Source organism: Rhodanobacteraceae bacterium, assembly GCA_024234055.1.
Classification (GTDB): domain Bacteria; phylum Pseudomonadota; class Gammaproteobacteria; order Xanthomonadales; family SZUA-5; genus JADKFD01.
The window spans coordinates 749731-796475 of sequence record JACKOW010000002.1 but is presented as its reverse complement, the minus strand read 5'-3'; the positions used below and the strand labels follow the sequence as shown (position 1 = coordinate 796475).

The 46745-nt window shown below is 62.5% G+C and carries 39 protein-coding genes (1 of these 39 running past the window's edge); 24 read left to right on the top strand and 15 right to left on the bottom strand.

What is annotated here, in order from left to right:
* The 8 genes from H7A19_07455 to glmS form a co-directional block, all read left to right on the top strand.
* Nucleotides 1–141 (top strand): SPOR domain-containing protein (locus tag H7A19_07455; GenBank protein MCP5474667.1); only part of this gene is annotated, 141 nt, incomplete at its 5' end.
* Between the two features lie 33 nt (nucleotides 142–174).
* Nucleotides 175–714 (top strand): CvpA family protein, encoded by a 540-nt coding sequence (locus tag H7A19_07450; GenBank protein ID MCP5474666.1) that lies wholly within the window; start codon nucleotides 175–177, stop codon nucleotides 712–714.
* Between the two features lie 31 nt (nucleotides 715–745).
* Nucleotides 746–2233, top strand: a complete 1488-nt coding sequence (gene purF / locus H7A19_07445) for an amidophosphoribosyltransferase (GenBank protein MCP5474665.1) — start codon at nucleotides 746–748, stop codon at nucleotides 2231–2233.
* Between the two features lie 383 nt (nucleotides 2234–2616).
* A complete protein-coding gene (locus H7A19_07440; GenBank protein MCP5474664.1) occupies nucleotides 2617–3435 on the top strand; it encodes a ferritin-like domain-containing protein in 819 nt (272 codons plus the stop codon).
* 71 nt (nucleotides 3436–3506) lie between these two features.
* Entirely contained in the window at nucleotides 3507–4442 is a 936-nt protein-coding gene (locus H7A19_07435) for a hypothetical protein (protein ID MCP5474663.1), read from the top strand.
* A gap of 21 nt (nucleotides 4443–4463) precedes the next feature.
* A complete protein-coding gene (locus H7A19_07430) occupies nucleotides 4464–4898 on the top strand; it encodes a hypothetical protein (GenBank protein ID MCP5474662.1) in 435 nt (144 codons plus the stop codon).
* A gap of 31 nt (nucleotides 4899–4929) precedes the next feature.
* Nucleotides 4930–6669, top strand: a complete 1740-nt coding sequence (locus H7A19_07425; GenBank protein ID MCP5474661.1) for a hypothetical protein — start codon at nucleotides 4930–4932, stop codon at nucleotides 6667–6669.
* Nucleotides 6670–7403: 734 nt separating this feature from the next.
* Entirely contained in the window at nucleotides 7404–9236 is a 1833-nt protein-coding gene (gene glmS / locus H7A19_07420; protein ID MCP5474660.1) for a glutamine--fructose-6-phosphate transaminase (isomerizing), read from the top strand.
* Between the two features lie 284 nt (nucleotides 9237–9520).
* On the opposite strand, the gene H7A19_07415 is transcribed toward glmS, so the two are convergent.
* From H7A19_07415 to H7A19_07405, 3 genes are all read right to left on the bottom strand, one after another.
* The gene (locus tag H7A19_07415) at nucleotides 9521–10453 is read right to left on the bottom strand and encodes a histone deacetylase family protein (GenBank protein MCP5474659.1); all 933 of its coding nucleotides are present in this window, start codon (nucleotides 10451–10453) and stop codon (nucleotides 9521–9523) included.
* A 7-nt stretch (nucleotides 10454–10460) separates the two neighbouring features.
* Complete coding sequence (locus H7A19_07410) at nucleotides 10461–11015, bottom strand: cob(I)yrinic acid a,c-diamide adenosyltransferase (protein MCP5474658.1); 555 nt, start codon at nucleotides 11013–11015, stop codon at nucleotides 10461–10463.
* Between the two features lie 87 nt (nucleotides 11016–11102).
* Nucleotides 11103–11642, bottom strand: a complete 540-nt coding sequence (locus tag H7A19_07405) for a hypothetical protein (protein ID MCP5474657.1) — start codon at nucleotides 11640–11642, stop codon at nucleotides 11103–11105.
* A 477-nt stretch (nucleotides 11643–12119) separates the two neighbouring features.
* Between H7A19_07405 and H7A19_07400 the strand changes: the two genes are divergently transcribed.
* Both H7A19_07400 and H7A19_07395 read left to right on the top strand, forming a co-directional pair.
* Complete coding sequence (locus H7A19_07400) at nucleotides 12120–13346, top strand: FAD-dependent monooxygenase (protein ID MCP5474656.1); 1227 nt, start codon at nucleotides 12120–12122, stop codon at nucleotides 13344–13346.
* Entirely contained in the window at nucleotides 13343–14548 is a 1206-nt protein-coding gene (locus H7A19_07395; protein ID MCP5474655.1) for a UbiH/UbiF/VisC/COQ6 family ubiquinone biosynthesis hydroxylase, read from the top strand. The genes H7A19_07400 and H7A19_07395 overlap by 4 nt, the downstream gene beginning before the upstream one ends.
* Before the next feature lie 329 nt (nucleotides 14549–14877).
* On the opposite strand, the gene H7A19_07390 is transcribed toward H7A19_07395, so the two are convergent.
* Nucleotides 14878–17778 carry a hypothetical protein gene (locus tag H7A19_07390; GenBank protein MCP5474654.1) on the bottom strand — a complete coding sequence of 967 codons (2901 nt, stop codon included), beginning with the start codon at nucleotides 17776–17778 and terminating at the stop codon, nucleotides 14878–14880.
* Nucleotides 17779–17909: 131 nt separating this feature from the next.
* Here H7A19_07390 and H7A19_07385 point away from each other — a divergent pair, with 131 nt between their 5' ends.
* Both H7A19_07385 and H7A19_07380 read left to right on the top strand, forming a co-directional pair.
* On the top strand, nucleotides 17910–18392 hold the full coding sequence (locus H7A19_07385) for a glutathione peroxidase (GenBank protein MCP5474653.1): 483 nt from the start codon (nucleotides 17910–17912) through the stop codon (nucleotides 18390–18392).
* Between the two features lie 16 nt (nucleotides 18393–18408).
* The gene (locus H7A19_07380) at nucleotides 18409–18825 is read left to right on the top strand and encodes a hypothetical protein (GenBank protein MCP5474652.1); all 417 of its coding nucleotides are present in this window, start codon (nucleotides 18409–18411) and stop codon (nucleotides 18823–18825) included.
* Between the two features lie 427 nt (nucleotides 18826–19252).
* Here the strand turns inward: H7A19_07380 and nth are convergent, their stop codons facing one another.
* Both nth and H7A19_07370 read right to left on the bottom strand, forming a co-directional pair.
* A complete protein-coding gene (nth, locus tag H7A19_07375) occupies nucleotides 19253–19906 on the bottom strand; it encodes an endonuclease III (GenBank protein MCP5474651.1) in 654 nt (217 codons plus the stop codon).
* 117 nt (nucleotides 19907–20023) lie between these two features.
* The gene (locus H7A19_07370) at nucleotides 20024–20665 is read right to left on the bottom strand and encodes a hypothetical protein (GenBank protein ID MCP5474650.1); all 642 of its coding nucleotides are present in this window, start codon (nucleotides 20663–20665) and stop codon (nucleotides 20024–20026) included.
* A gap of 239 nt (nucleotides 20666–20904) precedes the next feature.
* On the opposite strand from H7A19_07370, the gene H7A19_07365 reads away from it, so the two are divergent.
* From H7A19_07365 to ltrA, 5 genes are all read left to right on the top strand, one after another.
* Nucleotides 20905–21312, top strand: coding sequence for a DUF350 domain-containing protein (locus H7A19_07365; protein MCP5474649.1), 408 nt, complete (start codon nucleotides 20905–20907; stop codon nucleotides 21310–21312).
* 27 nt (nucleotides 21313–21339) lie between these two features.
* Nucleotides 21340–21852 carry a peptidylprolyl isomerase gene (locus tag H7A19_07360; GenBank protein MCP5474648.1) on the top strand — a complete coding sequence of 171 codons (513 nt, stop codon included), beginning with the start codon at nucleotides 21340–21342 and terminating at the stop codon, nucleotides 21850–21852.
* Nucleotides 21853–21860: 8 nt separating this feature from the next.
* Complete coding sequence (locus H7A19_07355) at nucleotides 21861–22430, top strand: dCTP deaminase (GenBank protein ID MCP5474647.1); 570 nt, start codon at nucleotides 21861–21863, stop codon at nucleotides 22428–22430.
* Nucleotides 22431–22654: 224 nt separating this feature from the next.
* Nucleotides 22655–23539: a hypothetical protein gene (locus tag H7A19_07350; protein ID MCP5474646.1), complete on the top strand. Its 885-nt coding sequence runs from the start codon at nucleotides 22655–22657 to the stop codon at nucleotides 23537–23539.
* Nucleotides 23540–24305: 766 nt separating this feature from the next.
* A complete protein-coding gene (gene ltrA / locus H7A19_07345) occupies nucleotides 24306–25631 on the top strand; it encodes a group II intron reverse transcriptase/maturase (GenBank protein MCP5474645.1) in 1326 nt (441 codons plus the stop codon).
* 234 nt (nucleotides 25632–25865) lie between these two features.
* Here ltrA and H7A19_07340 read toward each other — a convergent pair whose 3' ends face one another.
* The 4 genes from H7A19_07340 to H7A19_07325 form a co-directional block, all read right to left on the bottom strand.
* Nucleotides 25866–28178, bottom strand: coding sequence for an MFS transporter (locus H7A19_07340; protein ID MCP5474644.1), 2313 nt, complete (start codon nucleotides 28176–28178; stop codon nucleotides 25866–25868).
* A 90-nt stretch (nucleotides 28179–28268) separates the two neighbouring features.
* Entirely contained in the window at nucleotides 28269–29285 is a 1017-nt protein-coding gene (locus H7A19_07335; protein ID MCP5474643.1) for a GGDEF domain-containing protein, read from the bottom strand.
* Nucleotides 29286–29349: 64 nt separating this feature from the next.
* Entirely contained in the window at nucleotides 29350–30387 is a 1038-nt protein-coding gene (locus tag H7A19_07330) for an energy transducer TonB (GenBank protein ID MCP5474642.1), read from the bottom strand.
* A gap of 94 nt (nucleotides 30388–30481) precedes the next feature.
* Nucleotides 30482–31501, bottom strand: coding sequence for a polyprenyl synthetase family protein (locus H7A19_07325; protein ID MCP5474641.1), 1020 nt, complete (start codon nucleotides 31499–31501; stop codon nucleotides 30482–30484).
* Between the two features lie 148 nt (nucleotides 31502–31649).
* On the opposite strand from H7A19_07325, the gene ssb reads away from it, so the two are divergent.
* Both ssb and H7A19_07315 read left to right on the top strand, forming a co-directional pair.
* Nucleotides 31650–32156, top strand: coding sequence for a single-stranded DNA-binding protein (gene ssb / locus H7A19_07320; GenBank protein ID MCP5474640.1), 507 nt, complete (start codon nucleotides 31650–31652; stop codon nucleotides 32154–32156).
* A 710-nt stretch (nucleotides 32157–32866) separates the two neighbouring features.
* Nucleotides 32867–35101: a polysaccharide biosynthesis tyrosine autokinase gene (locus H7A19_07315; protein MCP5474639.1), complete on the top strand. Its 2235-nt coding sequence runs from the start codon at nucleotides 32867–32869 to the stop codon at nucleotides 35099–35101.
* Nucleotides 35102–35242: 141 nt separating this feature from the next.
* Here H7A19_07315 and H7A19_07310 read toward each other — a convergent pair whose 3' ends face one another.
* Nucleotides 35243–35890 carry a peroxiredoxin gene (locus H7A19_07310; GenBank protein MCP5474638.1) on the bottom strand — a complete coding sequence of 216 codons (648 nt, stop codon included), beginning with the start codon at nucleotides 35888–35890 and terminating at the stop codon, nucleotides 35243–35245.
* Nucleotides 35891–36312: 422 nt separating this feature from the next.
* On the opposite strand from H7A19_07310, the gene H7A19_07305 reads away from it, so the two are divergent.
* Nucleotides 36313–37272, top strand: a complete 960-nt coding sequence (locus H7A19_07305) for a hypothetical protein (GenBank protein MCP5474637.1) — start codon at nucleotides 36313–36315, stop codon at nucleotides 37270–37272.
* A 116-nt stretch (nucleotides 37273–37388) separates the two neighbouring features.
* Here the strand turns inward: H7A19_07305 and H7A19_07300 are convergent, their stop codons facing one another.
* Nucleotides 37389–38738 (bottom strand): hypothetical protein, encoded by a 1350-nt coding sequence (locus H7A19_07300; protein MCP5474636.1) that lies wholly within the window; start codon nucleotides 38736–38738, stop codon nucleotides 37389–37391.
* A gap of 541 nt (nucleotides 38739–39279) precedes the next feature.
* Here H7A19_07300 and H7A19_07295 point away from each other — a divergent pair.
* The 3 genes from H7A19_07295 to H7A19_07285 all read left to right on the top strand — a co-directional run bounded on the left by H7A19_07295 (nucleotide 39280) and on the right by H7A19_07285 (nucleotide 42417).
* On the top strand, nucleotides 39280–39687 hold the full coding sequence (locus H7A19_07295) for a hypothetical protein (GenBank protein MCP5474635.1): 408 nt from the start codon (nucleotides 39280–39282) through the stop codon (nucleotides 39685–39687).
* 160 nt (nucleotides 39688–39847) lie between these two features.
* Nucleotides 39848–41617, top strand: a complete 1770-nt coding sequence (locus H7A19_07290) for a hypothetical protein (protein ID MCP5474634.1) — start codon at nucleotides 39848–39850, stop codon at nucleotides 41615–41617.
* Nucleotides 41614–42417, top strand: coding sequence for a hypothetical protein (locus H7A19_07285; GenBank protein MCP5474633.1), 804 nt, complete (start codon nucleotides 41614–41616; stop codon nucleotides 42415–42417). Before H7A19_07290 ends, H7A19_07285 begins: the two co-directional genes overlap by 4 nt.
* Nucleotides 42418–42609: 192 nt before the next feature.
* Here H7A19_07285 and H7A19_07280 read toward each other — a convergent pair whose 3' ends face one another.
* From H7A19_07280 to H7A19_07270, 3 genes are all read right to left on the bottom strand, one after another.
* Nucleotides 42610–43158, bottom strand: coding sequence for a transposase (locus H7A19_07280; protein MCP5474632.1), 549 nt, complete (start codon nucleotides 43156–43158; stop codon nucleotides 42610–42612).
* A gap of 488 nt (nucleotides 43159–43646) precedes the next feature.
* Entirely contained in the window at nucleotides 43647–45167 is a 1521-nt protein-coding gene (locus H7A19_07275) for a TonB family protein (GenBank protein ID MCP5474631.1), read from the bottom strand.
* Entirely contained in the window at nucleotides 45154–45525 is a 372-nt protein-coding gene (locus tag H7A19_07270; GenBank protein MCP5474630.1) for a BlaI/MecI/CopY family transcriptional regulator, read from the bottom strand. The genes H7A19_07275 and H7A19_07270 overlap by 14 nt, the downstream gene beginning before the upstream one ends.
* Nucleotides 45526–46559: 1034 nt before the next feature.
* Between H7A19_07270 and rfbB the strand changes: the two genes are divergently transcribed.
* A protein-coding gene (rfbB, locus tag H7A19_07265) for a dTDP-glucose 4,6-dehydratase (GenBank protein ID MCP5474629.1) crosses the window boundary here: on the top strand, nucleotides 46560–46745 show its start. The gene runs 882 nt beyond the window's last position; only the first 186 of its 1068 coding nucleotides appear in the window; the start codon lies at nucleotides 46560–46562; its stop codon lies off the right edge, out of view.

Here is a 46745-nt window from a genome sequence, read left to right as displayed (position 1 = left end):
GAACCCATCAAGCTCGCCGGTGGACAGACCAGCCATCGGGTGCGGGTGGGACCGGAGGTCAAGCGCGAGAACGCCCAGCGCATCCAGGCGGAGATCAAGGCCAAGTTCAAGATCGACGCGCTGGTGGTTTCTCATCCCTGATGGTCAGCCGCGCGGTCGAGTGAGGCCTCAAGCATGATCTGGGTGGATTGGCTGATCGTCGGCATCATTGCCCTGTCGGCTGCGATCAGCCTGATCCGCGGCTTCGTGGTCGAGGCGCTGTCGATCATCATCTGGGTGGTGGCGCTTTGGGCGGCCTTCCAGTTCACCGGGCCTTTCGCCCACACCTTCCTCGGCGGTATCGAGCTGCCATCGGTGCGCCTGGCGGTGGCCGCACTCATCCTGATCGTCGCCATCCTCATGCTCGGCTCGATGTTGAGCTGGCTGCTGGGGCGTCTGGTGCGCTCCACCGGCCTCAGCGGCACCGATCGCCTGCTCGGTGGCGTGTTCGGCATCCTCCGCGGCGCCCTGACTGTCGTGTCGCTGGTGGCAGTCGCCAGCTGGACCCCGGTCTGCCAGGATCCCTGGTGGCAGCAGTCGCAGCTGATTCCCACGGTGGAGGCGTTGGCGATGCAGGCGCGCGATTTCCTGCCAGAGCGCCTGCGTGAGATCATAGGCAGCTGCCGCCAGCACGCTGAGCCAGTCCCGGTGACGCTGCCGGACACTGAAACCTGACCCCCTCCCGTTCCAGTCCAGGACCAAATCCATGTGCGGAATCATCGGCATTGTTGGCCGAAGCGAAGTCGCCACTGCGCTCTACGACGGTCTGACCGTGCTTCAGCACCGTGGTCAGGATGCGGCCGGCATCGCCACCTATGACGGCAAGCGCCTGCACCTGTCCAAGGGCAAGGGTCTGGCCCGCGATGTCTTCGACAGCGCGTCGATGTCCGGCCTGCACGGGTACATGGGTATCGGCCATTGCCGCTATCCGACGGCGGGCTCCGAGGGCGCCACCGAGGCCCAACCCTTTTACGTCAATTCCCCCTTCGGCATTGCCCTGGCCCACAACGGCAACCTGACCAACACCCGCGCGCTGATGCAGGAGGTCTTTGCCGAGGACCGTCGCCACATCAATTCCGAATCCGATTCGGAAGTGCTGCTCAACGTCTTTGCGCACGAGCTGCAGGCGCAGGAGCGACTGCGGCTGGAGCCCGAGCATCTGTTCAAGGCGGTCGCCGGTGTCCACAATCGCTGTGTCGGCGGCTACGCCATCGTTGCGCTGGTGCTGGGCTACGGCATGGTCGGTTTCCGTGATCCCAATGGCATCCGTCCGCTGGTGATCGGCCGGCGCGAGACCACCGAGGGCACCGAATGGGCGCTGGCCTCGGAAAGCGTGGCGCTGGACATCCTTGGTTTCCAGCGCGTGCGTGACGTTGCGCCGGGCGAGGCGGTGCTGATCACCACCGAGGGCGAATTCGTGGCGCGCCAGTGCGCAGCCAGCAAGGTGCACGCCCCCTGCATCTTCGAGTATGTCTATCTGGCCCGGCCTGATTCGATGATCGAGGACGTCTCGGTCTACAAGGCGCGGCTGCGCATGGGCGAGCGCCTCGCCCACAAGATCCGCCGGCTGCGGCCCGAGCACGACATCGACGTCATCATTCCCGTGCCGGATACCTCACGCAGTGCTGCCATCGCCATGGGCAAGGTGCTGGGCGTGGAATACCGCGAGGGTTTCGTCAAGAACCGCTACATCGGCCGCACCTTCATCATGCCGGGTCAGAAGGAACGCGTGAAATCGGTGCGCCGCAAGCTCAATCCGATGGAACTCGAATTCCGCAACAAGGTGGTCATGCTGGTCGACGATTCCATCGTCCGTGGCACCACCAGCAGGCAGATCGTGCAGATGGCCCGCGAAGCCGGTGCCCGCAAGGTCTACCTGGCCTCGGCAGCGCCGCCGGTGCGCTATCCCAATGTCTACGGTATCGACATGCCCTCGGTGAGCGAGCTGGTGGCGCACGGCCGCAACGAGGCGGAAATCGAAGCCTTCATCGGCTGTGACTGGCTGATCTACCAGGATCTGGAAGACCTGATCGCCGCGGTTCAGGAGGGCAATCCCGAGCTCACCCAGTTCGACACTTCCTGCTTCAGCGGCGAATACGTCACCGGCCTCAGCGACAGTTATCTGCAGCAGCTGGAGCTGCTGCGCTCCGACGAAGCCAAGGAACGTCAGCGCAGGCCGGTGACTAGCGCCTGAGGGCGGGGCTGCGCCCACAGGAGCGACCTTGCGTCGCGACCGCGAAAACCGGGACCTGCCGCAAGCGCATGCCAGAAGCAGGACGCAAAGAACGCAAAGGAAAAGCAGAAAGGACGCGAAGAATGGATAGGGCAATCCTTGAATTGCTCTACTCTGCGTACTCCGCGACTCTCTGCGTACTCCGCGTTGATGATTCTGCCATCAGGTAGTCTGGAGCGTGTTCCAGCGCCAGGTTCCGGCGTCGGCGGTCGCGCCGCAAGGGCGCTCCTGCAACAGGTCCGTCGCCTGTAGGAGCGACCTTGCGTCGCGACCAAGACGCCCACCGGCCGTGACGGGCACCCATCAGGCCGGACCGACCCCAACCCCATGACCGCATCACACCAATGACCGCCGCTCACACCATAGACCCGCGTGCCCTGGCATTGAGCTGCCTCACCGAGGCCAGCATCGGCGCCAAGCTCGAGCTGACTGCGCAGGCCAGCCAGGCCATCGCCGCCGAAGGCCCCTGGCGAGACTCGATTGGACCGGGTCGCTGCCCGTCGATGCCCGAGCCCGGCCGACCGGAGCGCCCCTTGCTGGTTGCGCCCCGGGAGCTCTCGCAGCGCAAGCTCAACAGCGTCGAGGGTCGCGCCGCTCTGATCCATGCGGTTGCCCATATCGAGTTCAACGCCATCAATCTGGCCTGGGACGCGGTCTATCGCTTCCCTGGCATGCCCGATGACTACTATCGGGACTGGGCCAGTGTGGCCGCCGATGAAGCCCGCCATTTTTCCTTGTTGCAGACCCGCCTCGAGCAGTTGGGCTATCAATACGGTGATCTCCCGGCCCACAACGGACTGTGGCAGGCCGCCGTGGCGACCGAGCATGACGTGATGGTGCGCATGGCCCTGGTGCCGCGGGTGCTGGAGGCGCGCGGGCTTGATGTGACACCCGGCATGATCGAGCGCCTTGCCCGCGTCGGCGACCGGGAAACGATCGCCGCGCTGGAACTCATCCTCCGCGAAGAAGTACGCCACGTGGCCATCGGCTCCCACTGGTTCGCTTATCTGTGCGGACAGCGTAAACTCGAACCACGCTCGACCTTTCTGGACCTGCTCCAGCACAGCGCTGGCGCACTTCCCCGCGGACCCTTCAACGTCAGTGCCCGGCTCGCGGCCGGCTTCAGTCCCGAAGAACTCGAAGCGCTCGAAAATATTTGTTGATGCTGAGAGGATTTCGATAGTTCCCGCGTCTTTATCTCCCGTACAGGGCTGTGTTAGCCTTGTGCGGTGGGGTGCTGCGGCCGAAGGCGGCCAGCATCGCTATCGGGCGCGCAATCCAATCATCTCGAAGGGACACCTCCATGAATCACAAAGCACTTCTGGGTACGGCCGTAGCTGCCGCCCTCATGTTCGGCGCACAGGCTGCTTCGGCTTGCGCCATCTCGGCTTGGTCGTCGGCCACCGGTTTGACCGTTGCCGATACCGGAACCTATGCCGACGGCTTCAGCCCTATTGACGGCGATTGCGGCCTGCGGGTCGCGGATTCCAACGGTGTCAACGGCCGTTTTGTGACCGACACGACCCCGAACGCCGAGACCTCGTTCAAGGCTCGTTTCTATTATTTCACTGGTGACATCCAGGGGACCGCGCCGATCTTTCAGGCACGCAACACGGGCGGCACCAACATCATTCAGATCACGCACAGTGCAGCCGGCGTGCTGAGCTTCACCGCCAACACTGGCGGCGCGGCGCAGACCGTCAACGTTGTTGATAATCGCTACTACGCCATCGAATTGTCGTGGACGTCGGGTTCTCCTGGCTCGTTGACCGCCACCGTCTCGGGCAATGCCGGCGCGGCAGTGACCATTCCAGTGGCCGGCACGGTCAATTTTGCCAGTCTCAGCAACTCGGCTGATCGAATCGACGATGTTCGTCTCGGACTGATCGGTGGCTCGGTCACCAGCACCACGCCGGTGTATTTCGACGAATACGATTCTCGGCGTACGACGGCCCCGGGCTTGCTGTGTCGCGGTGATGCTGGTGGCAACCCCGGTGGCACGAAGGATGGACTCATTGGTTCAGCTGACCGTGTCCTGATCACCAATCAGATCCTTGGTACCAATCAACAGCCGCATGGTTATCGCGACAACAATGGTGACGGTATCGTCGCTTCCGCTGACCGCGTGGCTGTGACCAATCTGATTCTCGCCGGCGCCACCTGCAACTGATTGAATTAGGAGATTAGAGAAATGCGCAAGTTCATCACAGTTGTAGCGCTGAGCATCGCCTCGGTGTCAGTCGCCCATGCCGACCAGCTGGTCTTTTCTGCTGAAAAGAGTGGCGGTGCACGTGTTGCCGCGATCGACTATGTCAGCAACGGCGACGCCGTCGCTTTCGATTTCAAGATCGATGTTCCTGGTGGTACGGATGCGGTGGTCAACCTGAAGTCATGTGTTGCCGCTCTGCCCAAGTCGCACGCCGGGCAGTGCTCCTTCGCCAAAGGACAAATCATCGGAATCGTTTATAGTGATAGCAATGAACGCCTTCCGAAGGGCATCATCAGCATCGGATCTGTGTCGGTTCAGTCGAAAGCGGCTGGCGATCTCTCTGTTGCAAGCTTCACTGCAGTCAACAAGGACGGTATCTCGGTCGAATCCACCGTGACCGATTCCGCCACGAAGTAAGAAAACGCGTCCCTGAGTCGGAGTGTCTAAAATGAAAATAATGTCTAAAGCCCTGCTGTCACTGGGTGCTGGCCTTTGCCTCAGCGCATCGGTCAGCGCTCAAACCATCAGTGCCGGAACTGCATCCGGTCCAGCTGGTGGCGCCACCACACCGGCAACTATCCCGGTGGATTTCACCCGTAACCCGGGAACGCCAGTTGCAGACTTCATCGTTCGGGTGAACTTCAACCTGGCCAACCTGACGGTGACGAACACTGCTGCCGCAAACGGCGGTGGTTGCTCCTATATCGGGGGAAATTCATTTGTCACGGTGATTCCGCCTGCTGGCCTGAGCGACATCCAGACGAACACCTACTGCAACATCACGTTCACGATCAACCCGGCTGCTCCGGCCCCCAGCGCGCAGGCACTGACGCTGTCTTTCGCGCCGGGCGGTAACTGCATCGACAACAACGCCAATACCGTTGTCTGTGCGCTCACCGACGGCGTGGTCAACGTCACCGGTGGTGGTGGTCCGCCGACCGGTCCGAGCATCGCCTACAACCCGGCTGCCGGTGCTTCGGCGGGTACGGGTGGTCCGGTGAACTTCACGGGCGTGACCACGCCGGGTACGACGGGTAACGGCACCATCGTTGCCACGCCGTCCAATGGTACTCTCGCCGGCACGACCACTGTCGGCTCGTTCTCGCTGACCGGTCCGGATGCGGCCAACTTCACGGTGACCAGTGCTGCTACGCTGACCTTCACGGCCGGCACCAACACCCCGCAGAACATCACCATGACCTGTACTTCGGGTGCCGCTCAGCGTACGGCGAACCTGCAGGCCACGGAAACCATCACCAATGGTGCAACCACGCAGCGTTTCTGGCAGCTGGTCTGCCCAGCTGGCGCCGTGGCGGCGGTTCCGCCGACTCTGACCTACTCTCCGGCAGCAGGTGGCGCAGCCACCAACGTGGCGTCGGCTGGCAATTTCGACATCGCAGTGGGTTGCCCGACTGATGGCTCGCCCTGTAACGGTTCCGGTACCGGTCTGGCAGCAACGTCGCGCCTGGTCTCGGTGTCGGCCGCTTACACCGGTCCTCCGTTCAGCCCGACTCCTTCGATGACCTGCAACTTCCTCAGCGAAGGTGGTGCAGTGGTTGCTGCTCCGCTCGACTTCGTGGCCACTCAGGCTGATGCCGGCGACGTACGTTGCACCTGCCCGGTCGCTCTGACTGCCGAGCCGTTCACGGTCACGGTTGTCGAGCAGAGCCCGGCTGGAGGCGCGAGCGTCAATCGCACGTTCAACGTCGTCTGCGGCGCGGGTCAGACCTGCGGCACGATCGGCGCTACCCCGGGTACCGGCACGGTTAACCTGAACAATGGCGGCGCCCCGGTCACGGTGAGCACGGTCAACTTCACGGGTGCCAGCAATGGCGTGACCCAGCAGGTCAACTGCACGCAGTCCGGTGTCTCGGCTGGTTCGACCTTCACGGTCACGGGTGTGCCGGCAACGCTGTCGAACGCCAACACCTCGACGACCATCGCGGCCACGTGCTCCAACACGGCGACGACGACGGGTACGGCGACGCTCACGTGTACTTCCACGGCCAATTCGCCGGGTTGCACCACGCTGAACGCCACCTACACGTTGACCTGCCCGGGCGTCAACGTGCCGCCCCCGGTCGAGTCGGTGCCGGTTCCGGCGATCAACGAGCAGGGTCGCATCCTGCTGGCAGCTCTGGTTCTGCTGCTGGGTCTGGGTGTGATCGGCTTCCGCATGCGCGGTTGATCCGAGCAACACTGCTGAATCGGAAGGGGCCCTCTGGGCCCCTTCTGCTTTTCTGGGAAGCGCAAATCCAGGTTGCCCACCCAGGTACCGCTCTCTTCCAGACGGCCCGAACAAAACATCCTTGCGAGCCAGCTGTTTCGGCCTGAACCTGCCCATGTGCCATGAACCGCAAGTTCGCCCGTAGGAGCGTCCTCGCGTCGCGACCGGCACCGCGAGGACCCTGTCCTGAGGCAGGTCGCGGCAAGAAGCCGGACGCAGAGCACACGAAGGAAAAACAGAGAGAACACGAAGAAAAGCGTGAACATCTTCGATCTGCCCGGAGAACGATCGTGCGTAGCCCGTTGTGCCGCGCGGCGGCTCAGCGGGGCGCTTTCGCGTCACCGCCCGCAGAGCGCTGCGCGCACTTCGTGCTACGACAGGCGGTTTTGCGCCAAATTCGTCGATTCAACGACTTGCGACATGGGGTCATGGAGAGTCACCTGATGGCTCAATGCAGAGATGTGCGGGCTTGACCTCGCCCGATGCGGCATGAGCCGTCTGGCCGCTCCCGGTCATCCTGATGCACTTGGACCGCCCTTGAACTGCCGACTTCCCAGGAGCAAGCGCCTCCATCTTGACCCTTGCTTGCCTGCCGCTGCCGGAACTCGCCCGCTAATATCGAGTCCCAGAACCAGGGCGTAGAGCGCATTCTGCGCAGACAAACAACTGCCATATCTTCCAGCGGAGCTCAGCACATGTGTGGAATTGTCGGTATTGCGGCACGCAAGAACGTGGTGCCTCTGCTGATCGATGGGCTGCAGGCGCTCGAATACCGAGGCTACGATTCAGCGGGACTGGCGCTGATTACGGCAAATGGCCTGATCCGACTGCGTACACCGGGGAAAGTCAGAGAACTCGCCGCGCTTCATGCCCAATCGCAGATCAGTGCCGAGACCGGCATTGCACACACCCGATGGGCTACCCACGGCGTGCCGAGCGAGCGCAATGCCCACCCCCACACCTCGCGCGAGCGAATCTCGGTGGTGCACAACGGCATCATCGAAAACCACGAAACACTCCGGCAGGAACTGATGGCCGATGGATATGAATTCGAATCGGAAACCGACACCGAGGTCATCGCCCATCTGATCGACTCCTACCTCACTACGGGTTCATCGCTGCTTGATGCCATCAGTCAGGCGATCACCCGTCTCGAAGGCGCCTATGCGATTGCTGCGGTAGCAATCGCGTCCCCGCACGAGGTTGTTGGAGCCCGTCGGGGCTCACCGATGGTTGTGGGTGTTGGCGAGGGGGCGCAATACCTGGCTTCCGATGTCTACGCCCTGCTGTCAGAAACCCGGCGCTTCATCTATCTGGACGACGGCGATCTGGTACATCTGACGCCCGATACCATCCATATCTTCGATGAATCCGGCGCAGCCGTAGAGCGGATCATCAAGGAAGCCCAGTTCCGCCCCGATGCCGTCGAGCGTGGGCAATATCGCCACTACATGCTCAAGGAAATCCATGAGCAACCCCAGGCGATCGCCGATACCCTGGAGGGCCGACTCTCTCGCGGACGTATACTGACCGAGATCTTTGGGCCCGACGCCCGCAAGCTACTGACCGAACTGCAGGCCGTCCAGATCGTTTCCTGCGGATCCAGCAACCACGCAGCCCAGGTGGCTCGTTACTGGATCGAGAGCTTCAGTGGCGTACCGTGTTTCGCCGAGATAGCCAGCGAGTACCGCTACCGCCACGCAGCGGTTCCCAAGAACACGCTTCTGGTCACGGTATCTCAGTCTGGCGAGACTTCCGACACCTTGGCGGCTCTGCAGCACGCGTCCAAGCGCGGCTACCTTGCACGCCTTGCCATCTGCAATGTCCCGGAGAGTTCATTGGTACGTGCCAGCGAGCTCGTGCTGATGACCCGTGCCGGTCCCGAGATCGGTGTCGCCTCCACCAAGGCTTTCATCACCCAGCTGGTGGCCTTGGCCATGCTGGCGCTGGAAATTGGCCGAGCCAAGGGCATGGATCAGACGCGTTACCAGGAGGCGGTTCGCGAGCTCGAACTGCTGCCCAATGCCATCACCAGGGTATTGGCCCTGGACGATCAGATCCAGGCCATGGCTCAGCGCTTTGGCGACAAGCACCACGCCCTGTTCCTTGGCCGTGGTGTGCAGTTCCCGATTGCCATGGAAGGTGCGCTCAAGCTCAAGGAAATCAGCTACATCCATGCCGAGGCCTACCCAGCCGGCGAGCTGAAGCACGGGCCGCTTGCCCTGGTCGATGAAAACATGCCGGTGATTGCCGTAGCGCCCAACGACGAACTGCTGGAAAAGCTCAAGAGCAATGTCCAGGAAGTACGCGCGCGCGGTGGCGAGATGTTTGTCTTCGCCGATGAAAAGGTCGCCGCCAGCATGAGTCATGATCGTGGCCACGTCATCGCCGTACCCAGCGTGGGAGCCTTTGTTGCGCCCATGCTCTACACCATTCCGATGCAGTTGCTGGCCTATCACGTCGCCGTTCTCAAGGGTACTGACGTGGACCAGCCACGCAATCTAGCCAAAAGTGTCACGGTCGAGTAGCGCAGTGGCGTAGATCGCAGTGCAGTCGCCGGGACCCTCATTCCCACCGTGCATGACGTAAGGGATTGGCTGCGGGGGACAAAGATCAGCCATGATCAGGGAGCGTGGAACCACGCCCGACCCGGCGTCATTGCGAGCCACCTGTATCGGCCTGAAACTGCCCACGGGTCATGAACCACCAACCCGCCTGTAGGAGCGACCTCGCGTCGCGACCGGCAAGCCGCACGTCCGAAGCAGCGGTCGCGCCGCAAGGGCGCTCCTACCGGTGAACAAAGCCTGCGTGACTAGTTTCCCGTCAGATCCGCCAGCATTGCGCCTACGTGCGCCACGGAACAGTCCCTCAGGGCTGTCAGCGAATAGCCGCCTTCGAGAACCGAAACCAATCGACCCTGACAGTGCTTGTCGGATAGAGCGAGCAGGGCCAGCGTGAGCCAACGATAGTCATCGGCACCCAAGTTCAGATCGGCCAGCGGGTCCAGGCGGTGTCCGTCGAAGCCTGCCGACACCAGCAGAAGCTGCGGCCCGAATCGTTCGATGGCCGGTAGCAGGCGCCCGGTCCACAAGCGCCGAAACTCAGGGCTGCCGCTGCCGGAGTGCAACTGCCCATTGACCAGATTGCCGACACCGATGTCGGACTCGTGTCCGCTGCCGGGGTACAGCGGCGACTGGTGGCTGGAAATGTATTGCACTCGCGGCTCGTCGGCGAAGATGGCCTGGGTGCCGTTGCCGTGGTGGACATCGAAGTCGACGATGGCCACGCGCTCCAGCGCATGCGCCTGCAAGGCATGGGCGGCACCGACGGCGATCGCATTGTGCAGGCAGAAGCCCATCGCCTGATCCGCGCTGCTGTGATGTCCAGGGGGCCGCACCGCACAGAAGATCCGTCGTTCTGGCCCAGATAGCACGGCATCAACTGCGGCGCACACCGCGCCGCAGGACCTGAGACTGGCGGCGAGTGAGGCCGGCGACATGGCGGTATCGGTATCGATCCTGTGCCGGCCCACCGATGGGCTAGCCTCACGCAGTTCAGCCAGCAGGCGGGCACTGTGGACCCGTAGCAGCTGCGCATCCGTCGCCGCGGGGGCTTCAACAAAGCAGAGCCGATCCGCGAAGGCGGACGTCAACGCTTCGAGCACCGCGCGCAAGCGGCCTGGATGTTCTGGATGCCCTGCGCCCGGATCATGGTCCAGGCAGCTCGGGTGCGTGTAGATCAGCATGGACTCATCAACCGCGTTTGTTGCGGTCCCACAGCACTTCGCCGGCACCGCCCTCGCGCGCCAGTACCCGGGCAATCACGAACAGCAGATCGGACAGCCGATTCAGATAGCGTATCGCCTCTGCGCGCACCGCCTCGGCTCGCGACAGCGAAATCACCTCGCGTTCGGCACGGCGCACGACGGTGCGGGCCACATGACAGTGTGCCGTCGCGGCACTGCCCCCGGGCAGGATGAAGTCCTTGAGCGCAGGCAGCGGTTCGTTGAAGCCGTCCAGATCACGTTCGAGCGCATCGATATCCCGATCCTGTATCAGCGCCATGCCCGGAATGCAGAGTTCGCCACCCAGATCGAACAGCTGATGCTGCACCCGGGTCAGACAGGCGCTGACGGCATCCGGCACACCCGCTTGCGCCAACACCACACCGATGCAACTGTTCGCTTCGTCGACCGTGCCATAGGCCGCAACCCGCAGGCTGTCCTTGTCAACGCGGCTGCCATCGCCCAAGCCGGTGCTGCCGTCATCGCCGGTACGCGTGTAGATCTTCGAAAGCCGGTTACCCATGAGCGAATCCCAAGTCCGTAAATGAGATCGCCCGCACCTCGACGGCGCGGGCGATCAACAACCCTGCGTTGCGACTGTCAGCAACGCTCAGGCGGAAAGCTGCCCGGGCTGATAGCGACGGGCCAGCGCCATGCCGCCAAAAAGCACCGTGGCATAGACCGCCATGCCGAGCAGCGTGTAGGCGAAGAATGGCAGCGCCATTGTGTAGCAGGTGACAAGACCCGCCAGATCCTGACTGTAGTAATGACCGTCGGCAGCCACCCAGACCGCGAAGTTGCTGACAATGAAGAACACCGTCGCCGCAGCCAGACCGTAGCCGGCAACGCGGCCTGCACCGGCATCCGGTCCCAGGCGGAAGCCCAACCAGACGTTGAAGGCAATCAGGCCGTAGATCACCGGCATGCCGCTATGGAAGCCGAGCACGCTGTCGGCCAGCGCCATCGCCAACAGCGGCACCAGGAATGCGAGGTGACGATTCGCCAGATAGGCGCCGGCAAACAGGCCTATCGCCTCCACCGGCGTGAAATTCGGCGGATGCGGCAGCAATCGTGACAAAGCAGCCAGCACGATCAGTGCAGCCACCAGCGTCGCGCGCGGGTACCAGCGCGCAGCGGCGTCATTCGACATCAGAACTCTCCATACCAGGCTATCGGTCAGTCCCGAAGCATACTGCAAGCGCCGCTGGCGTGGTTCGGTTCCTGGATGGATCGCGCCCGAGGCCGCGACGCGTGGCGGGCGTGCCGCGGGTGGCGTCATTGCGAGCCACCTGTTTCGGCCCGACACGGCCCATGGACAATGAACCCCCGGCGTCATTGCGACCCCGGACTTGATCCGGGGGAAGCAATCCAGACACATATCCTCAGATGCACTGGATTGCTTCGTCGCTGCGCTCCTCGCAATGACGCACCAATCAGATGCGGCCAGGACTCACCCACAGGCCGCGCCGACAAGCATCTGAAGGCGGCTGGCGACCGCTCCCCAGGCCCGCTTTCTCGCTTCCATCGCGGCTGCTCCGTATGCTTGGGTAGACAGACCGCAGGGCGCGCCGAATCCGGATCGTCCGCATGGCAGAACTATTTCGGGCGTGCGCCCGCGTGAGTGCGAATGATGCGGGCCAATGACTGTGACATTCTGATCGCCGGTGGCGGACTGGTGGGTCTGAGCCTGGGGCTGGCCCTCAGCGGCTCCGGTTTGCGGGTACGCCTGGTCGATCAGGCGCCGCCGGCCAGTGCCGAGCGCCCTGCCGACGAACGCCATCTGGCCCTGAATGAGGTCAGCTGCCGAATCCTGACCCAGCTGGGGATACTGCCGGCGCTGGGTGCTGCCGCGGCACCGATCCGGGCCATCCACGTCTCCAGTGCCGGCGAGTTCGGTGTGACTCACTGGTCTGCCGCCGAGAGCGGACGCGAACGCTTTGGTGTGGTGGTGCCGGCGCGACGTTTGCTGCAGGAACTGCAGCAGGCGGTGCTGGCCCGCAGCGATGTCGAACTGATCGCTCCGGCCTCGGTGCGGGATGTGCGGCCAGCAGCGGACAGTCTGAGTGCGCAGGTGGACGCCGGCAGCGGACAGCGCGATTCCGTCAGCGCGCGCCTGCTGGTCATCGCCGACGGTGCCGATTCGGCGCTGCGCACGGCGGCCGGCATCGGCGCGCAGCGCCACGACTACCAGCGCAGCGCCATCTGCTGCGCATTGACGCCCGAACGCGATCATCAAGGCACCGCTTATGAACGCTTTACCCGCAGTGGCCCGGTGGCCCTGCTACCGCAGGCGCAAGGTCGCTGCGGTGCCATCTTCGTGGTCGAAACGGCCGAGGCCGGGCGACTGATGGGCCTGCCTGACAGCGAGTTTCTGGCAGCGCTTCAGCAGGCCTTCGGCTACCGCCTGGGTCGATTGCGGGAGGCCGGATTACGTGTCAGCTATCCGCTGCGGCGGATGCTGGCCGAGCGCCTGATCGCCCCGCGGCGGGTACTGATCGGCAATGCCGCGCAGGCGGTGCATCCGGTCGGCGCCCAGGGCTTCAATCTGGGGTTGCGCGATGCCGCGGCGCTGGCGCAGGCCTTGCTGCAGAATCATCGCCTGGGCGCTGATCCCGGAGCGCCCGCCTTGCTGGACGGTTATGCCGCCGCGCGCCAGGCCGATCGCTCGGCCACCACCGGACTCAGCCATGCGCTCGCTTTGGGCACCGGCATGCACAGTCCCGCGGCCGGCTGGCTGCGCAGTCTGGCCCTGATCGCAGCCGATCGGATTGAGCCGCTGGCCGAGCATCTGCTGTTGGGTGGCATGGGCTATCGAGGGAATACTCCGGCGCTGGCGAGGGGTGCGCACCCATGAGGTCCGGCAGTCGTGATGCTCTGGATGCGCTGATCATCGGTGCCGGTATGGTCGGCGGCGCCGTTGCTCTCGGATTGGCCAGGTCGGGTCTCAAGGTGGCGCTGGTGGAGCAACACCCGGTCAGCGCGCCGACCCCAGCAGAAGCGGTTGATGCGCGCGTGGTGGCCGTCGCCCCGCATTCGCAGCGTCTGCTGAGCTCGCTTGGCGTCTGGGGCGAAATCGCCGCGGTGCGCGCTTCGCCCTATTCCCATATGCAGGTGCAGGACGCACTGGGCGCCAGCACGCTGGATTTCGATGCCGCCGACTATGGCTGGCCTTGCCTCGGTCATATCGTCGAGAACCGACTGATTGCCGGCACGCTCTGGCATGCGCTGGAGCGCGAGCCGGGCATCCGTCTGCTGCTGGGCGATACGCTCGCTGATTTCGAGATGGATGAAAGCAGCGTGCGCGTGCGCCTCAGCAGTGGTGGTGAGTTGCGTGCACGGCTGCTGATCGGTGCCGATGGCGTCAACTCGCGGGTGCGCGATCAACTGCTGATCGGAACCTCCGGGGCGCCGTATGGACAGAGCGGTCTGGTGGCGCAGATCCAGGCCGAGCAGCCCTCGCCGCAGCTGGCTTGGCAGCGTTTCCTGCCATCCGGGCCGCTGGCCTTCCTGCCGCTGTGCGATGGCAGCTATTCGATGGTCTGGACCCTGCCTGCGGCGCGTGCGCAGGAACTGATCGAGGTCTCCGCCGAGCAGTTCGAAGCCCAGCTGTTGCGGGCCAGCAACAGCCGCTTTGGACGTCTGCGCCTGCTCACCGATCGCCAGGCCTTCCCGCTGCGGCTGCAGATCGCGCAGCGTTTTGTCGAGCAACGCGCGATCCTGATGGGTGATGCGGCGCACGTGGTGCATCCGCTGGCCGGGCAGGGCGTGAATCTGGGCTTTGCCGATGTCAGCGCGTTGATCGCTGCGGTGGCGCAGGCGCAGGCCCGCGGACGGGCGCCGCTGGGCGCCACCGATCTGGCAAGGTGGGCACGCCAGCGCCGCAGCGAAGCCGCCCTGGCGGCGCGCGCCTTTGACGGATTGAACCGGCTCTACGGCATTTCCGAAGGCCCGATGGTGGCCGCCCGCGGTATCGGCCTGCGCCTGGTGGACCGGCTGACGCCGATCAAGCGCAAGCTCGCGGAGCAGGCAGCGGGCATACGCGCCGGGATCGGATAGAAGCCTTGGTGGGTCTGGACTTGTCCGGACGCTGTTGCTCCGTCATTGCCAGAAGCGTCCAGACAGGCCATGTAGGTTGGGCAAAGGCGTAGCCGTGCCCAACATCGGCGCGTGAAATCGTTGGGCACGGCCTGCGGCCTTAGCCCAACCTACCCAAACCATCCCAGCCAGAAGCGTCCAGACAGGCCATGTAGGTTGGGCAAAGGCGTAGCCGTGCCCAACATCGGCGCGTGAAAGCGTTGGGCACGGCCTGCGGCCTTAGCCCAACCTACCCAAACCGTCTCTGCCAGAACCGTCCAGACAAGTCCGGACCTGCAGAAGCATCCGGCCTAGGGGAACAACCGGATCACCAGCCCATCGTGATCCGAGACTCTGAGCGGGCTCCATTCGTTGGGAGCCTCGAAGCCGCTGTGCAGCATGTCCTCGCCATAGGTCAGCACGTTGGCGGAGGTGCGCTCGAACAATAGCGGCGCATCGACATTGGCGCGGGCGTAGCTCAGGCCGACGAAGACGTTCTGTGCGGCTGTCGACAGCAGCGCGTGATCGATCAGCTGCACGGCGCGGCCGAAGAAGTAGCTGTAGCGGTCGTTGGCCGGCACCGAGTCGGCGGCATTGCTGAGATTGGGTTCGACGATGTCGGCCACCGGTGCCAGCAGGCTGTCCGGATTGGGGTCGCCGGCCAGTTTCGCGGTGCCGCGGATGGTGCCGATGGTATCGACATGACCGTCGGTGAACTGGAAGGCGTTGTGGTCGCCGATGATCACCAGCGGCACCGTGGGATTGCTGGTCTGGAAGCTCTGGATCAAGGTGGCGATGGACTCCGATTGGGCCAGGCGCTTCTTGCACAGGCGCTCGCCGGGCGCACCGGGACGGCAGTCGTTGATGCCGCTGAAGGAGCGGGTGTGATTGACGATCACCGAGAACGGCCGGTCGCCGACGCTGAACTGACCGGTCAGCTGCAGGGGCGGTCGGTCGTGCAGGCAGGACGGCGGCACATCGAAGGTGAACTGCTCGGCCTTGGCCAGTTGGGTCACGCTGAAGCCAGGGTTGACCCGCCCGCTGCGCACCAGGAAGCCCGAATCGATGCCGCCGACATCACTGCCCTCGGACAGATAGGCGGTGTAGACGATGCCAGGATCATCCTGCGCGATCTTGGCGACCAGGGTTTCCAGCACGCCCAGATTCTCCACCTCCTGCACGGCGACCACATCGGGCGCGCGCAGCACATTGCGGACATAGGCCGAGAACTTGCCCATGCGCCGGCTGTACTCGCCTTCCTCGGAGACTTCGCCACAGTTGCTGACGCTGGTACAGGTGAAATTGCCGAAGCAGTTGAGCTGGGCCGGGTTGTTGAAGTTGTTGTTCTGGTCGGTATCGAAGAAGCGCAGCATGTTGATCGAACCGATGGTCAGATTGCCCGGCGCCGGCGCGGTGACCGGGCGCGGCATCGGCGCGGCCTGCAGAATGGTCAGGGTGCTCGGCCAGATCTCGAAATCGCCGAAGTCATAGCCAATCACGCCCTCGGCGGCAAAGCGGGTGCCGCCGTAGAGCACCTGGTTGGGCAGGCCGAGCTTGTCAGGATCGAGCTCGAAAGTTTCGGGATTCAGATCCCACAGCGGAATCGTGGCGGCGATGCCCGCGTAGCCCGGCGTTTCCAGGCCGGGCTCGCGCAGGCCGCGGTCCGGACCGGCCTGGATCACCGCCTCGGCAATCGGATCGGTGCCAAAGCGCTGATTGGGCGCGTTGACCACGCCATTGGCGATGCTCACGCGCATGCCTTCGATGCATTCGAAGTTGGCAAATTCGACATTGGCGTTGCTGTAGCACGAGGGCGTGGACAGCATCGGCGAGGGGAAGCTGGCATCCAGCACCACCGGTGGTGGCACGGCGCCGGTGCCGACGAAAGTCACCGTCGGCGAGCCACTGATCTGGGTGAACTCGAAGAACTCCTGCACCGTGCCGCTGACATTGACACGGTCGCCAACCGCCACGCCCGGGGCGCTGCCGGTGAACACGAAGATGCCGTTAGAGGTCGCCAGATTGTTGTCGTCACGATTGGCGGGTGTCTGGATGAAGAAACCATTCGGTGCCAAGGCGGTGACGCTGTTGTCCAGCGTGGTGACGCTGCTGCCGACCACCGGCGAGCTCGTGCCGCTGCCCTGGATCTGGAAGATCTCCAGCGGATCATCGTTGAGGATCAGACCGCGGCCGCTGGTATCGCCGGCAAAGGCATTGACCAGATCGGACAGCGTGACCGTGAAGTCCTCGTCGGATTCGCCGATCAGATCCTGGTTGACCAGCACTTCGACCGTGGCGCCGGTCTGTCCGGCCGGGATCAGGACATCGTTGAGCGCAATGGCCACGAAATCATCGCCGCTGGTGGCACTGCCGCTGGCGCTGGTGGCGTCGAAGCGCACGCCGCCGGCCGGCGCCGGCGCGTCGAGCGTCACCGCGAACTGGAAGCTGGTGGTGCCGCCGGGCGTGTTGCCCTCGGCCACTGAAACATCGCCGATGCTGATGATCGGTAGACCGCCGAGGCCGCTGCCGGTGACCAGCACATCATCGGGGCCCACCCATTCGTCGCTGCCGGCGGCGTTGGTGGTCATGATCCGCAGGATCACCAGCGGCTGATTGTTGGCCGCGGCCGGCAGAGTCACGTCCACCGGCGTGACCTTGGTCAGACTGGGGCCATCGCTGGCATCGGCCACGTAGGCGGCCGGAACATTGGTGTAGCCGCCGCTGCCGCCGACGCGGAAGTGCAGGGCGACCTGCTGCACCGAGTTGTCGGTGCCGTCGTCGACGTCGCGGACGTTGTAGCGCACGCGGATGTTCTCGCGGTTCAGCGTGTTCAGATAGAACAGCAGGTGTGGGGCATCAGCGGTGCCGCTGCCCTGCATGGCCACTACCGGATCCATCAAGTTGTCGAAATCGCCGACGCCACCGGCGGTGCTGCCCGTATTGCTGAGATTGGCAATGACGTCGACCGCCGAAACGGTCGAATAGTCAAGCAGCAGCGTCTGCGGATCGACCCCGGTGGTGCTGCTGCTGCTGATGTCGCCGAGGTAGCCGACCACGCCCGGAACACTCGACCAGTCGTCGTTGACCGTGATTGCCGCGCCGGACCAGTCCTGCGCATAGGGCGTGACTTGGGCCGTTTCGTTTGCCGAGGTGGTACCGGCAACGAAGGTCAGTCCCGCGAGCAGGACAAGAGAGAGGGTTGCACGTTGCATCGGTCGGAATCCAGCGTCGATAATCTCCACAGCATAAACCCCGTCGGAGTCGGCGCAGTGACACGCTTTGTCGCCGACAGTGGCATGCTTCGCACCCCCCGGTCCCGATGACCGCTGCCGCTGATTTGCACATGTCCAAGCTTGCCGACTTTCACCTGCCCGGGATTGATGGCTGGGAACTGCCGCTCGATCGCTTTGAAGGCGAGGTGGTGCTGATCGTCAATGTGGCCAGCCGTTGCGGGCTGACGCCGCAATATGCCGCGCTGGAAGCGCTGCATCGGCGCTTCAATGATCGCGGGTTCGAGGTGCTGGGTGTGCCGTGCAACCAGTTCGCCGGACAGGAGCCTGGCACTGAAGCCGAAATCCAGCAGTTCTGCACGCTCAACTATGACATCACCTTTCCGATGTCCGGCAAGGTCAAGGTCAACGGCGAGGAGCGGCATCCGCTTTACCAATGGCTGGCCGGCGACGAAGCCAAATTCCCGGGGAATATCTCCTGGAACTTCGAGAAGTTCCTGATCGGCCGCGATGGTCAGGTCATCGCCCGCTTCGCACCGACCGTCAAACCCGATGCGCCGGAGGTGGTGGCAACCATCACCGCGGCTCTGGGCTGAGGCAGGGCTGCCTCCCGTGCGATCAGCGTTGAAGAATGTCGTCAGCGTCATCCTCGGCTTCATCGTGGCCAGTGTGGTCATGATGCTGGTGGAGATGCTCAACGGCCACGTGCTGTACCCGGAACTGAGCAAGGCGGCGCGGATAGCGACCAATCCCGAGGCGGTACGCGCCTTGATGGCCTCGGTGCCGACGGGGGCGATGGTGGTGGTGCTGGTGGGCTGGCTGCTTGGCGGCGTCGCTGGTGGCTGGGTCACTGGGCGTATCGCCGCAGCCGCCGGCCTGCGGCACGCGCTGATCCTCGGTGTGCTGCTGACCTTGGCCGGCATCGCCAACAATCTGATGTTGCCGCCGCCGCTGTGGTTCTGGGTGGCCGGAATGCTGGTGCTGGGGCCGGCGGCATATCTGGGTGGCGTGTTGGCAGGCAAGCGTTGAACAGGCGTCCAGACCCTTCTGGGCCTGCGACTACCCGCGTCATTGCGAGCCACCTGTTGCGGCCTGAAACTGCGCACGGGCCGTGAACCCCCGGCGTCATTGCGAGCGTAGCGAAGCAATCCAGAGATGTGCGGCGCTACCCTGGATTGCTTCGTCGCTGCGCTCCTCGCAATGACGCATCAATTACTTACGATATGGGTTCATGGAGAGCCACCTGTTTCGGCCCTACACGGCACACAGTCCTTGAACCACAGGCTTGCGCGTAGGAGCGACCTCGCGTCGCGACCGGCAGACCGCACGTTCGAAGCAGCGGTCGCGCCGCAAGGGCGCTCCTACCGGTGGACAAGGCCGGCCGCGAAGAGGGGCGCGGCGCGGCGCCCTCCACGTCGGAAGTCCGACGGACCCCACCGCGAGCGGCAAGCCCGGTTTACGGCTCGTCGGCTGCGGCAGACCGGGTCTTGTGCTTGTATTCGCACAGATCGGCGATCGGGCATATCGGGCATCGGGGCTTGCGCGCCACGCACACATAGCGCCCCTGCAGGATCAGCCAGTGATGGCAATCGAGTTTGAATTCGCTCGGCACCAGGCGGTCGAGTCGGTCTTCGACCTCGCGCACATCCTTGCCCGGTGCGATCCCGGTGCGGTTGCTGACCCGGAAGATGTGAGTGTCAACGGCAATGGTCGGCTGGCCGAAGGCCGTGTTCAGCACCACATTGGCAGTCTTGCGACCCACGCCGGGCAGCGCTTCCAGCGCAGCGCGATCCTGAGGTACTTCGCCACCGTGTTGCTCGATCAGCATCCGGCACAGTTGAATCACATGGCGGGCCTTGCTGCGGAACAGGCCGATGGTGCGGATGGCTTCGCACAGACCCTCTTCTCCCAGCGCGAGCATGGCGGCGGGTGTGGCGGCCACCGGGAACAGACGCCGCGTGGCCTTGTTCACGCCCACATCGGTTGCCTGCGCCGACAGCACTACCGCCACCAGCAGCTGAAAGGGCGTGGCGTATTCCAGTTCCGTTCGTGGCGCCGGATTGAGTTCCCGCAGGCGCTGGAAGATCTCGGTGCGTTTGGCTTTGTTCATTGAGGACGGGATCGCCGAGTGTATTGGGTGTCGGCACAAGCTGCGTCGCAAATGAAAACGGACGCGTTTCCGCGTCCGTTCTCTCAGTTGCCGCGCAGGCAACTCGATGTCAGCAACTTATTGGCCGCGTGAGCGCACCACAACCAGACCCACCAGACCCAGCACCAACGCCAGAGCGGCCAAGCCGCCAGCGCTCATGGTCGGCGCCGGAACTGCATTGACGGGCGCATAGGGGCCAAGCGTGACCGTTGCGGTCGGGCAGTTGATGGTGTTGGTGAACGTACCCTCATCGCCGTTTTGAAAGCCGGTGGTCACCACAACATAAGTGGTATCAGCGGCCAGCGAGACCCCGTTGATGTCCGAGGTGCCGATGCCGCCGGCGCCGTCGTCATCACCGGCCACGAAATTGGCCGTCTGGTTGTTCGGATCGAAGGGAGCCTGATAGACGAACAGATAGCCATCCCAGCCGTTCTGCACGGAGAGCACATCGCAACTTTCCGACGCCGAAATGTGGAATTCCTGCGTCACGAACTTGACCGGGCCCAGGCCGGAGCAGCAGGTGCCGTCTGCGAAGGGGCGAACCCAATCGGTGCCGTTGGTGTTGTCACCGGTGTAATTCACCGAAGCGCGCGGGCTGGTGACCGTGCGCGGCGGGTTCGGGGTGGTGGCCTTCAACGCAACTTCGTTGACGACGGACTGGGAGATGGCGGGGGCCATCACAGCGGAGAGAGCAAGGGCGATCAGCGATTGACGAATCATGGTAGCTCCGAATCTGAACTGGGCGGGAGACGTACGGCTCTAAAGGCGTATCACTGAAAATGGTGATGCAGAACGCGTGAAAGTGCAATAAGCGCATTGCAGTTTTGTGTGCGTCGAGTGGTCAATGCCCGGCAACTGCAAGGCTTCTGTGGATTTCCTGATCTTGGCCGGTGCCTGGCCGACCTCTGGTCGCCTATCTCTCGGGTCGCTGCTAGTCTTCACAAGCTTGTCGGAGACACATGATGATGTCCAACTACCTCAGCACCGTGCCGAACTTTGTCACCTTTCTTGTGACCGGTGCGGTGCTGCTCGCGCTGTTCTGGACGCTCTACACCTTCGCGACGCCGCATGACGAACTGGCTCTGATTCGCGCCGGCAATGTCAGCGCGGCCATCATGATGGCGGGTGCCATGCTCGGATTTGCGCTGCCAGTGGGCGTGGCCATGGCCCGCAGCGAGGATCTGATGCAGCTGGCGCAATGGGGTAGTGTGGCCCTGCTGGTCCAATTTTGTGCCTATGTGCTGCTGCGACTGATGCACCGCGGCCTGCATCAGGCCATCGAGCAGAATCAAGTCTCCGTCGCCCTCTGGGCCGCCACCCTGTCGCTCAGTGCCGGCATCATCAACGCCGGCGCCCAGCTTGCCTGAATCCTTTCCTGAATCGTCGAGGTATCCATGACCGCACTGACCGCTGTATTCAACACCGCCCGTGGCACCATCCGCGTGGCGCTGACACCCGACCAGACGCCGCTGACGGTGGCCAATTTCGCCAACCTCGCCAAGCGTGGCTTCTACGATGGTCTGAACTTTCACCGCGTGATCAGTAACTTCATGATCCAGGGTGGCTGCCCGGAAGGCAGCGGTCGCGGCAGCCCCGGCTATCGTTTCGGCGACGAATTCGTCTCCAGCCTGCGCCACAGCAAGGCCGGCATCCTGTCGATGGCCAATGCCGGCCCCGGCACCAACGGCAGCCAGTTCTTCATCACCCACGGCCCGACCCCGCATCTGGACGGCAAGCACACCGTGTTCGGCGAAGTCACCGAAGGCCAGAATGTCGTCGACAGCATTCGCCAGGGCGATGCCATCAACTCGATCACCATTGAGGGCGATGTCGATGCCTTCCTGGCCAGCCCCAGGGTCAGCGCCAAGGTCGCCGAGTGGAACGGCGTGCTCGACAGTCGTCGCTGAGTCCGACCATGGCCATCAAGAGTGACCACTGGATCCGGCGCATGGCCGAATCAAGCGGCATGATCGAGCCCTTCGCGCCGGAACAGGTGCGGCTCGATCAGGCCGGCACACGGCTGATTTCCTACGGCACGTCGAGCTATGGCTACGACGTGCGCTGCGCCGACGAGTTCAAGATCTTCACCAACATCAACTCGACCATCGTCGACCCGAAGAACTTCGACGAGCGCAGCTTCGTCGATTTCAAGGGGCCGGTGTGCATCATTCCGCCCAACTCCTTCTGTCTGGCGCGCACCGTGGAGTACTTCCGCATTCCCCGCAGTGTGCTCACCGTGTGTCTGGGCAAGAGCACCTACGCGCGCTGCGGAATCATCGTCAATGTGACGCCGCTGGAACCCGAGTGGGAAGGCCATGTGACGCTGGAGTTCTCCAACACCACGCCGCTGCCGGCCAAGATCTACGCCAACGAGGGCGTGGCCCAGATGCTGTTCTTCGAGTCCGACGAAGTCTGCGCCACCAGCTACCGCGACCGCGGTGGCAAATACCAGGGCCAGCAGGGCGTGACGCTGCCGAAGACTTGAGGCCCGCATCGGATCCGGTCAGTGGTCAGAAGACTGGTTTGGGAGGATGCGGCTGGACTCTCGCTGACGCGCCTTGTCGGGGGAATGACGGTTGCATCGGGGTTTCCCGGGTGGATGGCCTCGGAAACGGTCGATCCGCGCGGAGCATCCCCGGCGACGCGCTGGACGCCTGCAATTCCCGAGAGCTATGCTTCCGTTACCTTTGGTAACTAATGGTGGGCTTGATGCGAATCGCTGGTCTGGCTTTGGCGGTGCTGATCATCCATCCGGGCGCATGGGCCTCGGCGTCAGAGACGGACTTCGTTCGCAGCCCGCCACCCACAGCGGAGCAGCCAGCTGAAGGCGGTTTTGTCGATGTCACTGTCGGTTTCCAGCGGCTGCCCCCGGCCGATGCCCGCTATGTCGATGGCGATAGTGATGTCGCCGGCGGTGCCGATCCGCGCTGGCGGCCGTCGCGACCCTCGCACATGGCCATGGCCGAGCGACTGGCCAAGGGTCCCAGCCCCGGCATGCGCGACGCCACGCGCTATCCCTATCTGCTGAGTCTGCAGGGCGACCGCGCCGGCGCCGAAGCAGGCATGCTGGCCGCCAAGCAACGCTATCCCGATTCGGTAGGAGTGCATTGGTCCGAGGGCTGGATTCGGCTGAATCTGCGCGACTACGAAGGTGCGCTGGCGGCTTGGTCCGTGGCCGAGCGCCTGCATGGCGGACAACCGTTCTGGGTGCCGTACACCAAGGCCATCGCGCTGGCCGGTCTGGGCGACGATGAGGCGGCATTGGCGTGGTGGCGAGTAGCGCAACGCAGCCATGCACCTGAACTCGACAGCGCCGCCGGCGCCCGGCAGCGCTTTCAGCATTGGCGCGATGCCGAGAAGCAGTTGCTGGAGCAAGTGATCACTCTGGCCTATGCGGACAACACGGCCATCTCGGCCCAACAGGCAGCGCGCGAGGCCGAGGTGAAGCGGATCATCGAGCAGAAGGCGGCCGAGTCGGGCGGAACGCCGGCGCAAATTGCGGATCGCCAGGCTGAAATCGAGCGGATCATCGAGCAGCGACGTCAGGAAATGATCGAAGAAGCCGCAAACGCCAGGCGCAAGGATCAGCCCTAGCCCGCATTTCTCACACCTGTTGCGGAAGATCGCGCAGGGCTTTGCGACTAGCGCAAGGCGCGACGACGAGGAATGGTGATTCCATGGCGAGGAGGAGCAACGCAGCGATAGTCGCAAAGAACCAGCGAGGTCCGCAAAGCGGGCAGATGCAGCCAAACACTCCGTGACTGGTGCGCGCCTCGGAATACCCTTTTATCACTAGAAGATTGGGGGCATCTGCTCGCGCAGGTGTGAGAAATGCGGGCGTGCGCTCTGCAAGCTGCACGCGATCCGAGTTGGCATGAAGCCGACCCACGAAGCCAATGGCATGGCAGTGGTAACCGAGTCTTGCGTGCGCGACCGGTAACGGCGGGTACGAAGCGTAGACAGGAATACACAGAGGTATGAGGTTGAACCCCGAAAATTTCATCGTCGAAGGTGCCGAGGGCTACGCCCGAGTTCCGCAGGCCACACGATCTGGCGAAATGCCTGACCCAGATCGACCTTCCGGGGGCATGGGCTCGTATCGAGGTGTACAGGATTGGTGTGGAACAGAGGAGATCCCGGTGTCACCACAGGGAAGTGGGCACCCGGCACAAGGCAAGAACCGAGTGCAGGGGGGTCAATGGCATGGGGAAGTCGGATGTCGTCGTAGTAGTGATGAAGCCTGCGAAGTCGCAGTTTGGCGAGTGGGTGGAGCGAAGGGCGGCACCGAGCAGGGATCCTGCGGGAGGGAACGATGGGCCGCACGCTGAGGTGGGAACCCATCTGCCCAAGACTTCGGCGGGTGCAGGAGAGGGCGCGAGCCCATCCGGAGGAGCAGTTCACGTCGCTGGCCCACTTGCTCGATGAGGGCTCGTTGTTGCGTGCTTACCGCGGCTTGCGGGCGGACGCGGCAAAGGGCATCGACGGCGAGAGCAAGGCCAGCTATGGAAAAGGATTGGCGGCACGGCTGCAGCAACTGCATGAGCGACTGCGCACGGGTCAGTACCGAGCGCAGCCGGCGAAGCGCGCGACGATCAAGAAAGCGGATGGCAGCGACCGGCCGTTATCGATCTGGTGCGTGGAGGACAAGGTCGTACAAGGCGCGGTGACCGAGGTGCTGAACAGCATTTTCGAAGCCGACTTCCGAGGGCTGAGCTATGGCTTCAGGCCGCAGCGCAGTGCGCATATGGCCTTGCAGGCGGTGCAGACGGTGCTGCAGAAAGGACGCGTGAACTGGGTATTGGACCTGGATCTGAAGCAGTGTTTCGATCGCATCGAGCACGAGGCATTGCGACAGGCAATCAGGCGCAGGGTGACCGATCGCAGTCTGTTGCGACTGATCGACAAATGGCTGACGGTCGGGGTGGTGGAGCAGGATGGCAAGCGGACACGGCAAACGTGCGGCACGCCGCAAGGGGCGCCGATTTCCCCGCTACTGGCGAACATCGTGCTGCATGAGGCGATGGACGAGGTGGTGGTGGAATGGCGTCGGACAGCGGCGCGCGGCGAGGTGTACATGGTGCGCTATGCCGATGACGCAGTCCTGATGTTCGAGCATGAGGAGGATGCGGTAGCGCTGCGAGCGGTACTGGAGACGAGTCTGGCGCGCTACGGGCTGGAGATGAATGTGGCCAAGACCCGCTTGCTGGGTTTCGGCCGCACACCGCCGGGCGGGGGCAAATCCGGGAGTTTCGACTTTCTCGGGTTCACGCACATCGCCGGCCAGGATCGCCAGGGCCGCTATCTGGTGCGACGTCAAACGATGGCGAAGCGCTTCCGGCGCAGCCTGACGCTCGCCCGTGAGTGGTGCCGCGCGCACCTGCACGATCCCTTGCGCACACAGTGGGCTGAACTGAGTGCCAAATTGAAAGGCCACTACGCGTACTACGGCGTGCGCGGCAACATGGATGCGCTCAAGCGTTTCCGCGCCGCGGTGCGAGCGATCTGGATCAGTGTGCTGATGAAGCGCAGTCAGACGTCTCGTCTCCCCGTCGTGGTGGCGCTGGTCGACACTCACTTCGCGCTGCCGACTCCCCGCATCACCCACCCGGATGATTGGCTCCCGGTCTCGCCGGGTTACCTGCTTGGAAGAGCCGGATGCGGGAAATCCGCCCGTCCGGATCTGTGAGGGCGAAAGCCTGTAAAGGTTTAGCTACTCGACTAGGCCGAGGTGGCTTGGGCTTGTGTAGCCCGAAGTGCGCGTAGCGCTCTGCGGGCGATGAAGCGGAAGAGTCCCGGTGAGCGGCTGCGCCGCACATCGGGCTACGCGAAGCAGGAGCCCTGGCACCCACGGCCTGCGTCGCGGGCATCGTGACCTACCGGCGCTGCGCGTGTCACACAGACCCGGCGTGCCCTGCGCGGACTAGCCGAGCAACGCTTCCGCCGCTTCCTTGATCGCGGCGTCGTTGGGCAGCACCAGATTGGCAGCGCCGGCGAGCGGGGTGTAGGTGTCGGTGCCGCAGACGCGCTTGATCGGCTTGCCGCCGCAGCCGCCTTCGATCAGCGCCGTGATCACGCCTTCACCCACGCCAGCGCTCTTGCGTCCCTCGTCAACGATCAGGATGCGCTCGCAGGCGCGACCATGCTCAGCGATGGCGGCGTCGTTCAAGGGTTGCAGCCAGCGCAGGTCCATGACCCGGCTCTTGATGCCGCGTTCCTCTTCCAATTGACGGGCCACCCGCAGGCTCATCGGCATGCCGTTGCCGTAGCTGATGATCAGCAGGTCGGTGTTTTCAGGTTCGTACAGTCGCGGTTCGCCAATGGCGATGGCCTGGTCCGGGGCTGGATAGCTGGTCTGCCAAAGGCCGTCGCCGGGTTCGTACAGATCCTTGGTCATGTACAGCGCGATCGGTTCCAGGAACACCGACACGCGGCCGTCCACGACGGACAGCGCCATCAAAGTGCGCAGCATCATCGCAGCATCGTCGCCGCGGCTGGGGCAGGCAATGGTCAGACCCGGGATGTCGCGCAGCGCCGCCATCGAGTTGTCGTTGTGGAAATGCCCGCCGAAGCCCTTCTGATAACCCAGGCCGGCCATGCGGATGACCATGGGGTTGCGGAACTGATCGTTGCTGAAGAACTGCAGTGAAGCGGCTTCGCCGCGCAGCTGATCGCAGGCGTTGTGGTAGTAGGCCAGATACTGAATTTCCGGAATCGGCAACATGCCGAGGTTGGCCAGGCCCTGCGCCAGACCCAGAATCGTGGTCTCGTCGAGCAGGGTGTTGAACACCCGGGCGCCCTTGAATTTTTGCCACAGGCCCTTGGTGATGGTGTAAACACCGCCTTTCTGGGCGACATCCTCGCCGAACAGCAGCGATTGCGGATACTTGATCATCAGATCATGCAGCGCCTGATTGATCACGATGGCCAGATGCCGCGCCGGCTGCGCCTCAGGCAGCGTGGCGCCGAAGACCGCGGCCCGGGCCTCATCGCTGGGTATGCGGGTGGCTTCGGCCATCACCGCATTCGGGCTGTAGGGTGCCAGTGGGGCGATCACGTCAGCCAGTTCGGTCAGCTTCGGCGTCTGATCGGCGGCCTCGGCGGCGGCAAAACAGCGTGCCCGGATCGATTCGTAATGGGCCAGCAGTTCGTCTGCCGTGTACACCCCATGCTCCAGCGCCAGGCTCGCCGAGCGGAGCAGCGGATCAGCCGCCTCGCCGGCCCAGATGTCCTCGAAGGCGCGGTACTCGATCTCGAAATCGGTGCCGGCGTGGCCCATCAAACGCGTGGTCTTGAGGTGCAGGAAGGTGGGCTTGCGCTCGCGCCGGCAGTAATCGACGGCCGCGGCGACCTGGTCGTACCCCTGCGCCAGATCGAGGCCGTCCGCAAAGAAGTACTTCATGTGCTGGCGTTGCGCGAAGCTGTGTGCGATCCAGCCAGTGGGGGAGCGCACCGAGATGCCGATGCCATTGTCTTCGCAGACGAACAGCACCGGCGCCTTGATCTGCTGGTAGCCGGCCCATTCGGCGGCGTTGAAGGCGCCCTGGGCCGTGGCGTGGTTGGCGCTGGCATCCCCGAAACTACAGATGACGATGCTGTCGTCCGGGATCGGCAACTCATGGCCGATGCGCTTGGCCTGGTCGATGGCCATGGCCGTGCCGAAGGCCTTGGGCGGATGGCTGGCAATGGTCGAGGTTTGCGGCAACACCCACAGCGGCTTGCTGCCCCAGACCTTGTGGCGACCACCGGAGGCCGGATCGAGCTTGCTGGCGGCAAAGGACAATGCCGAATCCTGAATCGGATCCATGCCCGGCAGCTTGCGGAAGCGCTCGGCCATGAAGCCGCCGGAACGGTAGTGCAGGAAGGCCGGGTCGGTGTGCCGAGTCAATCGCGCCACCAGGGCATTGCCTTCATGACCGGAACTGCCAATGGTGTAGAACACCTTGTTCTGCACTCGAAGCACACGGGCCATCAGATCCAGATGGCGGCTGATCAGCTGCGACTCGAACAGCTCCCGGAAGGCGCCCACGCTGAGACGGGTGCCGGCGCAGAGCGGCTGATCGTCCTGGCGCGGACCTGTGCTTGCGCGACCTTGCCAGCTGCGGACGGTTTGCACGAAGTTCTGATCGACCACTTCGGCGCGGTTGAGCTGTTTGCTGCGGGAGAGGGACATGGGAGCCGGGAAGAGGAAAAAGGAAAAAGGAAAAAGGAAAAAGGAACAGCAAGCGCGCGGCATCGCATGTTCAGAGGGCGTGAAGCATAGCGGTTGCAGCGCGGAGCGCCGAGGCGCATTCGCGGCACCGCAGCCGTGCCGGATGGCGCCGGTTCAGGCGCTCGCCGGCAATACCTGCGGCCTTGCGTTGGCGCCAACCACGCGATTCCGGCCCTGATGCTTGGCACTGTAAAGAGCGTCGTCGGCCCGCCCCAGCGCGCCGGCAATGGCGCCATCATTCAGGGTCCAATGGCTGACGCCGATGCTGACTGTCACTTTCAGGCCATGGAAATCGTGCGCCGCCACCGTGGCCCTGATGCGTTCCGCGAGCGCGACGCCGGCATCGAGATCAGCCTCCAGCCAGAGGATGGCGAATTCCTCGCCGCCGTATCGATAGAGTCTGGCTTCGCCCTCCAGCGTCTGCGACAGCACGCTGGCCACGGCGGTGATGATGCGATCCCCGAACAGATGACCACGCTGGTCGTTGATCTGCTTGAAGTGATCGATGTCGATCAGCAGGAAGGTGCAGCGCTCGTGCCGGTGCTCGATCTGGGCAATGGTCTCGTTGAAAGTGCGCCGGTTGAGGCAGCCACTCAGTGCATCGTGATCCGAGTGGTAGCGCAGCAGTGCCGCTGCGCGCTCTTCGAGCAAGGCAAAGGTGTACAGGAAGCACACCAGCAGGCCATAGCCACTGGCAAAGCGCACCACTTCGATGCCTGCCATCAGCTGCGCGCCGATGATGCTGACGTAGATGCCGTAGGTCAGCATCAGCACCAGGGCCGTGCTCGACGGCAGCAGAAAGGCGATCACTGCCGGGAACATGTAGGCCCAGTGCTGCATCGGCCGCTGGTGGTAGTAGCCGAAAGCAATCACGCCGACCAGCGCCAGCGCCGTGACCACGAAGAACAGCCGTCCTCCCAGATCCCTGGGCAGCGCCAGCATGGCAATCAGGCAGCCGGTCATGACCGCCAGGACGGCCCATGACAGGAAGGCGGTGTCAGCCAGTCCCAGCCTGGAATTCAACAATCCCAGCGCCACCATCAGCACGATGATCAAGACGACCAGCACTATCGCCATACGCCAGCGAAGCTGCTCGCGCAGGCTGAGGAAGGAATCGCTGGACAAGGACATCAGGGACGCCGTTGAGATCTGCGCCCATGGTATCTGCAAATTCCGAAGCGCCAAAGGCCGCCGTTCAGCCTGCGCGGCTCGATTTCAGTCGAAATTGCAAGGATTTGCGCACACGCGATTCCACGGCGACGCCGTTCTCGCGACGCGGCTCGAAGCGCCAGCGCTGGGCCGCGCGCACTGCTTCGCGGTCGAACATGCGTGGAGGGTCGCTGGCGACCACCTGGATGTCGCTGACCGAACCATCTCGTTCCACCCGGAACTCCAGTTCGACGACGCCTTCGATCCGGCGTTGCAGTGCTTGCGAGGGATAGGCGGGCGCAGCGTCGACGATCTGCCGGGGCTCTTCGACTCGCAGTACTGGCGCAGCCACAGTGGCTGCTGTCGGCACTGGTTCCGTGGCCGCAGGCGCGGGCATCGCTGGCGCGGGTGAATTGCTCTGCGCGGGTGCCGCCGAACTGGCGTCTGCGCGGAGAGTCGATGCCGCTGCCGGGGGCGCGGCAGAAGGAATTGGGGTAGTCCGCACGGGGGGCACATCCGCGGCCGGATTGGTTGCCGCGACGGACTCCGCCTCTCGGGCCAGCGCCATGGCAGCCTGTTGCTCGCGCTGGGCCCTGGCGTTGGCCAGCTCATTGCGGACCAGATTCAGACGGAGCTCGCTGATGCCCATGCGCTTGAGCAAGTCCAGACGGCGCTGCGCCTCGTCCAGTTCACCCGCGCTGATGCTGCCTTGTACGGCATCGGCTGCCGTCGGGATCAGTTCCAGCAAGGCCTGCCGTGCCGCGACATTGTCAGGATCCTGGCTCAGCGCCTGCAGGTAGTACTCGACCGCATTGTCGCCCGGGGGTGCCAGCACCCGTTGCTCGTTGAGGGCGTTGCGGGCTGCGAGCATCGGATCGTCCGATGGCCTGGCCTCGCTGGTGCGCGTGGCGGTGGTTGTGCTGGCGCGATCGGTCGAGGTCGGCGATACGGAATCCGGTGCATTGCCTGTGTACAGCCACCAGGCGCCCAGAACCAGCAGTGCGCTGACGGCGACGGCCGGCAAAGCCACCTTCAGCAAGGTGTGCGCCAAGGGTGCGGAGGGATCAGTGTCGCGCTGGGGCATTGCTTGGCTGTCGGCAAAGCGGCAGTCAAAGATGCCCGAGTCGCATGTCGGGGCTATTGCAGGGAAATAACAGCAGGCGATTCGGCCGGATCGATCAACTGATGCGCGAGATCGAATAGTCCGCCAGATCTGCCAGTGCATCGCGATAGCGCGAAGCCGGCAAGGACGACAGTGCCTCATGGGCGCTGCGCGCATGTTCGCGGGCACAGGCCAGTGACTCGTCCAGCGCGTCGGTCTCGCGGATGGCCGCGATCACGCCGGGCAGCGCTTCGCGGTCACCATCGCGGATGGCAGCGCGCAGCAAGTCCACCTGCTCAGCCGTGCCGCGGCGCTGGGCGATGATCAGCGGCAGAGTGACCTTGCCCTCGGCCAGATCGTCGCCCAGATGCTTGCCGATCTTCGCACTGTCGCCTACATAGTCGAGCACGTCGTCGGCGATCTGGAAGGCGATGCCCAAGGCCATGCCGTAGCGATGCAGGGCATCCTGTGCCGCTTGAGGCAATCCGGCAGCAATGCCGCCCAGTCGGCAGGCGGCCGCAAACAGGATGGCGGTCTTGCGCCGGATCACGTCGAAATAACGGGCCTCCGACAGGTCAGGATCGCCGATGTGCAGCAACTGCAGCACCTCGCCCTCGGCAATGGCATTGGTGGTGTCCGCCAGCACACTCATCACCGACATCTGTTCCAGTCGCACCATCATCTGGAACGAACGCGAGTACAGGAAATCGCCGACCAGCACGCTGGCGGCATTGCCCCACAGCGCGTTGGCGGTCTGTCGCCCGCGGCGCAGCCCGGATTCGTCGACCACGTCATCGTGCAGCAGCGTGGCGGTGTGTATGAATTCCACGATGGCCGCCAGACAAGCGCTGTGCGACTCGCTGCAATCGGCACCCGTGCGGGCGCTCAGCAGCACCAGCAGGGGCCGCAAGCGCTTGCCACCGGCACCGATGATGTGTTCGCCAATCTGGTTGATCAGCACCACATCAGAGCGCAGTTCGGCGCGGATCAGCGCATCGACGCGCGCCATGTCGGCCGCCATCAGCGTTTGGATGGCGGCAAATCGGTTCAATGGCGGAGCTGTTTCCAGCTCGGGAGTGGCAGCAGGAGCATTCATGGCCCGCAGTATAGCCATGCGTCCCGTAGGAATTTTCTGACGACGATCATCGTCCGAATCTGACGAGCGAAGCGACGAAGTGCCCAAGCCAGCCCGGCGCGGCGGTAGTATTGTTCGCCTACCACGGAAGCAACGAGACAGGGACGCAATCATGGCTAGAGGTGTCAACAAGGTCATTCTGGTGGGCAATCTGGGTGCTGATCCGGAAACCCGCTACACCGCCGGCGGCGGCGCCATCACCAGCATTCGCATTGCCACCAGCGAAAGCTGGAAGGACAAGCAGACCGGCGAGCAGCAGGAGCGCACCGAGTGGCACCGGGTGAAGTTCTTCGGCCGCCTCGCGGAAATTGCCGGTGAATACCTGCGCAAGGGTCGTCAGGTGTACATCGAAGGCAGCATTCGCACCGACAAGTACACCGACAAGGAAGGCATCGAGCGCTTTTCCACCGACATCATTGCCAACGAGTTGCAGATGCTCGGTACCGGTGGCGAGGGCGGTGGCGGCGGCGAACGCAGCGGCGGCGGCAGCCGCGGCCCGTCCGAACGCCCGCAACGCAGCGCCGGTCCGAGTTCTTCAGGCGGCCAGAGCAGTCGCCCCGAGCCCCGCCGCGAAGCTCCGCCGCCGGATGATTTCGACGACGACATCCCGTTCTGATCGCGGACGGAATGTGCTCCAACAGTCTGGCCTGGTGCAGCATCACGGCGCACCAAATCGGCACAGGAAAATCATGAACCCGCGAGATGGGTTCATGCAGAGCGCAGCGAAGTAATTTACAAGCGGCCCCTCAGACGAACTGGGCTGATCTCTCACTGCGCTCCTCGCGATTAAGACTGCTTCTACCTGTGACACGGTTCATGGAAAACGCAGCGAGGCCATCCATACGGGTGATCGGTCGCTATCATTGCACCTGAAGACATGTGGCCGGGAAAAGCCAGGCACGGTCAGGTCGTGACTTGCCTCAGATCTCAGTGTTCATTGTTTGCGAGGGCAGTCAGGACGTGATGGGCCTGGTTGCAGCCGAACCCTGAAGGGTCGCGATTAAAAGCGAGCTTCACGCACGTCGATCAGTCTTTGCCTTGAACGAAGGGCGAGCGCCGTGACACACTTGAGCAAATTGGGTGGCAGAGCAAATAGGCCACCGGGGCCTGGCAGGCAAATCCACATCTCGGATGATTCGATGACGAGTGATTTGCAATTGATCCTAGGGCATTTTTTGGACCGGCCTCGAAGCAGCGGCTCCTCGTATCGCCGTGAAGCCGCCTGTTCTGGCGGTGGCTTGAGCGGGAATTGCCAATCGCAGTTTTCTCTGACCAATCATGTCTCCGGGCGTGCGCCGTCCCAATTGCCCCAACACGCAGATTCTGATGCGCTCGACTGATTTTTCGAGGGCACGCGCCGAAGTTTCCCTGCTGAGCTTCTGGCCGGTGCTGGTTAAGCGGCGATCGATCATTTTGATATCGATCGTACTATCGACGCTCTGCGCACTGGTGTTTGCCGGACTAGTCACGCCCAAGTATCGCGCCACCGCCTTGCTGCAGTTTGAGAGACAGCCCAGCGATACGGTCAACGTTTCAGGCGTTACTCCCCTTGAGGAAACGGGTGACGGCGAGTTCTACGAGACCCAATTGCAACTGCTGACGACCCGCAGCGTCGCCGAGGCCGTGGCTTCTTCGATCCTCTCAGACGATCCTGCGCTGGCCGTGCTCAATCGCCGATCTATCTGGCAGGTGTTCACCGGCAAAGTGTCCGGACAATCTGCGTCCGAGGTTCAGGGCGACACCGCGGATGGCGATCGCGAAGAGTTGATCGCGCAGATCCGGGCTGGTCTGGTCATAGATCCGGTCATCGATTCGAAAACGGCCGAAACCATGCGCTGGCACAATCTGTGGGGTATCGACAGGCCAGGATACGTGGTTTCGCCATGGGTTCCTTCGCTGCTGGTCCGGTTGCACTTCGATAGTCCTGACGCTGCGCTTTCTGCCCGTATTGCCAATGCGTTTGCGACGGAGTTGTTGCGCTCGCAAGCTGAGCGGCGCAAGGAGGTCAACGCTTTTGCCAAGGAGTTTCTGCGAGATCGTCTGGAGCAGATCCGGGTCATGCTTGAGGATTCGGAGTCGGCGCTGGCCGGTCATGCCCGCAGCGAGGGCGTGATCAAGGTTTCCGAACGCGCTTCCTTGTCCTCGGAAGACCTGACGGCATTGGTGAGTTCTTTGTCCTCTGCCCGGCAGGAGCGCATCAATGCCCAGTCTCGCCTGCGGACATCACGTCGAGCCGATGCCTATTCACACCCTTTGCTGCTGCAGAACGCGAATATCCAGAGCATGCGCAGCGAACGCGCAAGGCTGGAGGCCGAGTACCAGAAGAATCTGCTGATCTATCGCCCTGAATATCCCGAGCTGCTATTGATCAAGAACCAGATCACCCGCCTGGATCAGCAACTGGTCGACGAGATCACGGCCTTCAAGCGCGAACTGGAGGCCAATCTCGCGCAGGCCCAGGACAAGGAAGCCATGTTGCAGTCGGCGGTGAACTCATTGTCCCAGGAGGTGCTGGCGCTGCAAGGTCGACGCGGGAGTTTCACTGTGCTGGAGCGAGATGCGGCTGCTAATCGGCAGCTGTACGCGACACTGCTGCAGCGTTACCGCGAAATCGATGCCTTGTCCAATCTGCAATCGAGAAACATCAGTGTAGTGGATTCCGCGCTGGTGCCGGACGCTCCCTATGACCCTAACTTGAGGGTCTACCTCGGCTGGGGTGCTGCACTGGGTCTGTTTCTGGGCCTGTTGCTGGCGTCATTCCTGGAGTTCATCGATGCCAAGGTCAAGCGGCCCGAACAGATCGAAAGCCTGTTTGGAGTCGGCGTGCTGGGTGTCATTCCGAAGGTACAGGGGCGCCGCCCCCTGGAAATGTTGCGAAATCTTCGCTCAACATTTTCTGAAGCCTATCGATCGGCCCGGACTTCTCTGGAGTTTTCCACGGATTCCGGTTCGCCGCGCTGCCTGCTGGTGACCAGCCCGTCGCCAGGTGATGGAAAAAGTACAACCGCCCTGGCCCTGGCGCGCGAGTACGCGCTTCTCGGACGACGGGTACTGCTGATCGACGCCGATCTGCGCAATCCCTCGCTGCATCGCATACTGGGTGGCAAGAACAGGATTGGACTCAGCAGTTACCTATCCGGCGCCGTGAAACCCGCCGGCATCATCAGGCCTACGAGAATACGTCGACTCATCTTCATTCCATCCGGACCCGTTCCCGTCAATCCGGCGGAACTGCTCGCCGGGGAAAAGATGGCCGCCCTGTTGGCGCTGGTGGGGTCCAAGTTCGATCAAGTGATCATCGACGGCCCGCCGATCCTGGGGTTGGCTGACGCGCCCATTCTGGCAAGCATGGCCAGTGGAACACTGGTAGTGATTGCGTCCGATTCAGCGCGGATTGCGACAGCAAGGATGGCACTGAAGCGTCTGGTGGACGTGCGGGGCCACATCGTCGGCGCATTGATGACCAAGTTTGCCTCTCCCGCGTCGGTTCACGGGGCGGAGTACATCGGCGACATGAACTACTCCTACGGCGAGCCCGTCGGTGCTCGCCGCAACGCCTGATCGCGAGCGATCACGGCTCGGGTCGCTGGGTTCTGGCATGTCCAACCCCCGGCCGCCGGGTTTACGGCACTTCAGGGCGCGTGGCGGATCGGGCGCCACAGGCGTGGCGCCCCAACGTTAAAGCCGTCCTTTTGCAGGCGCTCAGATCGCCTTGCGGCTGAAGTACCAATCGGTGTACTCGTAACCTTGATCCTTGCGGGCTTCGGCTTCGGCAACCGTGGCCGGTGGCGGCACGATGACCGGCTCACCCTTGTGCCAGTTCTCCGGGGTGGCCACCTTGTTCGCATCGCTGGTCTGCAGGGCATCGAGTAGACGAAGGAACTCGTCGATCGAGCGGCCATTGCTCATCGGGTAGTACACCATCGCCCGCAAGACACCGGCGGGATCGATCAGGAAAGTTGCACGAACCGCCGAGGTGTCGCTGGCGCCGGGTTGCACCATGCCGTAGGCATGTGCCACCTCCATCGACAGGTCGGCGATGATCGGGAAAGTGATCTTCACGCCGAATTTCTCCTCGATATTGCGTACCCAGGCGATGTGCGAATGCACACTGTCTATCGACAAGCCCAGCAGTTCGCAATCGCGCTTGGCGAACTCGTCCACCCGCTGGGCGAAAGCCATGAATTCGGTGGTGCACACCGGCGTGAAATCAGCCGGATGCGAGAATAGAATCAACCACTTGCCGCGATAGTCGGCGAGCGACTTCTGGCCGTGGGTGGTCTTGGCATTGAAGTCCGGCGCGGGTCGATTGAGGCCAGGCAAAACGCTGGTCTGGGTGGTCTCGGACATGATGATCTCCTTGGACATTGTGTGGGTGCTGCTGCTTCGGCAGGTCGTGCATCGACATGTTTGGGTGCCTGTACATAAGATATGCGTCATATACGATATATGCCAGCAGCTTTTGGCTATCGTTGCGATAGACCGTCGCTATGGCTGTCGGTGGCCAGGCGCTGTGAACTCGATCGCTGCCCCAGTGCGCGGCTACGCTGGCCGAAGCAGGAGCTGCCGAGTACAACTCGGCGATCCCAGCCACGAACAACGCAGCGTCCCCAGCCGTGCTCCTGCATTCGCGAAAGACATCGATGCACGCCAATTGTAAAACTTCTTGCAAATCGATCGGTGCGTTCATTAGCCTTCGTCAGCAGAAGCGCCTCGGTTGTTGACGACCGAGGCTGTGGTGCCCCTTTCGCATATCAGGACATCCATAAGCAATGAACAAGAATCTCTTCGTCGCAGCACTGGTCATCGGGCTGCTGGGCGCCACCGGTTTGAGTGCCAAGGGCATCACCTCGGCCAGCCGTGGAACGGTCAACCAGACCCAGATCATGGGCAATCCGCTGACGATCAACGTCGGCGATGACCACGCCTTCCAGGTCTATTCTGACCTTGCGCCTGGTGCCGGTCAGTTCTACCCGAGCGTTGCCGACCTTGCCGACATGGGCTGGTTTGTTCGTGCCGGTGGAACGCTGACAGCCCCTGCCTTCAGCGATCATGCCGGGGGCACCGCGACGGCAGGGTTAGGCACCTACACGCCCTTCAGCGCGCGCAGTGTCAGTGCAGTTACCGGGGCCGGCACGGCGGCCTCACCGTATTCGGTCACTGTCACCGGCACGACCGCAGGTGGGCTCATCGCCACCCAGGTGGTGACCTACGTCAACGGCGAGAACTTCTTCCGCCAGTTGTTCACGCTGCGCAACACCGGTGGCGCTTCCGTATCGGCCCGGGTGTTTCTGGGCAGCGATCTGTTTCTGGCCAGCAGCGATTCCGGCGTTCCCTTCCGCGAGCCGATGTCGGGGGCGCCGGGCGGCCAGACTTGTGCCGGCGTCACGCCGGTCTACACCATTCTGCACATTTCCACAGGCATCCAGGCGCCCTCCGCTTTCAGTGCCGACAGCTTCAGCAGCATCTGGAGCCAGATCAATTCCGGTGCACTCAACAATACGGTCAATCCAGGCAGCTGCATCGATAACGGAGCCGCATTGCAATGGGACCTGACCGTGCCGGCCGGCGGCAGCGCCACGATTCAGGCAGCGACCTCTTTCGGCGACATTCCGGCGGTCATCCAGCAGCCGGCTGTGATCGCACCTGCACCTGCCCTGGGTCTGACCGGCCTGGCGAGCCTTGCACTTGCCTTGTTGGCGCTCTCGGGACTGGCGTTGAGGCGAAAGTGAGTTGGCGTCGTCGCCAGTGAATGCTGACCTCGGCGATCCCATTCCGGCCAGGGGATCACCGAGTTGCATACGCCTACCGACTACAAAGCCGGAAGATGCCGAGTACCGATTCATGCTCAGACGTGCTTCTCCGCAGTCACCTTGGCCATCTGAGCGGCAATTCCGGCGGGGCCACCGTGGGCGGCGATCTTGCTGTCCATCTGCTGCCAGAGTTGCATCTGTTCGAGTTCGTCCAGACTGTAGCGTGATGCCAACGCGGCGGCCACGGTGCCGTTGGCGTGCGAGTATCCATGCTGCTGATCTTGCAGGTAGAAGTCGAGCAGACCCAGGGGCAGGTAGGCGGCGGCAAGTTCGGTGCTTCGACGGCCGACGTTCTTGTTGGGGTTCGACGGAGAGAATTGAAGGAAAAACCAGTCGAAATAGGTATTTCCGTCAATGAACAGCTCCTCGGTCGGGCAGGTGAGGCTGGCGGGTACGGGTGCCGTGGACAATGTCAGGATGCGTCTGTAGGGGTCATCGCCGTGGGTCAGGTACAGATCGTCGGCCATCATTCGTGGCGCCGTGTGTGTTCCCACCACACGTATTTCCACAGCCAGATTCATCGCACGGGCGACGGATCGCAGGAATGCAGTCGTTCCGATGCATCCGGCCGTAAAGTGATGCAGCAGCGGAGAAAACGAGGTGTTGACGGTGCCGGAGATCACCCGCGCCACCGGTGGCGGACCGCGGTAGTGCCAGTGCTCGTCGGCATTGGCCAGGCTGGAGATCGAACCAGTGAAGTGCGACATCTTGTCGCCGCACCAGGACACAAGGCGGGTGTAAGCACTCTTGCGCGCGCTGGATGGATCCGTAGCCCCAGAGGGTGCTGGGCCCAGCATCTGGTTTGCGCGCAGGAAGCCATAGACATAGTCCGGTGGCGCCAGCGTCGAATGACCCACGGTGCCATAGGTGCTTGAATCAGGGAGGAGTTCGAAGTACTGCCGCCCATCGAACAGAATCTCCAGTTCCTGCGAGTTCCAGATGGAGGTCAGCGACCAGGCCAGATCCCCGCGCACCTCGACTGCCAGCATGTGGCCCACGTAGGCCATGTAGAAATCGCGCGCGTCATTGGCAGAGATCCCGAAGGCATTGGTGCGCAGCGGCATCACATTCGCCGGAAACAGCGGAAGCCCGCTCGGCAGGCCCTGGAATGCCAGGTGAAAGTACATCGCCAGGCGATCACGATCACGCTGCGGCCACTGGCGATACGCGGCGACCACTCCATCGGTGCGCTGCCAGATGATCGAGTCAGCAATGACAGAATGGCTCGCCAGCCAATCCGCCAAACTCGGCGTAGACCCCGGATTCGGCGGCGAATAGGGCTGCGGCGGCACCCAGTAGTCGGCGAGGGCGGCGGAACCCGGCAACAGAGCCGCGACGGTAGCAGCAAGCCCCGCATGCAGGAAGGTACGGCGACGGACGGACATGATCTGGCCTTGCGCAGGGAAGATACCCGATCAGATACGCAATGCAGCGAGAGCCGCTGCCAACCGGCCGAAGCACCGAGGCATCGCTACTTTCGATGCCGCCACCCCTGGGATCGCCGAGTTGCACTCGGCGCTCTTCCTCTGCAACCCAGCAATCCCGTTCCTGTCAGTGCAACCGAGCCCCGACGCTTCACAAGCTCCTGTAGGTCCAGACTTGTCTGGACGCTCCTCCTGCATTTGTAGGTCCAGCCTCGTCTGGACGCTTCTCCCCCACGCCCGCCGGAAACGCCAAAGCCTGCCGAGTACAACTCGGCGATCCCAGCGCAGCTCCCGTGCCGCCGAGTCGTGCCCGCCACCCCGATTTCTCACATCGACGCGCCGCAGAACAATCCGATACCCAGGTCATTCAAAGCGACAGATCAACTCGCCCGTGAGACGATCATCGCCCTGGCGACACTTGCAACCGAAGAGCCCAAACGCGCCAGAGTTGAGCTCAACTCGTAGCTTCCAATCAACGCATGCCGAACACCGGAGACCCGTCATGAACCTGAGCACCCTCAAGGCCACACTGCTGATTGCCACCGGCTTCGCCGCCGGCCTGCTGGCCGCCAATCTGCCAACGGCCGTCGCCAGCATTAGTCCGGGCGAACCCGATATGTCGAAGAAGGAATTCATGGTCTCCATCGACGAGGTCAAACAGAACTTCGTGTTCGCCGAAACCTTCACCGGCATGTACGAACGCGAACTGACCATGTCCAACGGCAAGACACGAAAAATTCAACTCGTGCCCATGATCCATGAGGGCAAGCAAGTCGTGCTGTTCAAGGACAACAGCCACCACAGCTACATGGGCCTCAACGGCACCACCACCAACGGCACCTTGATGGTGCAGTTGCGGGATGTGGCGGAGATGAAGAGGCAGTTGGGGGAGGAGGGGTGGGAGAGGTGACGTATCTGACTACCCGAGGAAACCTAGCATGCCGCTAGGCCAGCAGAAGGTCCTTGTATGACAATGAGAAAAACTTCGTCGGCGAGTCTTGCGTATGTCGCATAACAACGAACTTGGCCCTGTACTGCGGACACTCCCGAAGCGGGTGCGAAATCGATTGATGCGCCTTTTAAACGAAGGCGAGGCATATCTATTGGTGGCTTGCCTTTTTGTGGCAACAGGGTGTGCAATCTGCGTCGCGTGGGTAAATAGAGACACCCATATTAGAAGACTGCTTTCCCACGAGGCGGTAGAAAACCTCCGTCAGCAAATTGAGCCGCGGGACGATCTTCCCTATGCGGGAGTTCAGGTTCTGCTTACCCGAGCCGCTGAGCGAATTTTTCGCGAAGACTTCAGTTCGGAAACATCCGTTGCGCTAAAATCGGCGAGCGACGTCAGAAAAGCGTTTATCAATTTGGCTACTTTGGCGGTATTGCCCGGAAGTCAATTCGATTCGGATCGCATAGGTGCGATTGAACAGTTTGGGATCGCACGAAGCTTGAGAGATCAAGAGTTCCTCATGGCCAAGCTAAATAAGGCGCGAGAAAATTTCGATTTGGTCGATTCAGATCGATCCAAGGCACTCTTGGCGCTCAATATGCATGCTTGTAGAAGCGGCATTGAGTCGACGTCACTAACGGCTTGGTGCAACGAGATGCCTGTCGGGAGCGCAACATCGATCATTCCAGTTCAGGCTGGAATGTCCAATATGCGGTCGCGAGGTTTCGAAGATTTGCTGCCCAGCCCCGGTGCGATCAAGGACGCAGCAGTCGCCCAATTGCTTGATGCTGTTGTAGCGCTCTTGCCAAATGACGACACTCGAGGTAGAGGGCGCATTGATTTTGTACAGGCCTATTTCATTTCGCCCAACAGTGTTCTGAGAATTTGGTCGCCAGAGCCGTCTTTCTCTGTCCTAGATGCAAACAAGACAAAGCTTTGGGCGCAATCCTCATATGCCAGAAAAATGTGGGAGCCGACCGCGGAATCTTACCACACGTTGCCATACCTTGATATTGCGGGGAAGGGTTTTGTCGAAACCGTCTGCAATACCGTCAGTCACCAACCGGGCAGTCTCGAAGTGTTGGGCGTAATTTGTACGGATCTTGCTTTGAATGCCGCCGGGGTCAAAAGTTTGTCAGTCGAGCTGGATCGCGTCCTTTCAGTGAATTTTAGGTGGGTAGAGGAAGAGCCTCGTGCAGGTCATGTTGAGGGTTCTTTTCGCGAACCCGATGATGCGTCAAATTATGAAACAGATTCAGCTAAGAATAGCTCTGGTGGCCAGGTAGTGCCGATATTTGTTGATGGCGAGTACGGGTTCTTTATCCCAGCCCCCGTTAGATTTGGTCGTGGAGGATGGATCGCGACTGCCTCGAAACCAAGGCCAATTATCGAAGTTTTCGTTGTTGGATTAATTCTGCTTGCAATCGGTGGCGGGTTGTTGATCTCCATAAGAAATAGCCTGCGGCGAGATGCTGTGCAGCGCGACCGTGCGGCCTTGCTCAAGAGTTTGCCGGTCGGCTATTGTGAGATCATGAACAGCGGCGACATTCTAGATATCGTGAGCTATGCAAACAATCGCATGGAGGAGATAATGGGCGTCGGCACACAGGGGCGTCTTGCCGGGATGAGTCTGCTTAAACAGGTTGAGCGTATTTGTCATATCGGGCAAAGTGATGGCGAGGTAAGCGCCAAGAGGATAGAAAGGTCCAAATTGGCGGAGTTGCTGCAAGTCGGGAGCATCGAATTTTATTGTTTCGTCATTCATGCGAGACAGTGGGCTAGAGTAAGAGCGAGTCGAGTGGTCTATTCCGGAAAAGAGTTGCATGCATTTGCTATTGCCGAGATTGTTGATGATCGGCGCTTGGTGGCTTTGCTCGAGGAGACAGTATGACCGCATATATTTATATGGTCGCTTCTTTTGGTCTTCTGCTGACTGGGTACCTTAGTTGGATCTCCCGGCACTTCTTTACCTTTGGTGCCAGTCGATGGGAAAGGGATTGCCCTCTGACTCACAAGCGCGAGTACAGGATTCAGCTATTGATTCATAACAAGGAGCGTGTGCCCTTGATCGGAGAGCATTTAATTTCTTTTAGGCCGTCGGAAGGAGGTCGGCTTCATCTTGGTGACGCAGCTATCTATTGTGGAAACGCTAGAGTCAGGAGTTCAATTGCCCATTCTAAATGTTGGGAGATTGAATTTATGCGGTTTCCGCCCGAAGATACGTGGGCATTTGAATTTTCAGTAGATTCGGATGCGCCAGTGAGAGTCGACGTTAGGCCAGTTGCCTCCGCCAAACATCCCTTGGCGAGAATTGTAAGTGGAATTGGTCAAAATAAGATGCAAATAAAGAGTGGTGTATTCGTGGACTTCTTTCCTAACAATCATCGTCCGACAATCTTTGCGTGCGCAACCATAGCTGGCTTGTCGTTGTTGTTATATGGGCTGTTGCTCTATGGGCTAATTTTGGCAACTCGGTCATTCGGCGGGCACTGGTACAACGGGGAAGCTGACTTGATTGGAATTTTCGGTGTAGGATTGTTTCTTGGACTTGCCCTATTTGTTGTGCTTCTCGGGCTTAGGGAACCTCCAGCTCCGGTGAGTCGTGCATACTCAGTTGCATCAAACCATGAGTTGGCGCTTGCTCACGCTTACGAGGGAAATGTGAAAGAGTCGCCGAAGGCTGCCGAATAGTATAAGGTGGCTATGGCACTCGGACTAACCCCGTCACATTCCTTACTTCGGAAGCCATCGGGATCGTTCATTTGAAGTCCATGCCGTTGTTCAGCCCGCATAGCCCGCATAGGTTGGGGTAAGCGTAGCGCACCCCAACATCGGTGATGCCGCGACGCCCCGGCGTTGGGGTTCGCTCCGCTCACCGCCAACCTATTCCTTGAGCGGCTGGTTGCGCTCACCCGTTTCGACGCTCGCTTCCTCGGGGTCTGCGGCCCATTCGGCCGTCATCCATCCGGCGCGGATGTATCGGTGGATGGAACTGTAAGGCCAATCGGCTGCTCGTCGGGCATGGCCGTGCTTGACCGGGTTGATGTGGATGTAATCGAAGTGACGGGAAAGATCTTCCTCGTCGGTGATGAGGTGTTCCCAAAACCGTCGTTGCCAGATGCCGCGTTCGCCTTTGCTGCGGCGACTGGAACTGACTCGTTCGCGGGCGGGAATGGTGCGCGAGAATCCGGCCTTGATGAGCGCCCAACGCGTTGCGTTGTCGCTGTCGCCGTCAGGCAGCTTCCAAAGCACATGCAAATGGTCGGGCATGACTACCCAAGCGAGGATAGCGAACGGATGACGTGCCTTGACCCGTCGGACCACGTTTCGCAGGGCATCCACTTGGGCTTCCAACAGGCGGCTGGAGCGATCAGCCAGATTGACCGTGACGAAGTAGGTGCCGCCCGGTTGCCAGGTGCGTCGGTATCGCATCGGTTGATGATGCAACATGCTCGGGTAGCTTTGCTTTCGCTGCCCCTCGGCCACAGTCCTGAGTAGGTTGGGGTAAGCGTAGCGCATCCCAACATCGGTGATGGCGCAACCCCACGCCGTTTGGGTTCGCTGCACACCGCCAACCCACTCCTCAACGCATAGGATGGGTACTCAAGCCGTTGGGGTTCGCTGCGCTCACCGCCAACCTATTCGTTGCTTCGGTGCAGATTCTCGTGAGTCGGATCGCCTGGATTTTGGAAGGGTGAAACCCGCACGGCGCCATCGTGCGGATTCCGCCGTTCGCCGCGATCATGGGCGCCAGCCCCCAGCCCAGCGGCTTCGCCGATGGCGGAATCCGCCTGTGGGAGTGAATCGCACGTGCCAGATGGGTCGTGCGCGGGTTCCGCCTTGCGACCGGCATCGATCGGATTCCGCGGCTTGTGGGTTCTCTCGTCGCCAATCCGCGTTTCCGAGTGTCGCGCAGGCGCTCAGCTCGCGGGGGGCGCGTCGTCTTCTCCAAGTTTGAAATGGATGGGCGATTGCATCCAGCTCGGCAGGGCGCCTTCGTGGTTGGCTGGATTCAGCCACCAGCTGCGCACGGCGGAGAGAGCGGCTTCGTCGAAGACGCCGGGCGGCTCTGCGGATTCGATGCGCGCATCGCGGACTACACCGGTGGCGTCGACCTGGAAGGCGACGATGACCTTGCCTTCGATGCCGTCGCGCAGGGCCTGAGCCGGGTAGCGTGGGGGCGTATGTATGTCGGCCAGGGTATCGGCGGACTGGCCGTCTATCGGTGTGGCGCCGCGGTGGGGGCTGACCCAGAAGGTGAGGTCGAAGTCCTTGCCGTCGTCGCGCTTGACGGAAATCGATCCGGGTTCGCCGGATTTCAGGGCGAGGGTGGGCTCGCCGGCGGGTTTTCCGTCCAGCTGGATGTCGGTGGCTATCCACAGCAGGTTGTCGTTGCCGGCGGTGACGGTGAGGTCGATCTCGACCTCATCGCTGCGGATGCCGGAGCGTTCGCCGCCGCGGACGATCAGGCTGGGCATGACCGGCGACTGGCCCGGGCGGCTCAGCAGCAGTCGCACGTCATACAGTGGTGCCTCGGCGCTGACCAGCTTGGCCGGTTGGGCGGCGTAGACCGCGAGCGAGAAGGTCAGGGAGAGCAGGGCAACCAGCAGGAAACCGCGACGACGGCTGCTCGCATTCGGCAGATGGTGGGACAGCATGCGGATACGCTCCTTCAGGGGATGGCCGGCAGGCCAATGGCAGCCGAGTGGCGTGGGAGCACGCTGCCCGGCCAATTGAATGTTCAACATCGCGTGGGCGTAGCTGCGGCGAGCGCTCGGGTGCCGGCGCTGGTCGAGCACGCGGGCGTCGCAGGCCAGTTCCTGATCGTGGCGGAAGCTGCGCCAGGCCCACCAGGCCAGCGGGTTCCACCAGGCAAGACAGACGAGCAGCGCAGCCAGTGCATGCGCGTGGACGTCGAATGCGGCCAGGTGGCAGCGTTCGTGGGCGAGCATCCAGTCGCGCTGTTCGGCGGTGTAGCGCACTTCGAAATCACTCGGCAGTACGATGCGTGCCCGCCAGCCGCCGAGCACCATCGGTGCGCAGATTGCGGAACTGCGGTATGCGCCTGTCGCATCCGGCGTCATCGGCTGCAGTCGATGCACGCAAGCCCATTGGCGCAGGCCGAGCAGGGACAGGAAGGCGACGCTGCCGATCAGCCACAGCCATACCGCCACGCCGCTCGGGGCGACCTGCTTGGCGAGTGCGGGTAGCGTGGTGGTCACCAATCCCGTGAATGCCGAGGCCGAAGGAATTTCGATCACCCGAACCGGCGCTGGTAACAGGCTGGCCAGTAGCGCCAGGGGCGGGAGCCACCACAAGGCATAGGCCACCCGCGCGCCCAGCCAGCGGCGCGCCGGCCAGCGCAGCGCATACACCAGCAACACCGCCGCGCTCAGGGCCAGCATCGAGGAAAGTCCCGCCTGAAGATCAGCTGCGCTCATCGGAAAGGCCCTCGATCAACTTCTTCAACTCTTCGATATCGCGCTCGCTCAGGCGGCGCTGCGCGCTGAAATGCGCTACCAGCGGCGCCACGCGCCCGTCAAACCATCGATCGAGCAGGCCTTCGCTCTGCCGCGACAGCCAGGCCTCGCGCTCCAGTACCGGTGAGTAGAGGTAGCGACGACCCTCCTTGTCGGCACGAATCGCACCCTTGTTGAGCAGCCGGTTCAGCAGGGTCTTGATGGTCGCTTCCTGCCAGTCCTGGCGCCCGCTCAGCGCGGCGACGACCTCTTCCGCGGCAGCCGGATGGCGCTCCCAGAGCACCTCCATGACCACCGATTCGGCTTCACTGACCTCAATGTCCGAGCGCATGATGCGATTCGCTTACATGTGTAATCGGTGGCGATGATTACATGAGTAATCGATAGGTGCAAGCCGGGGCCAGTCTGCATGGCCCGCATGGGTTGAGGTAAGCGCAGCGCACCCCAACATCGCCGATGCCGCGACGCCTCGTCGTTGAGGTTCGCTGCGCTCACCGCCAATCCATTTCTTGCTCCGGCATGTGGTCTTGCAGACCGGCTTCGTTTGGTCGCGCAGGGCAGGGTGAAGTTGGTGACGGGCTCTGCGTCTGGCCCTCTGCGCAAGCGTGGCGTTGCGCGGGTGGATTGCTTCGCTGCGGTCTCCATGAACCCATATCGTAAGTTGTTCATACGTCATTGCGAGGAGCGCAGCGACGAAGCAATCCAGGCTAGCGCCGCACATCCCTGGATTGCTTCCCCCGGATCAAGTCCGGGGTCGCAATGACGCCGGGGGGTTCATGGCTCGTGCGCAGTGTCGGGCCGACACAGGTGGCTCTCCATGAACCCAGTTCGTAAGTTGTTGATTTGCCGTTGTAGGTCACGTTGCTCGCGTAGCGAGCTACGTGACGCTACTCGATGTCACGTAGTCCGCTGACGCGGACAACATGACCTACGACGGCGGGTTCACGGCCGGTGCGCAGTGTCGGGCCGACACAGGTGGCTCGCAATCACGCCGTGACGCTTTCCCACCTTGGTGGTGCTTGGGCGTCAGCCTGAGCACCGCCTGCAAGACTCGCCCCACCCATCCCTTGTATCCTTGCGAACTTGGGGTGCGGGCTGTGGTCTGTGCCTAGCAGCCTGTCGGACTTGAAAAGAATCGGCTGCAAATCCGCCTGCGCGGTCCATATTTCGCCGCTTTTTTGGGCAATAGAAGAACTATTGCCCTGCAAAATCGTCAAAATCTGGCCTCGCGCAGTCGAATTTTCGCTTCGATCTTTCAAGTCCGACAGGCTGCTAGGGTGCGTGATCTGGCGTGCTCTGCTGCGCGGGGCTTGTGGCTCCGGCGCGGTCCTCTCCGAACTCTTTGGGTCTCCCATGCAAAAAACCTGGCTGGTTACCGGCGGCGCGGGCTTTATCGGCGCCAATTTCGTGCTCGCTGCGCTGGCGCGCGGGGGTGTGCGGATCATCAATCTGGATGCGCTCACCTACGCGGGCAATCTGCAGTCGCTGGCGGCGGTCGCGGACAATCCGGACCATGTGTTTGTGCGCGGTGATATCCGC

What these genes read in the sequence shown, in the direction of transcription:
- H7A19_07385 (MCP5474653.1), top strand. Translation starts at nt 17,910, where the DNA reads ATGTCCAAGCTTGCCGACTTTCACCTGCCCGGGATTGATGGCTGGGAA.
- H7A19_07350 (MCP5474646.1), top strand. Translation starts at nt 22,655, where the DNA reads ATGCGAATCGCTGGTCTGGCTTTGGCGGTGCTGATCATCCATCCGGGC.
- H7A19_07405 (MCP5474657.1), bottom strand. Translation starts at nt 11,642, where the DNA reads ATGTCGAATGACGCCGCTGCGCGCTGGTACCCGCGCGCGACGCTGGTG.
- H7A19_07450 (MCP5474666.1), top strand. Translation starts at nt 175, where the DNA reads ATGATCTGGGTGGATTGGCTGATCGTCGGCATCATTGCCCTGTCGGCT.
- H7A19_07415 (MCP5474659.1), bottom strand. Translation starts at nt 10,453, where the DNA reads ATGCTGATCTACACGCACCCGAGCTGCCTGGACCATGATCCGGGCGCA.
- H7A19_07390 (MCP5474654.1), bottom strand. Translation starts at nt 17,778, where the DNA reads ATGCAACGTGCAACCCTCTCTCTTGTCCTGCTCGCGGGACTGACCTTC.
- H7A19_07400 (MCP5474656.1), top strand. Translation starts at nt 12,120, where the DNA reads ATGATGCGGGCCAATGACTGTGACATTCTGATCGCCGGTGGCGGACTG.
- H7A19_07440 (MCP5474664.1), top strand. Translation starts at nt 2,617, where the DNA reads ATGACCGCCGCTCACACCATAGACCCGCGTGCCCTGGCATTGAGCTGC.
- H7A19_07305 (MCP5474637.1), top strand. Translation starts at nt 36,313, where the DNA reads ATGAACAAGAATCTCTTCGTCGCAGCACTGGTCATCGGGCTGCTGGGC.
- H7A19_07335 (MCP5474643.1), bottom strand. Translation starts at nt 29,285, where the DNA reads ATGTCCTTGTCCAGCGATTCCTTCCTCAGCCTGCGCGAGCAGCTTCGC.
- H7A19_07285 (MCP5474633.1), top strand. Translation starts at nt 41,614, where the DNA reads ATGACCGCATATATTTATATGGTCGCTTCTTTTGGTCTTCTGCTGACT.
- H7A19_07325 (MCP5474641.1), bottom strand. Translation starts at nt 31,501, where the DNA reads ATGAATGCTCCTGCTGCCACTCCCGAGCTGGAAACAGCTCCGCCATTG.
- H7A19_07275 (MCP5474631.1), bottom strand. Translation starts at nt 45,167, where the DNA reads ATGAGCGCAGCTGATCTTCAGGCGGGACTTTCCTCGATGCTGGCCCTG.
- H7A19_07355 (MCP5474647.1), top strand. Translation starts at nt 21,861, where the DNA reads ATGGCCATCAAGAGTGACCACTGGATCCGGCGCATGGCCGAATCAAGC.
- H7A19_07365 (MCP5474649.1), top strand. Translation starts at nt 20,905, where the DNA reads ATGATGATGTCCAACTACCTCAGCACCGTGCCGAACTTTGTCACCTTT.
- nth (MCP5474651.1), bottom strand. Translation starts at nt 19,906, where the DNA reads ATGAACAAAGCCAAACGCACCGAGATCTTCCAGCGCCTGCGGGAACTC.
- H7A19_07395 (MCP5474655.1), top strand. Translation starts at nt 13,343, where the DNA reads ATGAGGTCCGGCAGTCGTGATGCTCTGGATGCGCTGATCATCGGTGCC.
- H7A19_07290 (MCP5474634.1), top strand. Translation starts at nt 39,848, where the DNA reads ATGCGCCTTTTAAACGAAGGCGAGGCATATCTATTGGTGGCTTGCCTT.
- purF (MCP5474665.1), top strand. Translation starts at nt 746, where the DNA reads ATGTGCGGAATCATCGGCATTGTTGGCCGAAGCGAAGTCGCCACTGCG.
- H7A19_07280 (MCP5474632.1), bottom strand. Translation starts at nt 43,158, where the DNA reads ATGCGATACCGACGCACCTGGCAACCGGGCGGCACCTACTTCGTCACG.
- H7A19_07295 (MCP5474635.1), top strand. Translation starts at nt 39,280, where the DNA reads ATGAACCTGAGCACCCTCAAGGCCACACTGCTGATTGCCACCGGCTTC.
- H7A19_07340 (MCP5474644.1), bottom strand. Translation starts at nt 28,178, where the DNA reads ATGCCGCGCGCTTGCTGTTCCTTTTTCCTTTTTCCTTTTTCCTTTTTC.
- H7A19_07360 (MCP5474648.1), top strand. Translation starts at nt 21,340, where the DNA reads ATGACCGCACTGACCGCTGTATTCAACACCGCCCGTGGCACCATCCGC.
- H7A19_07315 (MCP5474639.1), top strand. Translation starts at nt 32,867, where the DNA reads ATGCGCTCGACTGATTTTTCGAGGGCACGCGCCGAAGTTTCCCTGCTG.
- H7A19_07310 (MCP5474638.1), bottom strand. Translation starts at nt 35,890, where the DNA reads ATGTCCGAGACCACCCAGACCAGCGTTTTGCCTGGCCTCAATCGACCC.
- H7A19_07300 (MCP5474636.1), bottom strand. Translation starts at nt 38,738, where the DNA reads ATGTCCGTCCGTCGCCGTACCTTCCTGCATGCGGGGCTTGCTGCTACC.
- H7A19_07330 (MCP5474642.1), bottom strand. Translation starts at nt 30,387, where the DNA reads ATGCCCCAGCGCGACACTGATCCCTCCGCACCCTTGGCGCACACCTTG.
- H7A19_07430 (MCP5474662.1), top strand. Translation starts at nt 4,464, where the DNA reads ATGCGCAAGTTCATCACAGTTGTAGCGCTGAGCATCGCCTCGGTGTCA.
- H7A19_07370 (MCP5474650.1), bottom strand. Translation starts at nt 20,665, where the DNA reads ATGATTCGTCAATCGCTGATCGCCCTTGCTCTCTCCGCTGTGATGGCC.
- H7A19_07410 (MCP5474658.1), bottom strand. Translation starts at nt 11,015, where the DNA reads ATGGGTAACCGGCTTTCGAAGATCTACACGCGTACCGGCGATGACGGC.
- glmS (MCP5474660.1), top strand. Translation starts at nt 7,404, where the DNA reads ATGTGTGGAATTGTCGGTATTGCGGCACGCAAGAACGTGGTGCCTCTG.
- H7A19_07425 (MCP5474661.1), top strand. Translation starts at nt 4,930, where the DNA reads ATGAAAATAATGTCTAAAGCCCTGCTGTCACTGGGTGCTGGCCTTTGC.